At 36.3% G+C, this 57,671-nt stretch carries 44 protein-coding genes (1 of these 44 running past the window's edge); 13 read left to right on the top strand and 31 right to left on the bottom strand.

What is annotated here, in order from left to right; genetic code table 11:
* Nucleotides 1-903, top strand: the 3' end of a protein-coding gene (locus CG11_RS18870; protein ID WP_052598397.1) for a T9SS type A sorting domain-containing protein. Its footprint begins 918 nt before the window's first position; 903 of the gene's 1,821 nt are visible here — the last part of the coding sequence; its start codon lies beyond the left edge, outside the window; the stop codon is at nucleotides 901-903.
* A gap of 103 nt (nucleotides 904-1,006) precedes the next feature.
* Here the strand turns inward: CG11_RS18870 and CG11_RS18865 are convergent, their stop codons facing one another.
* On the bottom strand, nucleotides 1,007-1,765 hold the full coding sequence (locus CG11_RS18865) for an N-acetyltransferase (RefSeq protein WP_052598396.1): 759 nt from the start codon (nucleotides 1,763-1,765) through the stop codon (nucleotides 1,007-1,009).
* 251 nt (nucleotides 1,766-2,016) lie between these two features.
* On the opposite strand from CG11_RS18865, the gene CG11_RS18860 reads away from it, so the two are divergent.
* The gene (locus CG11_RS18860) at nucleotides 2,017-4,464 is read left to right on the top strand and encodes a bifunctional UDP-N-acetylmuramoyl-tripeptide:D-alanyl-D-alanine ligase/alanine racemase (RefSeq protein ID WP_052598395.1); all 2,448 of its coding nucleotides are present in this window, start codon (nucleotides 2,017-2,019) and stop codon (nucleotides 4,462-4,464) included.
* 48 nt (nucleotides 4,465-4,512) lie between these two features.
* Here the strand turns inward: CG11_RS18860 and CG11_RS18855 are convergent, their stop codons facing one another.
* The 6 genes from CG11_RS18855 to CG11_RS18830 form a co-directional block, all read right to left on the bottom strand.
* Nucleotides 4,513-5,709, bottom strand: coding sequence for a hypothetical protein (locus CG11_RS18855; protein WP_156039832.1), 1,197 nt, complete (start codon nucleotides 5,707-5,709; stop codon nucleotides 4,513-4,515).
* Nucleotides 5,710-5,856: 147 nt separating this feature from the next.
* Nucleotides 5,857-6,729 (bottom strand): hypothetical protein, encoded by an 873-nt coding sequence (locus CG11_RS18850; protein WP_052598393.1) that lies wholly within the window; start codon nucleotides 6,727-6,729, stop codon nucleotides 5,857-5,859.
* A gap of 84 nt (nucleotides 6,730-6,813) precedes the next feature.
* Nucleotides 6,814-7,932 carry a TlpA disulfide reductase family protein gene (locus tag CG11_RS18845; protein WP_052598392.1) on the bottom strand — a complete coding sequence of 373 codons (1,119 nt, stop codon included), beginning with the start codon at nucleotides 7,930-7,932 and terminating at the stop codon, nucleotides 6,814-6,816.
* A 219-nt stretch (nucleotides 7,933-8,151) separates the two neighbouring features.
* Nucleotides 8,152-10,533: a PKD domain-containing protein gene (locus CG11_RS18840; protein WP_081909601.1), complete on the bottom strand. Its 2,382-nt coding sequence runs from the start codon at nucleotides 10,531-10,533 to the stop codon at nucleotides 8,152-8,154.
* A gap of 208 nt (nucleotides 10,534-10,741) precedes the next feature.
* Nucleotides 10,742-14,164 carry a gliding motility-associated C-terminal domain-containing protein gene (locus CG11_RS18835; RefSeq protein WP_052598390.1) on the bottom strand — a complete coding sequence of 1,141 codons (3,423 nt, stop codon included), beginning with the start codon at nucleotides 14,162-14,164 and terminating at the stop codon, nucleotides 10,742-10,744.
* Nucleotides 14,165-14,326: 162 nt separating this feature from the next.
* A complete protein-coding gene (locus CG11_RS18830) occupies nucleotides 14,327-17,221 on the bottom strand; it encodes a gliding motility-associated C-terminal domain-containing protein (RefSeq protein WP_052598389.1) in 2,895 nt (964 codons plus the stop codon).
* Nucleotides 17,222-17,772: 551 nt separating this feature from the next.
* On the opposite strand from CG11_RS18830, the gene CG11_RS18825 reads away from it, so the two are divergent.
* The 3 genes from CG11_RS18825 (at nucleotide 17,773) to CG11_RS18815 (ending at nucleotide 21,603) form a co-directional block, all read left to right on the top strand.
* Entirely contained in the window at nucleotides 17,773-18,765 is a 993-nt protein-coding gene (locus tag CG11_RS18825; RefSeq protein ID WP_052598388.1) for a DUF2804 family protein, read from the top strand.
* A gap of 136 nt (nucleotides 18,766-18,901) precedes the next feature.
* Nucleotides 18,902-20,101, top strand: coding sequence for a tRNA 2-thiouridine(34) synthase MnmA (mnmA, locus tag CG11_RS18820; protein ID WP_052598387.1), 1,200 nt, complete (start codon nucleotides 18,902-18,904; stop codon nucleotides 20,099-20,101).
* Nucleotides 20,102-20,211: 110 nt separating this feature from the next.
* Nucleotides 20,212-21,603: a hypothetical protein gene (locus CG11_RS18815; RefSeq protein ID WP_052598386.1), complete on the top strand. Its 1,392-nt coding sequence runs from the start codon at nucleotides 20,212-20,214 to the stop codon at nucleotides 21,601-21,603.
* Between the two features lie 23 nt (nucleotides 21,604-21,626).
* Here the strand turns inward: CG11_RS18815 and CG11_RS29750 are convergent, their stop codons facing one another.
* The 11 genes from CG11_RS29750 to CG11_RS18760 all read right to left on the bottom strand — a co-directional run bounded on the left by CG11_RS29750 (nucleotide 21,627) and on the right by CG11_RS18760 (nucleotide 34,345).
* Complete coding sequence (locus CG11_RS29750; protein WP_052598385.1) at nucleotides 21,627-22,019, bottom strand: alpha/beta fold hydrolase; 393 nt, start codon at nucleotides 22,017-22,019, stop codon at nucleotides 21,627-21,629.
* Nucleotides 22,020-22,028: 9 nt separating this feature from the next.
* Nucleotides 22,029-22,271, bottom strand: a complete 243-nt coding sequence (locus CG11_RS29745) for an alpha/beta hydrolase (protein WP_052598384.1) — start codon at nucleotides 22,269-22,271, stop codon at nucleotides 22,029-22,031.
* Between the two features lie 413 nt (nucleotides 22,272-22,684).
* A complete protein-coding gene (locus CG11_RS18800; RefSeq protein WP_156039831.1) occupies nucleotides 22,685-23,638 on the bottom strand; it encodes a hypothetical protein in 954 nt (317 codons plus the stop codon).
* A gap of 151 nt (nucleotides 23,639-23,789) precedes the next feature.
* The gene (gene bshC, locus CG11_RS18795; protein WP_052598382.1) at nucleotides 23,790-25,379 is read right to left on the bottom strand and encodes a bacillithiol biosynthesis cysteine-adding enzyme BshC; all 1,590 of its coding nucleotides are present in this window, start codon (nucleotides 25,377-25,379) and stop codon (nucleotides 23,790-23,792) included.
* A 163-nt stretch (nucleotides 25,380-25,542) separates the two neighbouring features.
* Nucleotides 25,543-26,097 (bottom strand): DUF1415 domain-containing protein, encoded by a 555-nt coding sequence (locus CG11_RS18790; RefSeq protein ID WP_052598381.1) that lies wholly within the window; start codon nucleotides 26,095-26,097, stop codon nucleotides 25,543-25,545.
* Between the two features lie 33 nt (nucleotides 26,098-26,130).
* Nucleotides 26,131-26,574 (bottom strand): hypothetical protein, encoded by a 444-nt coding sequence (locus CG11_RS18785; protein ID WP_052598380.1) that lies wholly within the window; start codon nucleotides 26,572-26,574, stop codon nucleotides 26,131-26,133.
* 12 nt (nucleotides 26,575-26,586) lie between these two features.
* Nucleotides 26,587-27,522 carry an alpha/beta fold hydrolase gene (locus tag CG11_RS18780; RefSeq protein WP_052598379.1) on the bottom strand — a complete coding sequence of 312 codons (936 nt, stop codon included), beginning with the start codon at nucleotides 27,520-27,522 and terminating at the stop codon, nucleotides 26,587-26,589.
* 10 nt (nucleotides 27,523-27,532) lie between these two features.
* A complete protein-coding gene (locus CG11_RS18775) occupies nucleotides 27,533-30,904 on the bottom strand; it encodes a VCBS repeat-containing protein (protein WP_052598378.1) in 3,372 nt (1,123 codons plus the stop codon).
* A gap of 208 nt (nucleotides 30,905-31,112) precedes the next feature.
* A complete protein-coding gene (locus CG11_RS18770; RefSeq protein ID WP_052598377.1) occupies nucleotides 31,113-31,532 on the bottom strand; it encodes a nucleoside-diphosphate kinase in 420 nt (139 codons plus the stop codon).
* 223 nt (nucleotides 31,533-31,755) lie between these two features.
* A complete protein-coding gene (locus CG11_RS18765; RefSeq protein ID WP_052598376.1) occupies nucleotides 31,756-33,009 on the bottom strand; it encodes a lipopolysaccharide assembly protein LapB in 1,254 nt (417 codons plus the stop codon).
* 1 nt (nucleotide 33,010) lies between these two features.
* Complete coding sequence (locus tag CG11_RS18760; RefSeq protein ID WP_052598375.1) at nucleotides 33,011-34,345, bottom strand: ATP-binding protein; 1,335 nt, start codon at nucleotides 34,343-34,345, stop codon at nucleotides 33,011-33,013.
* 503 nt (nucleotides 34,346-34,848) lie between these two features.
* On the opposite strand from CG11_RS18760, the gene mqnB reads away from it, so the two are divergent.
* Entirely contained in the window at nucleotides 34,849-35,523 is a 675-nt protein-coding gene (mqnB, locus tag CG11_RS18755; RefSeq protein WP_052598374.1) for a futalosine hydrolase, read from the top strand.
* Nucleotides 35,524-35,599: 76 nt separating this feature from the next.
* Here the strand turns inward: mqnB and CG11_RS18750 are convergent, their stop codons facing one another.
* Both CG11_RS18750 and rseP read right to left on the bottom strand, forming a co-directional pair.
* On the bottom strand, nucleotides 35,600-36,286 hold the full coding sequence (locus CG11_RS18750) for a carboxypeptidase-like regulatory domain-containing protein (RefSeq protein ID WP_231512813.1): 687 nt from the start codon (nucleotides 36,284-36,286) through the stop codon (nucleotides 35,600-35,602).
* Between the two features lie 190 nt (nucleotides 36,287-36,476).
* Entirely contained in the window at nucleotides 36,477-37,817 is a 1,341-nt protein-coding gene (gene rseP / locus CG11_RS18745; RefSeq protein ID WP_052598373.1) for an RIP metalloprotease RseP, read from the bottom strand.
* Between the two features lie 278 nt (nucleotides 37,818-38,095).
* On the opposite strand from rseP, the gene CG11_RS18740 reads away from it, so the two are divergent.
* The 3 genes from CG11_RS18740 (at nucleotide 38,096) to CG11_RS18730 (ending at nucleotide 40,895) form a co-directional block, all read left to right on the top strand.
* On the top strand, nucleotides 38,096-39,430 hold the full coding sequence (locus CG11_RS18740) for a hypothetical protein (RefSeq protein ID WP_052598372.1): 1,335 nt from the start codon (nucleotides 38,096-38,098) through the stop codon (nucleotides 39,428-39,430).
* Between the two features lie 183 nt (nucleotides 39,431-39,613).
* Entirely contained in the window at nucleotides 39,614-40,210 is a 597-nt protein-coding gene (locus CG11_RS18735) for a transferase hexapeptide repeat family protein (RefSeq protein WP_052598371.1), read from the top strand.
* 268 nt (nucleotides 40,211-40,478) lie between these two features.
* Nucleotides 40,479-40,895: a two-component system response regulator gene (locus tag CG11_RS18730; protein ID WP_052598370.1), complete on the top strand. Its 417-nt coding sequence runs from the start codon at nucleotides 40,479-40,481 to the stop codon at nucleotides 40,893-40,895.
* 9 nt (nucleotides 40,896-40,904) lie between these two features.
* Here CG11_RS18730 and CG11_RS18725 read toward each other — a convergent pair whose 3' ends face one another.
* The 6 genes from CG11_RS18725 to CG11_RS18700 form a co-directional block, all read right to left on the bottom strand.
* Nucleotides 40,905-41,315 (bottom strand): cytochrome c, encoded by a 411-nt coding sequence (locus tag CG11_RS18725; protein WP_052598369.1) that lies wholly within the window; start codon nucleotides 41,313-41,315, stop codon nucleotides 40,905-40,907.
* 1 nt (nucleotide 41,316) lies between these two features.
* Nucleotides 41,317-41,799: a cytochrome c gene (locus CG11_RS18720; protein ID WP_052598368.1), complete on the bottom strand. Its 483-nt coding sequence runs from the start codon at nucleotides 41,797-41,799 to the stop codon at nucleotides 41,317-41,319.
* A gap of 215 nt (nucleotides 41,800-42,014) precedes the next feature.
* Nucleotides 42,015-42,758, bottom strand: coding sequence for a hypothetical protein (locus CG11_RS18715; protein ID WP_052598367.1), 744 nt, complete (start codon nucleotides 42,756-42,758; stop codon nucleotides 42,015-42,017).
* Between the two features lie 92 nt (nucleotides 42,759-42,850).
* Entirely contained in the window at nucleotides 42,851-44,272 is a 1,422-nt protein-coding gene (locus tag CG11_RS18710; protein ID WP_052598366.1) for a hypothetical protein, read from the bottom strand.
* Between the two features lies 1 nt (nucleotide 44,273).
* A complete protein-coding gene (locus CG11_RS18705) occupies nucleotides 44,274-45,788 on the bottom strand; it encodes a hypothetical protein (RefSeq protein WP_156039830.1) in 1,515 nt (504 codons plus the stop codon).
* 250 nt (nucleotides 45,789-46,038) lie between these two features.
* Nucleotides 46,039-47,640, bottom strand: a complete 1,602-nt coding sequence (locus CG11_RS18700) for a hypothetical protein (RefSeq protein ID WP_052598364.1) — start codon at nucleotides 47,638-47,640, stop codon at nucleotides 46,039-46,041.
* 652 nt (nucleotides 47,641-48,292) lie between these two features.
* On the opposite strand from CG11_RS18700, the gene CG11_RS18695 reads away from it, so the two are divergent.
* The gene (locus CG11_RS18695; protein WP_052598363.1) at nucleotides 48,293-49,054 is read left to right on the top strand and encodes a 7-carboxy-7-deazaguanine synthase QueE; all 762 of its coding nucleotides are present in this window, start codon (nucleotides 48,293-48,295) and stop codon (nucleotides 49,052-49,054) included.
* A 271-nt stretch (nucleotides 49,055-49,325) separates the two neighbouring features.
* A complete protein-coding gene (gene lon / locus CG11_RS18690; protein WP_231512812.1) occupies nucleotides 49,326-51,773 on the top strand; it encodes an endopeptidase La in 2,448 nt (815 codons plus the stop codon).
* Nucleotides 51,774-51,959: 186 nt separating this feature from the next.
* Here lon and CG11_RS18685 read toward each other — a convergent pair whose 3' ends face one another.
* The 5 genes from CG11_RS18685 to CG11_RS18665 form a co-directional block, all read right to left on the bottom strand.
* On the bottom strand, nucleotides 51,960-52,517 hold the full coding sequence (locus tag CG11_RS18685; RefSeq protein WP_052598361.1) for a DUF4252 domain-containing protein: 558 nt from the start codon (nucleotides 52,515-52,517) through the stop codon (nucleotides 51,960-51,962).
* A gap of 32 nt (nucleotides 52,518-52,549) precedes the next feature.
* On the bottom strand, nucleotides 52,550-53,065 hold the full coding sequence (locus CG11_RS18680; protein WP_052598360.1) for a DUF4252 domain-containing protein: 516 nt from the start codon (nucleotides 53,063-53,065) through the stop codon (nucleotides 52,550-52,552).
* 74 nt (nucleotides 53,066-53,139) lie between these two features.
* Nucleotides 53,140-53,589: a DUF4252 domain-containing protein gene (locus CG11_RS18675; RefSeq protein WP_052598359.1), complete on the bottom strand. Its 450-nt coding sequence runs from the start codon at nucleotides 53,587-53,589 to the stop codon at nucleotides 53,140-53,142.
* Nucleotides 53,590-53,715: 126 nt separating this feature from the next.
* On the bottom strand, nucleotides 53,716-54,177 hold the full coding sequence (locus tag CG11_RS18670; protein ID WP_052598358.1) for a hypothetical protein: 462 nt from the start codon (nucleotides 54,175-54,177) through the stop codon (nucleotides 53,716-53,718).
* A complete protein-coding gene (locus CG11_RS18665; RefSeq protein ID WP_052598357.1) occupies nucleotides 54,167-54,676 on the bottom strand; it encodes an RNA polymerase sigma factor in 510 nt (169 codons plus the stop codon). The genes CG11_RS18670 and CG11_RS18665 overlap by 11 nt, the downstream gene beginning before the upstream one ends.
* A gap of 213 nt (nucleotides 54,677-54,889) precedes the next feature.
* On the opposite strand from CG11_RS18665, the gene CG11_RS18660 reads away from it, so the two are divergent.
* Nucleotides 54,890-56,314 carry a leucine-rich repeat domain-containing protein gene (locus tag CG11_RS18660; protein WP_052598356.1) on the top strand — a complete coding sequence of 475 codons (1,425 nt, stop codon included), beginning with the start codon at nucleotides 54,890-54,892 and terminating at the stop codon, nucleotides 56,312-56,314.
* The gene (locus CG11_RS18655; protein WP_052598355.1) at nucleotides 56,307-57,431 is read left to right on the top strand and encodes a leucine-rich repeat domain-containing protein; all 1,125 of its coding nucleotides are present in this window, start codon (nucleotides 56,307-56,309) and stop codon (nucleotides 57,429-57,431) included. Before CG11_RS18660 ends, CG11_RS18655 begins: the two co-directional genes overlap by 8 nt.
* Nucleotides 57,432-57,671 lie beyond the last annotated feature (240 nt).

Here is a 57,671-nt window from a genome sequence, read left to right as displayed (position 1 = left end):
TCAGACCATATAGAAAATCATCCAAATCGTGCAGGGGATGGAGATGGTATTATGATTTGGCAACTATTAATGTCTGGTAGTAATAGTTCTGCATACTCCTACCTAAACGTTGCAAGCAGTGTCTTAAATGGAACTGCTCCTGCCAATGCCGTTGCTGATGCTAATAATTTTGCCATGGAGCCTTATAGTGGTGGTGCAGATGACTGCAATGGTGCTGGTAATGGTGGCGGCGGTGGTGGCAATGGCGCTATTTACTGCGGTCATGCTTCCTATAATCCTGCCAATAGCTACCCTAGTCCTAATACCAATGTTTATTACCAATGCAAAATTTGGAGCAACCAATGGTATGCCAATCCGAACGAAGTGCCTGGATCAAACCCTGTTTGGGTAGAAATTAGCCCTTGCACAGAAGATAGCAGCTGTATTGGCAATGGCGGCGGTGGTAACGGTGGCGGAAATGGTAACGGGGGTGGCAATGGCAATGGTGGTGCTTATTGTGGTTACAATGCCTATGACAATAGTATTGCGTATCCTACACCTAACACGAATGTTTATTACCAATGTAAAATTTGGAAGAACCAATGGTATGCCAACCCTAATGAGATGCCTGGATCAAATCCTGTTTGGGTAGAAGTGAGTACTTGTAATAATGGTCCAAATTGTACATCTGCACGCCTATCAGCGCCACAATGGTCTATTGCTAACCAAGTGCTAAGCATCCGAAACGTTTCTGAAAAGCAAACCATCTATGTTTTTGATGCGTTGGGACAAGTCCATTACACCACTACTACTTCTTCTGATATTACAATTGATTTGAGTAGATTAGCAGTTGGAACTTACTGGATTTCAGCAATTGATACACAAGGAAACAGAACCATCAATACTTTACTAAAAATCAACTAAGTATAAATAATGATTAAATTTTAAATTTGTTACAATTCTATTTAGTTTCTTCCCCAATAATCACAATAAGGAATTTATTCCCTAGTGGTTATTGGGGTCTTTTTTATTTGGTAATATACTTGTCAATAGATTTTTCGGTTAACATTTGTTGCGTTACAAATTGACCGTTATAAAAAACACTGTAAATAGTATGAGGAACAAAGTGATTTTGGGCTTGTTCTTTGGTTGCCAATCTATGAATTTGAATAGGAATACCTCGCTTTTTGGCAGCTTCTACTAGTTCTATATTGGCATAATACTCTGTAAATGGACAAGCATTCGTATAATAAACACTCAAACCTTGCGGAACATCGCAAATCCCTTGTTTGGCGATTGTTTTGAACGTTGGGACAACAGCATCTGCATGAAATGGATAGTACCATAATTCGAAGTACGGCAAGGCCGTATCGCACAGCTGAAAACCTTTTTTATTAAAAAATTTCTTTTCAGACATAAAAGGCTGTTTCTTTTTTGCGGTTACAACTACAAGCCCATCTTTATCCCTAGCATCTTCTAGACAAGCTTCATAAAGTCGTGTTCCCAATCCTTGCCCTTTGTATTTCCCAGAAACCCAAAAACAATTGATTAACATATAATTGGGGGCATCAATGGGCACCCATCCTTTTTCAGCAGGAACATACTCTATAAATACCTTGCCCCTAATATTAAACTTCTTGAACGTATAACCATCTTTAAACTGTCCTTTTAACCAATTTTTTTTGGCTTGATAGCCTTCTGCACAATTCTTATTGGTAAATGCACAACAAATGTGCTCCGTATCTAGATTCCTTTCATTTAGTGTAATCAATTCATATGCTTCCATCTTATTCTATTTTTCTACCCGAACAATCATCTTACGTTTTTCCTTTTTTTGGTTACCCAAATTAATATTCTTTATCCATATTTTCAGCAGAAAATAGCAATATCCGATAGAGATCTTATTATAATTCCTCCTTAAGAAACTCATAAAGTTTTCAACGAACAATTGAAAAATATTCCCCACTCCCAAAACATATCTGTATCTTTGGCATTTTCTTGCATATAATTTTCTTTTTTGTAATCTGCCCGCAAACTATGGATTCGATTAACTTTGATACTAATTTTTGGAAACAAAAGCTCATCTTAATTGATAGTAGAAAATTAATTTTTCCTGCACAAAGTATCTTTTTTGCAATTAAAGGAAAGCTCAATGACGGCCATCGTTTTATCGATGCGCTTTACCAACAAGGTGTTCGGCATTTTGTTGTTAGTGAATCGATCTCTTGGGAACAATACCCCATGGCTCAAGTTATAACAACTCCTAATGTCATCCAACTTTTGCAAGACTATGCGCATTATCATCGAAAACAATTTGACCTACCAGTTGTAGCAATTACAGGAAGTAACGGAAAAACGATTTTAAAAGAATGGCTTTTCCAATTATTAGAACAAGATTATACCTTGATCAAAAGTCCTAAAAGTTATAACTCACAAATAGGCGTCCCCCTCTCTGTACTTGCCATCAATGGGCAACACAACTTGGCTATCTTTGAAGCAGGCATTTCAAAAGTGGGTGAAATGGAGCGATTACAAAAAGTGATAACTCCCACCATCGGTATTTTCACCAATATAGGCAAAGCACATGCTAGTGGTTTTGCTAACCTAGAGGAAAAGATAGAAGAAAAACTATTGCTATTTAAAGGAGTCGAGGTACTTATTTATAGTACCAACCATTCGCTAATCCATCAAAAAATCAGAGCAAAATTCAAGCACACCCCTACCCAACTTTGGTCTTGGGGGGCTTCAACAGAAGCTCAATTGCCTATTTATACACAAATAAGGACAAATAAAACGCTTGTGCAAATTCATTGGGAGCATAAAATTACCCGAATGTCGATTCCTTTTACCAATGCCGCAGCTATTGAAAATTGCTTGCATACTATTGCAACCTTACTTTATTTGGGCATTCCTATTCAGCAACTAGAACAACGCATGGAGAAATTGAGTGACGTTCCCATGCGTCTAGAACTAAAAGAGGGGATTCATAACTCGCAGATTATTGACGATAGTTATAACAATGATTTAGAAGGTCTGAAAATTGCCTTAGATTTTTTACAGCAAAAACACAAAACTAGTTCGGACTATAGCAAAACTTTAATTTTATCAGACATCCCAGAGCTAAAAAAACTTCCACATTATCAACTAATTGGACGCTTACTTCAAGAGCATCAAATTAAAAAGTTGATTGGTATTGGTCCTCATCTAATGCAAGCCCAACATTATTTTAAGACCATACCAGAAACCTATTTCTTTGAAACAACAGATGCGTTTATCAGTGCAATTGGTTCCGAGGTTTCTTTTTATCAAGAGAGTATTCTGCTCAAAGGAGCTAGAGCATTTGGTTTTGAGCGAATTGCACAACAACTAAAACAACGTATCCATGGAACCGTCTTGGAAATCAACTTAGAAGCCGTGACCAACAACCTCCAAATCTATAAAAATCAGCTCAACCCCAAAACTAAGCTAATGGTCATGGTTAAAGCTTCTGCCTATGGTAGCGGTTCTTACGAAATTGCACAACTACTACAATACAATCATGTTGATTATTTGGGAGTAGCCTATGTTGACGAAGGGGTAGCGCTGCGATCAAGAGGTATTCAACTGCCCATTATGGTTATGAATAGTGCCGCCTATGAGTTTGAGATCTTGTGCAAAAATAGATTAGAGCCTGTTGTTTATAGTTTTAGTATGCTAAAGGCTTTTTTACATTATTTAACGACCACTGACCTAAAAACCCCTTATCCAATTCACTTAGAATTAGACACAGGAATGCATCGTTTGGGCTTTGTGGAACAGGACATTCCGAATGTATTAAGCATTCTCAGTAAACACAAAAAACAATTGAATATCAAGGGCATTTTTTCTCACCTTGCAGCATCTGATACACCACAACATGAGGCATTCTCAAAGCAACAAATTGATAGTTTTGCCCATCTAGCCAATCATCTGGAAACAACTCTAGAGATCAAAGCTATTAAGCACTTACTCAATTCCGCTGGCATTACTCGTTTTCCGCAGCACCAATTTGATATGGTTCGTTTGGGCATTGGTTTATATGGCATTGATCCAAATCGACAATTACCATTACTACAAAATGTCGTTTGCCTAAAAACAAGTATTGCTCAAATAAAAACATTAGACACCAAAGAAACCGTAGGTTATAGTCGCAAAGGAACCCTTGAGCAAGTTAGTCGGATTGCCGTTTTATCCATTGGGTACGCAGATGGTTTTTTGAGAGCTTTTGGCAATGGCAATGCACAAGTAAAAATTCATGGACAGCTCGCTCCTACTATTGGCAATATTTGTATGGATATGTGCTTTGTAGATGTTAGCCATATTTCAGCGGCACAAGAAGGAGATGAAGTTATTTTGTTTGATAATGTCGATATGATTCAAGCTTTAGCGACTACGCTAGAGACCATTCCTTATGAAATATTAACCAACATCAGCGATCGAGTACCTCGCATTTTTTATGAAGCCTAACCAAGATACCAATCTATTTCAGATCTAAAAATAGTCTCAAAAACAAATTTATTCTTTTTCAGCATTTTCTTCCTTTACAATCTTTTTTTCTAATTCTTCGGAAGAACTAATCACCTTAGTTTTTCCTTCTTGCATTGGTCCCAAATCTAAAACGCCCAAGTTAGTTTGTTTTTTTATTTCATTGTTCAAAACGACTACCTTTTCAGCAGCATTGCGTTCTTTTTTGGCCACTTCAATATCTTGCTCAATTTGTGCTTGATTCTGAATCGTTTCTTTCATTCTATCAATGGCCAAAGCTTGTTTTAATGCCAATGTTTGGTACTCTTTGGATTCTTTAGACTGTGCCTCCAATTGCTTTTTTAATTTTGACAACTCCTTAGACAACTCTGCCAGTTCACTTTTAGTTGTTTTTAACTCCAACTCTTTTGCTTTTTGCAATTCTTTGGCAGCAATTGCCGCTTCCTTTGCAGCTTCTGCGGCTGCCAAGCGTATTTTCTTTTCTTCTATTTTTTTATCACAATTTTGAAGCAACAACATATCGTTTAAAGAAACTATATCTGCGGATACAACATAGTTTACAGCATAATTATCCGAGCTATTATAAATTTCACCCTTGAGACCAAATATGTCTCCCCCTGACACTTCTGTCGCACTTTGAATTCGGACATAATCTTTGGTATAAACAGTTGTCAATTTAGCAGATTTGACATAGTACAAATTCACTTCTGAATCTGCTTGATCTGCATTTTGAAATGCCTCACAAATTTCGGTATATGGGATTAAGCTATCTGGAATAATTGCCATTGCAATATCTGTGATGGTCAATTCATAGACACTTTCGATACTTGCATTTACAGAAGCAATCATATAGTGCCCATTAAATTCGCAAGAGCCGTCAATTTTTGAGCTATACAACGCTTTATCGGATATAATAGCTTCCATTTTTGGAGGGCTATTTTTTCGAACATATCGCCCTAATATAACAGGTTTTTTATTTTTTCCTTTTTCCTTTTTTATTAACAACACATGCCCTACCAATTGGTCAATTTGATTTCGATAACCAGCCAAGCCTCTAATAAAGGTTCTATCCGTATAATCAGAAGGAAGAGGAGAATTAATTTCTTTTGCCCCTGCATGCCTACTAAACTTTACTTTTTTTACTCTTTGAGCTTGTAAGTCAACGTAAGGATAAATTAAAAAAAAAACAAGCGTTACAAACAAGAATTTTCTGTGTGGTGACATCATTCGTATTTAATCTACTCAACAATTTTTTTGCTCCTGCAAAAATATAGGATTTCTATCAAAACAAAAACTATAAAGCGATTTGAATTATTGTCTTTACTTTCCTAAATATGGGCAAATCTTGTAAAGTTTTCCATCCCTTTTGCAAGTCTAAATTTCCTCCCCAAAATGACCTAAGACTTCTTCTAAATCCTCATCCATTAATAGAACACGTACGCTTCCATCCTTCAAAAATTTCTCTAAATCAATTCTTAACTGTTCATACTTTAGACTGGTTTGTTTGTCTTCTATATTTGCACTCGCATCTGTAATCGAAAATTCATAATCAAAGAGCACTTTTTCGAGATAAATATATTTTTGATTTCGAGCATCAAAGAAGTTCAACCGTGTTAATTCTTCAGCTATACTGTCAATCTTTTCTTGTGTAAAAAAGACTTCATTATAAACAATTACATGCGCTGCCTCTCCATAACTTCTAGTTTCTAAATTAGCAACAACAGAACTTGGGTCGGTAAGCTCACTTGAAGGCTCTTCTTGAGGCGAAACAGTCCATCCTTCTTCAGAAGGGGTAGAAGGAAGTATTCGATCAGAACCATACCACAAATAACCACCCATAAAAATACTAATCATAACTAACGAAAAAATAAAACTAATTCCACCCGCTCGCCACAAACTATACACCTCTCCTCCTTGTTGAATATGTGCTTCCACATCTTTCTCTTGCTGCTGCTTAAACAATTGCCGTGCAATGGCAACACTAATAATTGGAAAAACTACATTGGGAATATTGATCGTTACGATTTCTTGTATTATAAAAAGAATGGTACAATATAATATGAAAACTACTGCCGTAATTCCCCATACTTTTTTAGATAAATGACCTTTTCCTAGGTTTTTATAATTTGCCACAAAAAGATAACCTGTAGCTATAGGACCTCCGAAAAATGTACCTAGTGCTATTCCTGTTTCGTTGTAAACTTTTTGCGATGATTGGACTTCATCCAATATGTGTGTTTCTTCCATGTATAAATATTATCAAATAAGATATTTATTGTTGTACTCTACTTCGTTTAAAAATCGTATTGTTTTTAATACATAAACTATTCATTACTTTTCGAGTTGGTCTAGCAATTTAATAACATTTTGGATTCCTGTAAGTTCTGATCCAACAATAAATCCATCTTTATTAATTACAAAAAATAAAGGCAAGTAATTGATATAATAATCTTTCGCAATTTTTGAATCAAAGGAATTAAAAGCACCAAGATTTATAGCCCAATTTATTTGAGTAGTGACAATTGCTTCTTGCCATTTTTCATAATTTTCAGGCTTCTCTATCCCTACAGCAATGAATTTCACCTTAGATTGATACTTTTTAAAAGCAGGCAATATCCTAGGATTCAAAAATGGAGCCCCTCTAAAAGTGGAAGACCAAAAATACAGAACAACTGTATGCCCTTTAAAATCATCTAGAGTTACTATTGTATTATCTAAACTCTTCAATTCAAAGTTTGACGCAACTGCACATAATTCAACACCTTCCTGATGAACAACATTCAAGTTTTTATCATAAATCTTAACACACTCAATGTTCCCTAAATAAGAAATTTCTTTCCTAAAAGGTACATATTGGGTACTATAAGGGCGGTGTTTATAATCGTAATTTTCTTCGCAAATCAACCTCTTTTGTGCATCGTATTTCAATTCAAGAATTCCAACATTATCTTTTTCTATATTACCATCAGCATCTAAGTATTTAATTTGTTCTTCCAATCCATGTTCATTGTAAGTATATGCCATTCTAAATTTTGTATCTCCATTCCTTGACATTCCCCAACGCTCTATGACTTGCTTTTTTGAATTGTATGTATGAATAACTTTATGATAAAATGGAGGGATGTCCAATACATCTGGTTGCATATTTTTATCATAACAATATTCTATTTTAGACTCCTTACCATCTATAAGTCGGTATTCATACACAAAAATTGGAGCCAAACCAATTCTAGAAAGAATCTCACCAAGAGTGTCGGTCATATATTCTTTGATAAGGCGATTATTAGGATCATACTCGTAATGATTCAGATAATTTCTTCTTACTCCCTCTTCGTAATACTCCACCTTAACAATATTACCAGCAGCATCTACTGTTCTTAAAGTATCTATAGACTGACTGTAAGCAAGATTAAAAATTACGAAAACTAGTAATAGGGTTAAAAACAACATAATATAAGGATTAAGACAAGCAAACAATTATCAAAAAATATATTCAAAATATAAAATTCAAATCGTTTTACCTTCTTTTGCACGCGATGGAGCTTCATTGGATTTTTAATTTTCCATGAAGCAATGAACTTGTTATATCAAATACAAATTAAGGAGGAACATAGTTTCAATCCATTACATTTTTTGCTCTTATCGCTATTGTGCAGAATAAAACATTGCTTAGCGTAGCAACGTAATATTTCCTTTCAAAAAGGCTTCGCTCCCATCGTCACAAACACACTGCATATAATAACCATATACATCTGGAGACAACAATTTCCCTTCAAATGTTCCATCCCAACCTCTATCTTGATCGTTGGTTTCAAAAACCTTCTGTCCCCAACGATTGTAAATAGCAAAAGTCATTTCGGTAATATGATTGCCTTCTACCCTCAAAATATCATTGTGACCATCATTATCAGGAGAGAAAGCAGAAGGGACAAAAACAACAGGATTTCCGCAAAGTGGCGGCAGAATTGTAACTGTTACAGAATCTAGTAAAGAACACCCTATATCATTTCTTACAGAGAGATAATACGTATTGGTTGATCGAGGTTGGGCAGTAGGATTATGAATATCATATGCATTTAATGTTGTATCGGGCAACCACGTATAGGTATAATCCATGTCATAAGTAGCCAACAGTTGAGTTGTTTGCCCTTCATAAATTGCATCAGGCACGGCAGAAATCGATAGTACAGGAGAAACAGAGCTGACAATCACACTGGTATAATTCGTATCTTTACAATTTTCAGTATTAGTACCAACCACTTCCAAGTAAATATCATCATTAGCCAACACCCAAATACTATCTGTTCCCTGTCCTGAAATAATATGCTCTGTAGGCGTCCAGTTATACTCTATAATATCATGATAATTTTGCCCTGTTGCAAATGCCGTCACTAATAATGTATCTGACTTACAAACTGTTTGGGAGCCAATAGCTGCGATAGAAGGACTTGTAAATGGAACGTACAACATTCTACTAAATGTATCTTGACAAGGATGTCCAATACCCGCAATTAAAGTTATTTCGTACATTCCTGTATCGGGAAAGGTATGGGTTGGATTTTCATCGGTTGAACTCCCCGTATTTCCAAAATTCCATAAATATTGCTGATTGTTCGTAACACTTTGGTTGTTAAAAGGAACTGAAAGTGATTTATTACAAGCAAATGTAGTCGTATCAAAAGCAGCCATCACTGTATCTATAGGAACATCTACCTGTGTTAGTTGTACCATATCGGTGCATCCATAATTATTCGTTGCCTCTACCATTACCCCAAAACTATTGCCACTTACTGACATCCAAACACTATCTGTTCCTTGTCCCGAAATAATATTGCTAGGTGGCGACCAGTTATAGCTAACTACTTGATTAAATTCAGAGAAAATATTGTAAGCCACTAACAATACTTTGTTATCATTACAAATAATTGGAGCACTCACGACATCTATTTCCGCAGCCTCTATATTTAATTGAACATCCATTTCGATAGAGTCCTCACAAGGAGTTCCCAAACCAGCAATAAGAAGAACCGTATACTGCCCTGTATCTGGAAAAGAATGAACAGGATTGGCTACTGTTGATATGGGGCTTCCATCTCCAAAATCCCAAATAAAAGGACCATTAGAAGGGTTGCTCATATTATCAAAGCCAATATTTAGAGAAGCATTACAGATGGGAATATCTGGCTCAAAATCTGCTGTAATAGAAGTAATACAAGGTGTTACAATAAATTGGAAATCTCTCCGTATGCGCCCCATTAATACGCCATTTCGGTATTCGCTAATGCAAATTCCAAATACAAAGGTTCCATTAGAAAAAGGGGTTCCTGTCAACATTCCCGTTACAGGATCTATCACAAATGGTTGTGGTCCTCCAAGCATATTGTTTAAATTATAAGGGAGTACCCAATTCACAAATTGATTTCCCGCCACTCCAAAGATATCGTATGGAGTACACAATTCGTAAACCAAAGAATCCCCATCAACATCTGTTGCCGAATGATCATAACTAAATGGCTGTCCATTACAGATATAAAAAGGAGGCCAATCTCCTACTTTTGGGGCACTATTGCAAGACAACAAGGCTTCTTCTGTTAAAACAGCATGATAAGCCGCTTGGGTTCCTGTAGGATTTGCAATATTAATAATATCTTGATTTCGACAGCAGATTTGGTATAAAAACTGATACCCTCCCACTCGAAAAGGCAACGTCCGCACCTCTCGATAAGTAGTGGTATGAATACAGGCAGACGGTGGAATAACAGAACACGCTGAGCTTGTAAAAGCCAAGGTATCATTGTTTCTCAATCGCATTCCTATCGTATCAATAAAGTATCCATTAGCATCCAATATTTGAATGGCTGCTGGATCTTCAAACCAAGGTACTCCAGTGTCACAATCTCGAAACAATTGCAACGTAATTTCATACCGATCGTTCCCTAAGCACCGATAATTAACTTCTCCTCCAATAATATGGGTTGCCAAAAGCGAATGCATGCCTATAAACATACTGCTTATACTTAGGATCAAATATTGGAGTCGAAGTGTTTTCATGGTGTTAATTTTAGTGGTCAAGGGCTATTCTTCTGTTCAGCCTAAATAAGCATCTGGTTATTAGAAAATAGTATTTCTGTTTACATTTTAATGCCATTAATTCTAGTTCTAAGATAACATATAGTTTGAATAAAATCAACCTCCATCCAATCATATTAAATTAAACTAAATTTACAACTTGTTATTCAATATGAGCATAATACTTGCTTTATCTCAACAAAGTAATATTTCCTTTTGTCAATAGTTCACTTCCATCATCACATATACACCTTAAGTAATAGCCATAAACGTCTGGAGGCAGTGTTTTCCCTTTAAACGTACCATTCCATCCAATCGCTTGGTCGTTGCTTTCAAATACCTTTTCGCCCCAACGATTGTAAATTGTCCAATCAATCCTTGCTATGTTATTTCCATTAATCATCAAAACATCATTGTGACCATCTCCATCAGGTGAAAATGCGTTGGGTATAAACACAGTAGGCAAACCACAAACGGGAGCTTTTATCGGAACTAAAACCGAATCTTTGGTCGTACAACCATATTGATTGGTTGCCGAAACAAAATACCAAGTTGTTTGCCTCGGTTTTGCCATGGGATTATAAATAAAATAATTATCCAATGTTGTATCTGGCAACCAATTATAGAGATAATTGATATCGTTTGTTGTAGCTAATTGAGCCGTTTGACCAACAAAAATACTGTCAGGGTTTACAGTCGTTGTCAATATTGGTGAAATGTAAATGATGCGCCCTTGTGCATAAGCTGTATCAACGCAACCATGCGCATTGTTTCCAATTACAATAAAAGTGGTATTAGTATCCATCAAGGCATATGCCGTGTCGGTTCCTTGCCCTGCAAAAATTTCATTGGTCGGCAACCACTGATAATTGACCCAATCGGTATAAGCATCCAAAGCATTGGTAACCGTTAGTTCTACCGTATCTTCTTTACAGATAACCGAGACATCAGGAGCATCCATAATTAAACCATGTAAAGGCAAATAGACCTCCATATTGAATGTATCTGGACACAAACTACCAACTCCAGCCACTAAACGTACGGTATAATTTCCTGTATCTGGAAAATTGTATAGCGGGTTAACATCTGTGGATGTTGCCAAATTTTCAAAATTCCACTCATAATTATTCATTGTTAGATTGCTAGTAGATGTATTGACAAAAGGAACTAACAAAGAAGTATTACACAAAACATCTAGGGTATCAAAAGAAGCATTAACTTCCAATACGTTTATGGTCGTAGCAACAGTATCTCGACACAAATGACTGTTCAACGCTTCAACTTTTATAGTCGTCGTATTGGTCGCTAGAATTAAGACCGAATCTGTCCCTTGCCCTTCAATAATCTGTGAAGTAGGTGTCCAAACATAGTCAATACTATCCGAATAACGTTCTAACAAATCATCCACGGTTAACCATAACGAATCGCCTACACATGCTGTTTGTGCTGGAATTGGTGTCAAATCAACACCATAAAGTGGTAAATATAAATCTAATGACATGGTATCAGGACACAAGGTATTGGCTCCTACAATGAGTTCAATTGCATACATTCCTGTATCTGGAAAGGTGTATATTGGGTTGGTAGCCGCACTAGTTGCCAAAGTATCAAAGCGCCATAAATAATTACTACCTCCCAAACTATTAATGGAGCTGTTCGTAAATGGAATGGCTAGAGATGTATTACAAGCCAAATCAAGCGTGTCAAAATTAGCTTCTATATGGATAACGTCAATGTCAAAACTCAATGTACTGGGGCAACCATAGTTATTTTGTCCTGATACCTGTATTTGTGTGGAGTTATTGGCTATGATTAAAACACTATCTGTTCCTTGCCCCGTTACAATCTCTGAACTTGGTGTCCAAACATAATTAGCAGAAGTAGAATAATCTTTATACAAATCTATAGCTTTAATAAAAATACTATCTCCCTTGCATGCAGTGACATCAGGAATTGGCTGCAACTCCATTGCTGTTAATTGTACCAAAACATTCCTTGAAATAGTATCAGCACATAGGCTGCCTACTCCTGCCACCAAAGTTACGGTGTAGGTTCCTGTGTCAGGAAAAACAAAAAAAGGATTGGTTGCCGTAGCAAATCCTAAGGTACCAAATTGCCATTGATAATTATTATTAGTAGGGTTGCTAGAACTTTGATTTTGAAACTGTAAAGTTAATGACGTATTGCAGGGTGTACTCGTTGTTGTAAAATCTGCCGTCACTTGTCGTATGTTGATCGTTGCAAAAGCACTACTAGTACAACCATAGTTATTGACACCATCTACTCGAAACTGTGTGCTTTGATTAACAACCACCCAAACGCTATCTGTTCCTTGTCCGCTGATAATAGCCGCCGCAGGAGACCAAGTAAATGTTGTTGAGTCAGAATATCCTTCATAAGTATCGGTAGCCACTAACAATATGGTATCTCCTTGGCAAGCCGTTTGTGGTGCTGCCATTGATAATTCTAAGGCTTCTATTCTAATGTCCATATCCACAGAAAAAGTATCCAAACAAGGAGAACCAATTCCCGCCACTAGAGTGACGGTATAAAGTCCTGTATCTGGGAATGTAAATATAGGATTAACAGCTTGAGAGGTTCCCAAAGTATCGAATATCCAATTGTACGATCCTGTTACGACTCGACTGTCATTATCAAATGGATAAGTTAACACTTTATTGCATTGCAATCCTGTTGTGTCAAAATCTGCTACTGTTTGTGGTTCACAGGTTCCGACTACATGTTGAAAATCGCGCCTAGTAATCGAAATTAAGTTTCCATTTCTATATTCTTTAAGACAAACTCCAACCAAAAATACGCCTAAGTTTTGTGGCGTACCTGTCAACAAACCAGTAACGGGGTCTATAGATAAAGGGTCGGGACCTCCTAGTACGTTGGATACACCATATGGCGCTTGCCATGTGATATTTTGATAAGGAGGAGCATTGGGTGGTTGTGGTCTTGCGTTCGCATTAGTTGCACCATCCGAAGGCGTGCAGAGTTCGTATACGATAGAATCCCCGTCTACATCTGTTGCCGAATGATCAAATGCTATAGGAACTCTTGAACACAAATACACCCGAGGCCATTCATTAAAAACAGCTGAACTGTTGCACAATTGCAACGCAGCTGGTGATATATATGTCCAGTAAGTTGCTCCTGTCGAATTGGGATTGACAATATTTACAATATCTTGATTTCGACAACACCTTTGATAAGCCAAAGTATAGCCTGTCAAAGAAAAAGGCAAGGTAAACGTATCGGTATAAGTGGTTGTATGAATGCAAACATTGTTGGGTACAATCAAGCAAGAATCAGGCAAATAAATATCTAGTGTATCATTGATTCCTGCATCTAAATCAACTAATTGACTAAAAATTAGCACATTGGTTTGTCCATCAAAAACACCAATCGAAGCAGGATCATCAAACCAAGGAACACCAGTATCGCAATCTCGAAATACCGTCAAAGAAACTTCGTATTGATCATTGCCCAAACATCGATAATTCATTTCTCCCCCAACAATATGGGTTGCTAGAGCTTTTTGAGAACAGCAAAGGAGAGCCAGCAATAAGGGTATGCCTTTTAAAGCATGGAGTAGTGCTTTTTTCATAATAGAGTAGTTTTGAGCTGTGGGGGCTATCAAAAAAAACGGGATAAACTACCAATCATTTATCCCTTTTACTTTTTTATCACGCTCTGATTCTTTTTAATTATCAGAGTACTATTTTAAGATAGCCCTAAAAGCATCGTATTACTCTATCAAACCATCTATTTACTTTAGTAAGGTAATATTTCCTTTTAATAACAACGTACCTCCTCCATCGCACGTGCATCTCATATAATAACCATATACATCTGGTGGCAAAGCTTGTCCTTCAAATGTTCCATCCCAACCAATATCTTGGCTATTGGTTTCAAATACCTTTTGTCCCCATCTATTATAAATGGCCATCGTCATTTCGTCGATATTGTTTCCATTCACCATCAATACATCATTGTAACCATCTCCATCAGGCGAAAATGCATTGGGTATAAATACAACAGGACCATCACAAACTGGCTGTCTTATTCGAACAGTTACAGAGTCATAATCTGTGCAAAGTTGATTTTCAACTGTCAAATAATAGGTTGTCGTTTGTCTAGGCTTAGCGATTGGATCAGGAATATTATAAGCACTTAAAGTTGTATCTGGCAACCAGCTGTATATATAACCTGCTACATTGGTAGCAGCCAACTGAGAAGACTGTCCTAAAAAGATACTATCAGGGATTGCAACCACTGTAAAAGCGGGAGACATTGTACTCACATTAACATGCGCCATAGCAGTATCTCTACAACCTCTATCATTTAAGCCAATTACTATAAAATCTAGATCTCCGTTTGCCAAGACTTCCACACTATCCGTTCCTTGACCAGTTAGTATATTTGTCCCTGGTGTCCATGTGTAATCTACAACATTACTGTATAAAGATAAAACATTTGAAGCAGTTAACAAAACGGTATCTCCTCTACAAACCAATTGAGAATCAGAGGCTATTATTTCTAACCCATCTATTGGCAAATAGATCGTCCTTGAGAAGGTGTCTGGACAAGCAGTTCCAATACCTCCTATCAATGTAACGGTATAAGTCCCTGTGTCAGGAAACGTGTGGGTTGGACTTAAATCTGTCGAAGTTCCTGTACCTCCAAAATCCCATACAAATCCTACATTAGGATCGACACTGGTATTAGTAAAAGGAACATCTAGCGATTTGTTACACACCAATTCCGTCGTGTCAAAAGTAGCGTTAACTTGAAATACTTGAAGCGGTAGTTTTACGGTATCGACACAACCATTGTCATTAATAACATTAACTGTAAATACCGTATTGGCATCTGCTACAATTTGAATAGAATCCGTTCCTTGACCAGATAAAATCGGAGCATCTGGTGTCCATACATAACCTGCTATATTATTATAATTAGCAAGCTCATTGGTCACACTTAAAATCAAATCGTCTCCCTTGCAAGCTTGTGTAGGAGAAGTAGACAGAACTGATGCACCATCCAATGGGATATAAATATCTCTAGTAAATGTATCTTGACACAATGCTCCATACCCAGCAATTAAAGTAATCGAATACAGTCCTGTATCTGGAAATGTATGAACAGGAAATACATCCGTCGAGGTCCCTGTCCCATCAAAATCCCACCAATAACCATTGTTGACAGCAACACTATTGTTAGTAAATGGGATACTCAAGGTAGTGTTACAATCAAAGGCAATACTATCGAAACTAGCTTCTACTAATTGTAATTGTATATTGGTATTATCAACATCTTGGCAACCATTATCATTGATTACCGTTACACTCAAGTTTATGTTACTATTAGCGACAACATAAACAGAATCGGTTCCCTGTCCTGATAAAATGGTGTTGTTGGGTGACCAGTTATAAGATACTAAATTATTATAGTTACTCAATACATTTTCTGCAACAAGCAACACCGTATCTCCCAAACAAGCTTCTTGCGGAGGCACTTCTACATCTGCCCCATCTAGTGTTACGGTAATTTGGCGCTCTACGGTATCCACACAAGAAAGTCCCGCTGCTGCAATCATGGTTACAGTATACGTTCCTGTATCTGGATAGGCATGGTATGGATTAACAGCGGTTGAAATAGGTGAATTATCTCCAAAATCCCATTGAAAAGACGTATTTAGAGAAGTACTTGCATTAAGGTGCAAGACCGAAAGCGTATTATTGCAAGGTGGAATATTAACCGCAAACTGTGCTTGCAAAGGAGTACACACTCCTACGGAATATTGAAAATCTCGTTTTGTAACCCCAATTAAAACACCATTTCTATATTCTTGGGCACAAATTCCTACCACAAAAGTTCCTAAAGTAGGTGGTGTGCCTGTTAACAAACCAGTCACAGGGTCTATTCTCAAAGGATCGGGTCCTCCCAACATATTGTTAAGGTTGTAAGGTGGCAACCATACCACAGAATTGTAAGGAGGACCTGCTGGTGGATCAGGGATAGGATCTCCTTGAGTGGCACCATCATAAGGATTGCACAAACTATATACGATAGAATCTCCATCTGGATCAAATGCGGAGTTATCATAATTGATAGAAGAACCTTGGCAAATATAAAAAGGAGGCCACTCTCTAAACCTTGCGCTGCTATTACAATTAGCTAGTGCATTGGCTGAAATAACCACATCATACGTAGCTCCAGAAGCTTGTGGATTGACAATATTAGCAATGATATTATTTCGACAACACCGCTGATAAGCTAAGTGATAACCACCACTTCTATAAGGAAGGGTAATTTGCCTTCTGTAAGTTGTTGTATGAATACACACATTGGGGGGTATCGTATAGCAAGGATTACTCAAGGATAAATCTAGTGTATCGTCTACCGTTAGAAAAAAAGATTCTTTGCCCAAGTAAGCCCCTGATGTAGCATCAAAAACACCAATAATGGCTGGATTATCAAAATAAGCTCCTGGGTTTCCATTCTCACAATCTCTAAAAATGGTTAACAAAATCTCATATTGATTGTTTCCCAAACAATTATAGGTCATTTCTCCTCCTACAATATGACTTGCTTGAGTAGTAGAAAATGGGAATAGAACTAGACAACATAACAAACTTATAGAATGAATTAAATACTTCATAGACGACGACTTCCAATTTTTTAAAATAAGGGAGCAGATTAATATTATATTAAAAGAGGTACTATATATATCATAGCAATGGGCTTCGGTCTAAGTTAAACAATTCTTACCACAATTGTAGTTTGTTTATCCTCCAGTTTGATTTATACCAATACTTATATAGATTCTTAGTACAGAAAAACGAAAGAAATTGTACTTTTGTTTAAAAATAGAACCAACTTAACAAATGCGCAATTATTATGCCTTTTGAATATCGTTTCATAATTCATCAATTAGTAGTTTGTACTTTCGTTCACTAGGTTCCTTCGCTCGCAAGCTTGGTTCGGTGCTAATACGGAATTGGATAACCCTGTGTTTTTAGTAAACTACAACGAGCAAGTGTAATAATAATTGACTAATAATAAATAGTAGTTAGCTACGCTGCTACTTCGTGGTCGTTGATTATTCCCTGCGGTCATGAGGCCGCAAGCTTAGTTACCAAAAAGATAAAAAAGCACATTCATATTAAATTTTCAACAAACTATTCAATAAAACTTACAGCCTATTACAAAATGAATGTACATCAAAAAAAAATACTAGATAGTATACCTAGTTTACTTTCTGATCAAGATCTCCAAGATTATGGAGTGTATGACAATGTGGTTCCCAATACTTCTACTAACGTATGGGACGGCTCAAAAGGTTGGAGAAGCCCAAGAAGATGGCAACGAAAATCTTGGATTTTTTTAGGGGCTTATAGTCCTGATATCTTTGTAGGTTTCGCAATTGTCGATGCTGGTTTTATAGGCAAAGCTTTTTGCTATGTTTACTTTCCACAGACCAATACCTTTTTAGAGCACGGGATTGATCGCCCATTTGCTTTTGATGCTAATTTTGAGGCAAACTTGGATAGCTATTGGCAATTAGGGCAGTATGAAATTTTGACACAAAAGGGACAAATGCAATTCAATTTTAAGGGCAAAAAATTTCAAATTAGTGTACAATGTGTCAACAACGAGCACGGGCTAAGTTTTATTTGTCCTTCCTCTGGTGGCAATCGCCCTTTTCATTTTACTTATAAAAACTTGTTATTGCCAACCAATATTCAATTGAAACAAAATGGAGAAACAAAGTTTTTTAACGATTTGTACGGAGGCATTGATTTTTCTAAGGGCTACCCTCCCAAACATACCAACTGGAACTGGACATCCTTTCTAGGAAAACTAGAAGATGGAACGCCTATTGGTATAAATGTGGTGGATCAATTCAACCAAAATATGGAAAATATTGTTTGGTTGGGAACAGAGCGCATTTTGATTGGAAATGTTAGTTATCAATACAACAAACCATTGTCAAAATCCCTATGGAAAGTGCGTTCTTTGAACGGAGATTTGGAACTAAGTATGCAGCCAAATGGTTCTCGAAAAGAGAACATTAACATCAAACTATTAAAAAGTAAATTTACCCAAGTATTTGGTCAAATCAATGGAAAAATTCGCCATCAAGGTACTTGGAAAAAATTCACAGGTTATGGTGTTATGGAAGAACACGAAGCTATTTGGTAATTTTTGCTAGATTGTTTTCGTTCATGGACTGTTTAGCAATCGAAATAGAATGATTACTTAACAAGCAAGTTGCTGTACTAGTGGTTGAGTAATTATTACCCATAATAAAATATTAAAATAAAAATTTGATTACAAAATGAAACGTGTAGTAGTAGGACTTTCGGGTGGTGTAGATTCTAGTGTATCAGCCTATTTGCTAAAAGAGCAAGGGTATGAAGTAATTGGTTTGTTTATGCGAAACTGGCATGATGATTCGGTTATTTTAGATGCGGAATGTCCTTGGATTGAAGATAGCAATGATGCTTTAATTGTAGCGCAAGCTTTGGGAATTCCTTTTCAAACCATTGATTTGAGCGAGCAATACAAAGAACGAATTGTCGATTATATGTTTGCAGAATACCAAGCAGGACGCACGCCCAACCCTGATGTTTTGTGCAATAGAGAAATTAAATTTGATGTTTTTCTTAAAACTGCTTTAGAATTAGGGGCTGACTATGTTGCTACGGGACATTATTGCCAAAAGAAAAGTATTAAAAAGGATGGTCAAACACATTATCAACTAATTGCGGGGGCAGATAACAACAAAGATCAAAGTTACTTTTTGTGTCAACTCAACCAAGAACAGTTATCTAAGGCACTCTTCCCTATTGGTCATTTACAAAAACCAGATGTTCGTAAAATTGCGGCCGAACAAGGGTTGATTACTGCCGATAAAAAAGATTCTCAAGGTCTATGTTTTGTTGGTAAAATCAAATTACCAGAATTTTTACAACAACAACTAAAACCTAAACAAGGAGATATTGTAGAAATTCCCAAGGATGCTCCTGTTTTTCAAAATTATCAAGAACAACTAGATGCCATTGGTGAGAACAGAAATACCGCTGCTTTAAAAATTCTTAGCAAGACATTAAGTTATGCCCCACAAGATGGGAAAGTGCTTGGTCAGCACAATGGTGCCCACTACTTTACCATTGGACAGCGCAAAGGATTACAAGTTGGAGGAACCAAGGAACCTCTTTTTGTCATTGCAACAGATACTCAAAGCAATGTTATTTATACAGGTCAAGGGAAACATCCTGGTTTGTTTAGAAAAGGGCTTTTTATTGCTACTAATGAAGTACATTGGGTGCGTCCAGACTTAAAATTAACAGTTGGTGAACAACGAGACTTTATGTGTCGAATTCGTTACCGCCAACCTCTAACAGCTGCCACATTGTATTGTGAAGAGGATGGAATTTATATTATTTTTGAAACGCCTCAAAGAGGGGTTACTCCTGGGCAATTTGCAGCATGGTACGACGGCGAAGAATTGATTGGCTCGGGTGTTATTGGCTAAACTTATTCAAATTCTAATATTATTGATCGCAATCGTTCTTCTAGCACGTAGAAGGATTGCGATTTTTTTATATCTTTATATAGCTAATTCTCGACACTATACCTAAAGCTATGACTCTAACATTCAAAACACCACGTCTTCTTTTAGTGACCTTACTCCTTCATTTTTGCCTGTTTGCTATAGGTCAAACAACAAAAATTGATAGTATTCTAGCATCTACAGAAATAGAAAGTTCTCTCTACGAACCTAAAATCAACAGTGGACAACTACTCTTATTAAAAATGGCTTATGGTAGTATTCAAATTCAAAATAAACAAGATTTAAAGCAGTTAGAAGGTGCCCATATTGTTAGTATTGATTTACTATATTCTAATCATCCTAAATCTGGAGATTTCTCGCAACTTATAAAAAAGCGACTGCAAAGCCTTCAGCAATTAAGTCCTGAGCTTTTTCAAAATTATAACATCCACTGGAGATTGGTTCGTCAAACCAATTGTTCTGACCAGTCTAGTGCACAGAAATTATTTCATGGGTTTGTAATCACTTATCGCCCTCTTCAAAAAGAGGAACATATCGAAAAAGAAATTGAATATTTGAAAACAATTCTTTCGGATCAAGAAAACAAACTAACAACGGCTTCTTCTGACTTGGCATTAGAGTCCGACGATCCACCTACCCCTCTTTACGACACTATGGTTGGCAGCAATGGTGAACTGTTGTTTCGATTGGGTTCAGGCAAAAAAGATAGCGTTCAATATGATAAAGATATGGAGCAAAAAAAAGCGCAGCAATTAAAAAAATCTTCCCACAGTTGGGATGACAAACCTGATGAACCGACTCCATCTGAGCTCTACAATTCTTTTGTAACACCCAAACGGGATGTTACTATTTTAAATGTCCTTAAACGGAACGATTGGAAGAAGATGTTGATTGTTGCTGATGTAACAGGCAGTATGTCTCCTTATACAGGACAATTGTTAATGTGGTTGCGTTTTAATACTATAGATGACAAGGTCAAACATTTCGTTTTTTTTAATGATGGTAACCGAAAAAATTCTTTTGAAAAGGAAATTGGCAAAACAGGAGGCATTTATAACATTCCTTCTTCTGAATACCAAGCTGTAGAAAACCTTGTTTATGAAAGTATGCGCAATGGAAATGGTGGCGACCGTCCAGAAAATGACCTAGAGGCTTTGATTGAGGCTGTCAAATTATGCCCAGATTGCGAAAATATTGTTTTGATTGCTGATAATTGGTCTTCTATTAAGGACTTTCGTTTGCTAAAAAAATTTAAAAAGCCTGTTAAGGTTATTTTGTGTGGTACTGATGTTGAGCTTAATACACAATACCTCGATTTAGCAAGAGCTACTGGTGGTTCTGTCCATACTATGGAAGATGATTTGGTTCATTTGATGGATATGAAAGAAGGGGAAGTTATTAAGTTTGGCAACGATGAGTATATTATTGAGCATGGTAAATTTGTTCAATTACGTAAAATTTAAGTGCTTCTTAAACAACCTATTTCTCAGTGTAATATATCATTCAAAATTTGAGCTACTTGATCGGCTTGCTCCAAGATCATAAAGTGTCCCCCTCCTTTGACCAAAATAAGACTTGGCGTTTTCACCAAAGGCAAAATTTTGTCGTTTGTACCATGTATTTGAATCAAATCTAAGGGCACTTTTTCATTTTTCCAGTTTACAATTGCTTGAACAGCCCATCTAAAGAAATGTTCCTCCGTGTCCTGTAAAATATTGTTTAGCAAGACTTGGTATTGCTTGGTTTTTATACAAAAAAAATAATACGTCAAGGCATTGGTCTTTTGTAGAATAGAGAAAGGAATTTTGTCGGGTATCTTCCATTGACCTAACAATCGATAACGAAGTGGGATAGCCGATGCTGTTACAGCACTAGACAATACTATAATTTAGCTATTCTCAATCCAATGTCCCAGTTCTACCGCCAGCATACCACCAAAGGAAAGCCCCAAAATTGTTACGGAAGTACTTGTATCAATTTGAGGCAATAACTTTTTAGCATAGCTTCCCATTGTATCATCAATGGAAGGGCTTAGCCAAGCTATGTGTACAAGTTCTATTTCGGGTAGCTTTAATGCTGCAAAAACCCGTTTATCAGCTCCCAAACCACTAATACAATAAACCTTTTTCATCAAAATACCATTTTAGCATATTTTACAGAAAACCACTGTCGTATTAAAAAATACCCGATTATTTTTTAGGTAAAAAAACAATCGGGTATTAACTTTTAGTAGTTCGTTGATTAGTTCGCTACGCTCATGAGATCGCTATCGCTTAGTTGTTTACTTTTTTACCAAAAAAGACAAAAAAGCACATTTATATTGGTCTAATAATCAAAATTTTAGCATAAAACGTAATAAATCTACAACTTGTTAATTATCAACTGCGCAGCACTCACGAAGTAAACTAATAAAGTTTACTTCGTGAGCGCTGCGCTTTTAGTTAGCTTTGTTACTCCCTACGGTCGTGAGCTCGCATAGCTCGGTTCGCTGCTACTGCGTGGTTTCAACGAACTATTGAACTTTAAAATTAATGACGAAACAAACTACTTGCTCTTTTTAGCTCGATCTCCGTTCACAGTCCAACCACTACGTCTAGTATCTTCAAATAAACGCAATAAATTAGCTCCATGTGAGGGATCATTATTCCATCGATCTTTTTCTTGAATCGTTGTTCGTACCACATCAAACAAAGCTTGCTGCAAGTGATCAACTACCTCTGGGTCAATGTGTGCAGAACGCTTCCCACTAACAGGGTCGTGCAACCTCCAATTATAATACGACACATTACTAGCCAAACGTCTCAATTCATCCTCCTTTTTCATATTCATTTTGGACTCTCCCTTCCAAGCCAACTCAGTTGGGTTTTCCATACAGTTGCTAAGTGCTTGAGCAGCATCGGCAATAATAGCCCCTTGTTCTGCTTGTGCTCCAAAAGGACGTTCATAATTTTTGCTGACATACGTCAACATAGCACGATACACCCGTGTAATTTGAATGTTGTCAGGATTCGTCCAAGGTGCTTCCTTTTTCTTATCCTCCAAATATTCCTTCCAAATAAAAAAGATAGTCTCTGCATCTTCTGTAGACTGAGCACCAATTTTTTCCAAACTAGATATAGCGCTAGAAAACTTATTGGACTTGATGGATTTTTCAATTTTCTTCAAATCATTAGCATAATCTGTTTTTAATGCCTCACACAGTTCTGTCGCATAAGTTCCCATTTCTGCCACGATTGCTTTATAATCATCTTTCGTAAATGCCTCGGGATCTTCCCTTTTGGTAGGTGTTGTATTCAACGCCATCAACCGTACGCCACCTAGCATTGCCGTAACCGTTTTTTCGTACTCTGCCTTTGCTTGGGACTCTGATCCTTTTTTGGGTGTTGCCAAAGGATAATGTCCATTGAATCGCAATTTTTGCGCCTGTACTTGCCCCCCTATAACCATTATTAAAATACTAAAAAAAATGCCACAATATTTGTTCGAGCCTATCATCATATTCCGTTCAGGATTATTATGTTTTTAAAATCAAGAAATTGATTGCTAATTGCTTATTAAGTAAAACAGGTTAGCTTTTAATTCTTAACTACTAAGAAAACTGTGCCATAAATAACGTTAATATTTTGAGCATTGCCAAAACAGGTGCTTATTAGTCTTCAATTACGACAAACTTTTTGTCCAATACGTCCAAATTTGCCTTTAAAGTATCTAAAAAAGTACGACCATATCGACTGTAAAAAGCCAAAAAGTTATCGTATCGTTCTTGTAAACCATTCTTAGGGAACAAATTATCTTTTAATTTTTGAATGCGCTGCATACTCGTTTCATTCTTTTTCTTTTCTGCACGAATCAAACGCTGCTCCAAATTTTCGACTGCCTTTTGCATCTGAACCTGCTGCCCCAAAACACCTGGTTCTAACGCAGGGTCTACCCGTTTTGCTTTGGTCAAAATACATTCAAAAACTTTATTCAAAGATTCCAACTCTTCTTGCAAGGATAATTCTTCCTCTGTATGGTCTAGTACATATTGCTTTAACAAATGGTGGGTATCCTCAAACAATTGCTCTACTTGGATATTTAGTTTTGACATGAGCTTTGTCATACCTTTCGGAATCCATAAGACAGAACAACGACGAATCAACATTGGGAAAGGCACTTGATAATGCTCAAACTGTGTCTTACGCTCTAACCAATAAGCAATTTCGCCCCCTCCTCCAATATAGGCTAAATTAGGCAATATAGATTCCTGAAACAACGGTCGCAAAACAACATTGGGGCTAAAGTTTTCAGGGTGCTCTTTTAATGTTTTTAATATTTCTGCCTCCGAAAAACGAATGTCCGTATCCAATACCTCGTAACTATCGCCTTGTTTGACAATTCGGCTACGTTTGTTGGGAGAAAGGTAAAATAAGTTGATTTCTCGGGCATAGGCTTGTTGTTGATAACCCGCTGCCTCCAAATCTTGAATGGTTTGTTCTATAATTGGTTTGGAAGGTTGGTGTAGTAGTTCATCTTTGAATAAGGGGATCATCTGACGTTTGAATCCTGCTGTATTGGCATTGACAATGACCAAACCATACGCCCCAAAAATCCAATTTAAGAAATGCTTTACCGCCTCGCTATATTGTGTTGCGTTGCCATAAAACGCTTCTAGCTTATTGGCTACTTCCTTTGCATATGCTCCGTCTCCTAAAATTTCTTTCGTCTGATCCAAAACTGTCCGCAAAGAATCAACCGAATATTTTCCTACTGGACCGCCTTGTTCGTCTTCCCAAATCAAACGATTTCCAAACAAATTCAAATGATTGACTTCTTCAAAATCATGGTCTTCTCCTCCTGTCCAAAAAATGGGTACAAATTGCTGTTTAGGATACTTTTTGGCAAGCTTCTCTGCTAAGTTAATCGTACTAATTATCTTATAAATACTATACAAGGGACCTGTAAATAAGTTGGGTTGGTGTGCGGTAACAACCGTATAACAATTGGCAGCTTTTAGCCTCTGTATATTCTGTAAAGTCGCTTCACTAGCTTCCACATCTTCATACTGCATCTCTAATTCCTTAACCAAAACATTGCGTTGTTCTGCTTCAAATTTCTTGTTCTTTATGACATCTTCAAATGCTTCCAAAGTAACATCGTACTTATAAAATGGTCGAAGATTTTTGTCCCCTAACGTATATGCTTTATCTGTATCCGAAAACTGAGGAATATTCTTAAAATCAAAGGTTGTAATGTTCATTGTTTGTTATAAATTTGTATAATAATCCTTAGCTGTAGTGCTACATTATTTTCATTTCACCTCCCCAACAAGAAGAAGGCAGTTTTGGTTGTCAAAAAATTGATTTTTGAAAATTTATCACTAGCGTTATACCTCTAGCCAATAACACTCCCCCTTGACAAGATTATAATTGGTAACAATCCAACAGCAACTGCTGCAATACTTTTGCTCCCATTTCTTCTGCTACTTGAATATTCCGTTCGGGAATTTCTTCTGGCGCTTCGTAATGCTCTAAGGCTCTTTCGATGCTTTCTTCTCGAATGATATGCAACGTTGGATAAGGAGAGCGGTTCGTATAATTAGAAGCATCGTCCAGTGTTGTCCCCCAAAATTGATATTGTGGATGAAAACTAGCCAGTTGATAAATCCCTTCATAATTCAACTGATTCAAAAAGGATTGTCCCATGTCTACTAAATCCAAGTAGGATTCAAAATCTTCAAATAATTTAGGATAAATTAGTAAGGTCGTCTCAGTAGTAACGTTCTTATCCAAGTAGTTCAACTCTCTCACCAATTCCTCTAAAACTTCTTCTAAACTGTCTTTATTCGAAACATGGTATCGGATACTATCCCTCAAGACCTCTCGCTTGGCAAAAGGACAAAAATTCAAACCTACAACCACCTTAGCAACCCAATTTTTGGTTTGCTGAACAATTTCTTCTTCTGTATAATTTGTCATATGATGCTATTTGCTTTAAAAACATACTTTTTTTTAGAATACCCCCATTTCATAAAGTTTGAATAAAATCCAAACCAACATGATTAGAAAAAAAATAGCGGCATTGATGAACAACCATTTTCCACGTTTCTCTTTTTCTGTATTCAACTGAAGGGATTCTTTTGCTTTGGCTTCTGATGCATCCAAATGCCGTTTACCCGCTCCCATATAGTAAGCATCTAAAATCACATCCACTGTTAATTTGTCCGCTTCTTTGATGTAAATTAGTGCGCTTGTTCGGTCTAATTCTGTAGATGCTAATGGTACAATAAAGGTATTGTTGGTAGAACCCATTATTTTTTGAAGTTTAAATTCCACCCCTCCCTCTTCCAGTAAAGCAATTACATCTGCAATTTCATCCTTGCTTAAATTAACATAAGGTACAAAACCTTTGAGTTTTTCTTTTTCAGAACTTCTATAATCATCTAGTATATCCATGGTTTATAAACATTAGCTAAGTGGCTGCATTGTTGATTTATTAATCTGCAATTTTATATACTCTATTGCTGGTTGATACGTCTCAATGCCATGCCCTACATTGGGAAACACCTTAATAGACTGAATATTTTTTAGATAACGTTGAGCATTTGCCATCGATTTTTCATAAGGCAATAGATAGTCATTGGCACCAAACAAAAGATGCACAGGCGTATCAACAATCCGCAACTCTGCTCCCATTGGATATGGTTTTTGGGTTTTATCTTGATAAAATTGAATCACATAATGCATATAATCCATAATTAAATCTTTCGAGTTTGAAGACAAACAATGATGGTCACCGCAAAAAACAATTTGCTCAAAAAATAGGTCCATATTTTTTTTGCTAGGAAACAAAATTGGTAGCAAGTTATAATATAGATTTTTAAAACCTAACGATATCATTCTAAAACAGCCCGCATTTAATAAAAAAGCTGCCTTTATCTTCTCAGGATTGGTTATCGCCAATTTCATACATACCAAACCTCCAAACGAAGCTCCAGCAATATAGGTGCGCTCTATACCAAGTTGTTCTAGTACTTTATTTGCCCAAATTCCATAGCCATTTCCTTTAATATCTGGTGTATGTCCAGCACTCAGATTAGGTTGCCCGTTGGTTTCTATCAGATAAATTTTTAAAGCTTCACGTTTTAATAAGTCTAAACCATTGTCAAAGTCCCAAAAGAGCGCACTGGTTCTAAATCCAGGAAAAATCACGATACTTTCTGTATAATTCTCATCCAAATTAAGGCCATAAACCTGCGTTTGCCCTAACTCTGTTTCTACAGAAATTTTAGCATAAGGACGACCATTCGATGCTTCCATTTTCGCCACCCAACCTTCTATTCTCTCTTTTCCCTCTTTAGGATTTTTAAATGACGAAGTTCTTTTTCTAATTAAATCACTCATAATTTTTTATTTATGGTAATATATAAGCTTCTACTCCTTCTCCATACTTACTAATTAAAGCCGCTGTTTTTCCATTTGCTAAAGGAAGCAATTCAATAGCTCTTGCCTCTCCTTTGACTCGCCACCCAGATTCCTTGGCAGGTAAAGGATACAAAGCCTTATTTTTTGCCAACAAAACCGTTCCAATACCAGCATCGTAAGCAACCGTTTCCACTTCTGTATCTTTCCAATTTCCAACCCCTAACAAGTCACTCTGACCATCTTTATCCCAATCCCACAACACCATACTCCTCAACAAAGAAACTTGAGCAGCAGCAGGCAAATGTATGGTTTTCTTAAATTGTTGCTGCTCATTAATAAAAATAGTATGCTCAAACGTCCTAGCTTCGTACACCAAAGAACTATCAATGTTCGTTACGCCTAAAATATCTCCCACCTCTGCCTGTGCAAACTGCCCATAAGTAGGGTATTTCTTAGCAATAAAAGGCATTTGTTGCGAACTACATTCTCGTCCTCGAACAGGAAGTTCCTTGCCTTCTTTATTAAGACTTAAATAAATATCCTCTGTCCCATTTCGATCAAAATCTCTAAAATATACTTTCATGGGCTGATGGGTGGATGGATGAAATTTATTATTCGTTCCTAAATTGCCTGCAACAATATCTAAATCTCCATCTTGGTCATAATCATAAGCCATTAGAGATTGCCACCATCCCATTTTCAGAGGGTCTGCTATTTTTGCCGTTACATTCTGAAATCGACCATTGACTTGCTCATAAAAGGAAACAGAAAACCACTCTCCACAAACCACCAAATCCAAGGCACCATCTTCATTAAAATCAATACTTAATACATCTGTTACCAAACCAACATACTCTAGAGCATTTGCAATAGAACCAATTTGATCTTCAAAATTTCCCTTTCCATCATTCACTAAAAAGTAAGACTTAGGCGCTTTGGGATAACGACCTGGTTCATTCCGACCTCCTACAAACAAATCCAAATCTCCATCTTGATCGTAATCAAATGCTTCAATCGCTTGGGTACTAGACTCAATCGCTGGAAAATTATTTTGACGCACAAAATTTCCATTCTCATTCAAATACAAACGATCTTGTAACAACATTGGTTGATCTGCAATTTCACCACCACCACCACTAGCAACATACAAATCCAAATCCTTATCGCCGTCAGCATCAAAAAACAATGCGCCCAAATCTTCAAAGGATTTATCTTGGTTAAAAGCCTTTATGCTTTTGGGAGTAAACGTGGCATTAGTTTTTTGAACAAACAATTGACCTGCTTGATTTTGATTGCCACCCATATAAACATCTGCCAAGCCATCACCTGTAACATCACCAACCGCAATAGCACCTCCTAAGGTAGACATTTTGTGAGGGAGTAAAATTTCTTTCTCAAAGTCATTAAACCTACTTTTTTTATAGGTAAAATTAATTCCCAATTGCTTGGCTTGGTTGGTTAATTCTTCTGTTTTAATTAATGGCGCAACAGACTCCGTTGCATCTTCCCAATACACCTCCAAACGTTGATTGGCAGCAACTGCCTTCAGTGTTTGCTGTTTGCCATTTTGCCATTGAACCACTAGTCGATCTAGTGTTTGAACAGTTCCCAATCCAAAATGCAACAAAGGCTCTACAGAAGACTGAAAACCTCTTGTTAAGGTCAACTCTTGATAAAACACTTCTTCGCCTTTAAAACCAATTACTTTAGCATTTAGCAAAGCCGCAAAGTTGTTTTCCTTGCTTTTGAGAACGACTTGCAGATAAGCATTATTTTTTGTTTTGTTTTCGATGATAGAAGCAGGTGCATCTATGTTGTTGGTCACCAAATCTAAGTCACCATCTTGGTCCAAATCTGCATAAGCTGTTCCATTCGATAAATTAGCCGTAGACTGAATCCAAGTATTTCGCATGTCCTCAAATTGAAGTGCTCCAGTATTTCTGAGGTAATGATTTTTGGCTTTGTATGTTGGAATTTGTTGAATCCATTTCATACGTTCTGCCTCAGGAATAGGCTGCCCTCTTAACTCTATTTTTCGATTCCTTAACTTCATTCTAAAATCATTGTCCAAGGCATTTTGTTTATAACCATTGGTAATGATGAGATCCTTTAGACCATCATTGTCAAAATCTGCAAACAAAGGTGCCCAGCTCCATTCTGTTTTTGCGGTTCCCGCCATATTGGCAATCTCCGAAAATTGCCCATTGCCATTATTCAATTGCAATTCGTTGTACATATATTGTGGTACATAACCATATAACTCTGTCAGCTTTCTAAACGAAGCAGGTTGCATGGAAGCCATTGAAGTTTTTGCCATTACATGATCCTTGGCTGCCATATCAACCGCCACAATATCAGGCAAACCATCATTGTTAAAATCATTAATATCACAGCCCATTGAAAAATAGGCTACGTGTCCCATTTGTTCCTTAATTTTATCCGTAAATGTTCCGTCTTGATTATTAATCCACAGGACATTAGGTTGTGTATAATCGTTAGAAACATACAAATCTGTCCAACCATCATTATTAACATCTGCCGCTACAACTCCTAGACCATAGTCATATTTCAGCATCCCCAATTCAGCCGTTACATCTCGATACGTCCCATTTTCATTTTTATACAAATGCGATGAATTTTCTTCCAATAAGGCGGGATTTTCTTCTATTTTCTTACGGACTTTATCCACAGTAGTCGTTCGATTAAAATCTGCAAAATGATTGTTGACATACAAATCTAAATCTCCATCTTTGTCATAATCAAAAAAAGTAGCTCCTGTTGAATAAGCAGCATCGTTAACCCCATATTTTTGCCCTTCTTCTGAAAAAGTCAAATCTCCTTGATTAATAAAAAGCAAGTTTTCGGGTTTGGCATAATAATCTTTCATCCCTGACCGACAAATATAAATATCCAACCAACCATCATTGTTGACATCTGCCAAAGTTACTCCCGTATACCAAGACGGTTTGCCTTGTTTATCCTGTACATTGATCTCTGCTTTTGATGTAACATCTTCAAATTTCAAACCTCCTTTGTTAAGGTAAATTCTATTATCTACTTGATTTCCTGTCAATACTAAATCGGGCAACCCATCATTGTTTAGATCGCCCACAGCTACGCCACCTCCATTGAATAGATATTCCCAAGATAAAATATTAATGGTAGCAGTTTGTGTAATGGTATTCTGAAAATCAATCCCTGTTTGAGCAGCTGGCAATTCTTCAAAAAGGTACTCTATGGGTGTTGCTGCTGTTTCTTTCTTTTCTTTTAATAACGCATCAATATCAGGTTGTTCTTGATTACAAGCAGTAAAAAATAGGCTTCCTATAACCAATACATAACAATAGTAGTCGTATTTCATATATTTTACATTTATTAGCAATAATCGCACATTAGAAAATACAAACAAGGCAAGGGGATAACTTGATCGATACTAAAGATAAAATATATACGCATATTGTAAATTAATACTTCGTAGATTTTTTGCTTTGGTACAAAAAAAGGTGGTCTTGAAAAAATCAAGACCACCTCTCATAAAAATATATGTGTAACTCTTAGCGAGCTTCTATTTAGAATTGCTCAACACCACCAAAGTGGAAGTTACCTTCGATTTCAGCATTCTCATCAGAATCAGAACCGTGTACCGCATTCTCACCAATGCTCTTAGCATATTTTGCACGGATAGTTCCTTCAGCAGCTTCAGCAGGATTAGTAGCACCAATCAACGTACGGAAATCCTCAACAGCATTATCTTTTTCTAAAATAGCTGCTACGATAGGACCAGAAGTCATGAATTCTACCAACTCACCAAAGAAAGGTCTTTCCTTATGTACGGCATAAAATGCTTCTGCACCAGCTTTAGTCAACTGAGTCATTTTCATTGCAACGATTCTAAAACCAGCTTCATTAATTTGGTTCAAAATTCCACCAATGTGTCCTGCTTTTACAGCATCAGGTTTAATCATTGTTAGCGTTCTATTAGTAGCCATTTTCCTACGTTTATTTGTTAGTTTATAAATTTTATTTTTGTTTGCTTATTAAGCTTGCCGCAAATGTAGTAAAATAAGTGGAGTAATAACAAGGATTTTAAAAAAAATACTACAAAGTTCCGTACAAATCAATCCCCAAAACCAAGGGCATGACAAAGTAAACATAAATCGAAAAAAGCAATATAGACAAGAAGACATTAAACCTATCGCTGCTTTAATCATATCACCGATTTGAATTATTCATATTCCAGTAATTAGCAGCAAATTGATAGCCAAAGAAACCTAGAAAATAGATCGTCCATAAACTATTGGCACCAGACATTCCTAACAGCACACCAAGCAATGCTAATGAGCCAATCCCCCAAAAGGCAATGGCAGAGACTTTCGCATGCATTTCATACGTTGTGCCCTTAAAGTCAAAATACATATAACTCGGTATAACAATTGACAAAGCAAAAATAGCAATCAAAGAAGCCTCATCCCAACCTGTGAGCGCATAAGTAGCAATAGCAGTTAGCCCTACAGCAACACCAATACCAACAACATTTGCCCCACTAGATTCTTCAGGGGTTAATGCATACCGAGCCGTTTTATCTAATTTGATAAATAAATTGAATAAAGGATTCATCACCCATGTCATATAGAAAGCGATTGCCAATAAAACAACCACAGGAATCAAAAAGGGATAATGCGCCGATATTTGCCTTAAATAACGTGCGCCAAAATACAAGCCAATGATTATGAACCATTGAGAACCTTCCGTCTTGTTTGCCATCCAGAACATCCAACTCAAGAAAATTCGATACATAAAATTTTTCGCTTTCAAAGCCTCCAACAAACCTATTCTAGCATCATCTAAATTAGGATTAATGCGTAATGCTTGTGCAAAATGCTCTTTTGCTCCTTCGTGATCCCCTGCTTGAAGTTTTGACCAACCGATATTATTATGCGTATAAGGATTATTCGGCTCTGCCGATAAGGTATCTTCCATAGAAGCCTTCAACTCCTCCTTTCGACCCAACTGTGTAAGAGCTTTTACCCGAATATTCAAACAATCGACTTCACTCGGATCAATTGCCAAGCCTTCATCGGCATATCTAAGAGCTGCTTCCCAATCTTTTCGTATTAGATGAATACGCCCTAACAACCCTAGTAAATTAACATAGGTAGGCGCTATGTTTAGTCCTACCAAGGCAATTTCTTCTGCTTCTACCAATGCCTCTTCATCCGTTAGGTTCAATGCCAAAAGAAAATAAATCAATGGTTCTTCGGGATACGTACTTAACAATTGACGTGCAATATCAATCGCTTTGTCAGTTTTTCCCATCTTGGTATAACAAATGAGCATTAGCAACCAAGCATGCCCATTATCGGGATTTATTTCCATCGCTTTTTGCAGCTCTTGCAAAGCCATTTCATAACGATGGACATCTATCAAAGATTGAGCACGGTTTAAAAATTGTTCTTGATCAATCATTTTATTTTTTCAGGTTAAGATATTTCATAACATCATCATATAGACCACTCTGATTGGCATATAAGACGTGATTTTTAGCAGTAGCCAACCAATCTTTGGTAGAAGGTTGATGGCGTTTAATCGCGTTTAGCAAGTCTTTTTGGGTAATGGGAACAACTTTATTTTGCATTAGAGACTCTTCCAATTTACTTTCTACAGCAATATCAATAATAGCTTTTAGATCAGCTCCAGAGTAATCCTTAGTTTGCTTAACCAATTTAGAGATATTAATTCCTGCCTCCTTAGGGATTTGCTCCAGATACAAGTTTAGGATGGCTTCTCGTGCAGGTGCATCAGGTGGTTGCACAAAAATGATTCGATCAAAACGTCCTGGGCGACGAAAAGCAGCATCTAAATACCAAGGGCTATTTGTAGCTGCTAGAATTAATAAACCATCGTTGGAATAACGAATCCCGTCCAATTCATCCAGAAATTGATTGACAATAAAACGGCTAGAAGAATTTTGCATGTTAGAACGACTCGCTCCCAAGGCATCTACCTCATCAAAAAATAAGACACAAGGCTTGCTAGCTCTAGCTTTTTGAAAAATTTCATGCAAATTGCGCTCGCTGCTTCCTACCCACATATCCAAAATATCACTAATCCCAACATTGATAAAAGAAGCATTTATTTCACCAGCCGTCGCCCTTGCCAATAATGTCTTTCCACATCCTGGAGGTCCATACAACAAAACGCCTCCTCCTATTTTTTTACCATAAGCCTCATAGATTTGAGGATTTTTTAAAGGATGGATAATTTTTAAAGCAATCTCTTTCTTAATAGACTCTAATCCCCCCACCTGCTCAAAAGAAATAGCAGGTTTCTCTATATCGGCAAAAAAAGGTGTATCCTCTTCAGAAGATTCCGTTGTATTTCCCATCGCCATGCCACTATCCAAAATAGTATTTTTAAGTTGTGCTTCAAAGCCTGTATCTTTTAGTGCTAAATTAGCATCAATGGCTTTTTCATAGTACGCCTTTGCTTTGGGTAAGTCCTTATTTTCCAAAGCTAGTTGTGCCAATAAAAAGGTAAATGCAGGTGTGTCGCAACCTTGTTCTTCTAATTCCTCTGCAATAACTGCCGCAACTGACTTTTTATCTAATGCCCAATAGGTTTGAGCCAACCAAAGTTTTGCTTCTTGGTCTTCTCCCGTTAAGCGCAAAACGACTTTTAACTCCATTTCTGCTTCTGACCAATAGCTTTGATTCATCAATTCTTTAGCTAGCATTTTTCTTAAAATAGCGTTGTCAGGAGATAAAGCAACCGCTTCTCTTAAATTTTTAAGTGTGTTGTTCATAAGTTTTATTTAATTCTATATTTTTCTGCCGTTGTATAGTAGCTACTAAAACTATCCAATACAGCTATTGTCATGTTACCCAATGCCTTCGATTAAAGCATCATTCCTTTACGTCTTCGTACGATCTCTTATCTATTACAATCTTGAAGCAACTTATCGTAGAAAAACCAAAAATTTAATGGTCTACTATTGGGAAAAATAGTACTTTTATGTCGCTTTGCATAAACTTATTCTAATTATCATTCAAGGAATCGTCTTGATTATTATACTTCGCAGTCATTCACTTTGTTACTCCCTTCGGTCGTGAGCTCGCTATGCTTGGTTTGCTCATCAACAGCTAGTTCCTTTGCACTACTCGGCAAGCTTAGTTGGCGGTGGTATGCCCTTCAGTTGTGGATGCTTCGCTGTTGTTTATCAACCATTTAAAGCTTTAGACAACAAAAGTATATTTTATTAATAATCAGACAAATACGATTTTACCACAAAATAATGTATTCAACACAATGAAATTATTGGTCGCTAGTGCTACAGAATTTGAAATTATCCCTTTATTAGATTACTTAAAAAGTAATTTTAAAAACAAAGAAAACAGACGCTTCTTTTCCCAAAAGATAGACATTCATATTTTAGTGACAGGAGTTGGACCAATTCACACAAGTTTTGCATTAGCCACAGTATTGGCACAGCATAATTTTGATTTGGTTCTAAATTTAGGTATTGCTGGTGCTTTTAATAAGAACTTCAAGATTGGAGAAGTATTTCAAATTGTTAACGATCGTTTTGCCGATGTGGGAGTGGAAGAAGCCGATGGAAGTTTTACCGATTTATTCGAAATGCAATTGATGGACTGGAATGAGCCGCCTTATATTAATGGAAAACTATATGCCCCTAACACAGAACACAAGTTTTTGCCGCAGGCTACTGCCATAACCGTCAGCAAAGTACACGGCACCTTAGAAAGTATTAAAAAAATTCAAGGCAAATATACCGCTGATTTAGAATCTATGGAAGGGGCTGCTATCTTTTATGCTTGCCTACAACATCAAATTGATTGTTTGCAAGTTCGTAGTGTTTCCAATTATGTAGAGTCTCGCAACAAAGATAATTGGAACATTCCTTTGGCTATTGACAACTTGAATAAGGTTGCCGTAGAAATTATTGATTTATTTTCTGAGTAAAAAGCAAAAAGTCATCGCCCAATTTATAAAAGCGATGACTTTCCTGTTAATGTTAATACATACTAACTAAACCCTATTATCTTCCGTTCTCTCCCTCTAATATCTTAATCATTTGTTCTTCCTTAGCCGTTCGTTTTTTCTTTTTCCACTGGTTAAAGAATTTCCCCCATGCAATTGGATCAAAAATAGACTGTGGCGCTTGTTGACCTTGATAAGAATAGTCGCTTGATTGTTGGCGCAAGTATCGAATAGAACTTTCTCTACCATCGGCATCTGTTGCATTAGCGACTGCTAATAGTTGTTGTTTATCTAGATTATCCTTAGCGATAGCTTCTAATTGACCTGCACGGTTGGGTTGCATTGCCAAAAATTCTGCTGCCAAATTGTTGCGATCTGGCCAAGGAAAAACGGTAACTTCTTCCATATTTATCTCTGCTGGTTCTAATTCTACCGTCAAACTATGATACATACCGTTGATATCTTCAGGAATAACAATATCTCTAGCCTCAAAACCTACTGCTGAAAAAGATAATGTTTGCCCTTTCTTAACAACAATAGAGTACATTCCTTCGTAATTGGCATATGTTCCTCGTGTTGTCCCTTTTACCGCTACTGTTACAAAAGGAACATAAGCATATTGAGCAGCTTGCCCTTTGGTCACAATCAGACCATATACTTCAACAATATCAGATTCTTCTTGCGCCATTGTCGTCAAGGCAAAAAAACTAAGAACTAGTGCAAGGAAATATTTTGGTGTCATCATATTTATTAGATTATAACAATCATAAGTAATTGTTTACAATTAAGGATAACAGACATTATCATAAAATACACGTTTATAATAACCTCTATTATTGTTTGATTTTAACTTTAGAAACCGCTTTTACTGTACCTCATTAAACGTTAATTGGGTAGTTGAAGTTGGTTTTTTAACGCTTTAATAACAAATAAATTTACGAGGGAAAGAAAATCCCATAAATATCTAAGCCATTTGCAAATAATAACAAACCTAGCAGCAAGATAATTCCAACTACTTGTGCATATTCCAAAACCTTTTCGTTAACGGGTCGACGTGCTACGATTTCAAAAAGTAAAAAGAGTACATGCCCACCATCTAAAGCAGGAATTGGCAGTAAATTCATAAAGCCTAAAATTAGCGATAAAATGGCTGTCATTCTCCAAAAATATTCCCAATCCCAATAAGGAGGAAACATTTGACCGATGGAAATAAATCCTCCTAAGCTATCTTGTGCCTTAATTCTATTGGTAAACATCTGTCCAAATGCTTTGATTTGATTGGCCAAAAAGTCGTAACTTTTGACGACAGCGACAGGAAAAGACTCAAAGAAACCATAATGAATTGTATCTAAGGCAAAAAATCGAGGTGGTCCATAAGGAGCTATTCCAATTATTCCATTTTCTGTTGTATGAACAGTCTTGGTTTGAAGTTCTCCATTTCGATAAAAATCAACGGTTATATCTTTGTCTTTTTCTTCAGATGCTATTGCCAAAAAGTCGTTAAAAAAAGGTGTTGGTATGCCATTTAGTGCTACAATAGAATCTTCTCGTTCAAACCCTACTTTTTCTGCTGGCGATTTTCCTGCAATTTGTTTTGCCACAAAAGGCACCCTTGGTTCGAATAAGCGAATTTTTTTCTTGCTATATTTGGTCAATTTGACGACAGTACTATCAGGCACTGTTAATGTCATTTTTTCTCCATTTCGTTCTATTGTAAGTTCAAAAACTTGATCCAAAAGCATTTTGGCGGTCACAACTCCCGAATTAAATTTATCAAAAGGCTCCTCTCCGATTGCCAAAACTTTATCTCCATCTTGCAACCCCATTTCTTCTGCTAAACCAGAAACGGCAATTCCATAAACAGCATTTTCTGCTGGCAAGTACTTATCGCCATAAATCCACGATAGCATCGCAAACAAAAAGATCCCTAGCAAAAAATTAACCGTCACCCCTCCTATCATTACAATCAAGCGTTGCCAAGCTGGTTTGGAACGGAATTCCCAAGGTTGAGGTGGTTGAGCCATGGCCTCTCGATCCATGCTTTCGTCAATCATCCCTGAAATTTTCACATACCCCCCCAAAGGCAACCAACCAATTCCATACTCTGTTTCTCCTATTTTTTTCTTATACAAATGAAATCCTGCATCAAAAAACAAGAAAAATTTCTCCACACGCATACCAAATTTCTTGGCGGTCCAATAATGCCCAAATTCATGTAATGTTACTAAAATTGACAAGCTCAATAAGAGCTGCATTCCCATAATAAAATACCCCATTTTTCTTATATTCTTTTATTTTACCTGTTTGTTATACCAACAGCGGTTTTCTTTGTTTGGCTTGCGAAAATACAAAAAGAAATTGGCTCTTTTGTAGATTTTTTTTAACAATGTCGTGCTTCATGATTAAATCCTTGCTGTCCTATCTATAAATAACATAAAAATAACAGTATTTTAGATAGAAAGTTGAATATGTTCAACACGCTACAATTATTCAACCAAACAACTTCATCGAATATTCCTAAACGCCTATAGGATTCCTCACAATATCAAAACCAATGAAAATATTATTTTATTTTGCACTCATTTTAGTTCTTTGCAGTTGCCAGAATGCTGTAAACAAGGAAAACATGAAAGAGAATAGTGCTCCTAGCAACAATACCACACTTCATTCTAAAACAATTTCTGATTCCTCGTCTAACTCGACAACACCAACATTTAATACCCTACCTCCTTTAGCCCAATACATCAATGAACTTCCTTTTTTTAGTTACCACTTTCCTTTAGAAGCTCCAAAAACTCGTCTGCAACTCCGCGCAGATACCATACAGTTTTTAGAGGGCGTAGAAGATGGCGATTATTCTTATTATTATAACCTAAGAAAAGCATCTACTACCAACATTCAATTCGAAGGAGGCTGGTATGGCACATCAGGGGAACAAGACTGGGTATCGCATTATCAGTTATTAAATAGCAAAGATGGTCATCCTATCGTCTTGTTGGCCGTGCAGTCTCAAGAAAGTTATGGTGGGTATCAAGAGGAGATAGAATTCCATTATAATGATTTAAAAGAGTTAATAGCACAAGGCAATACTAGTATTCCTAATGACGAGGATGCTTTGAGTCGAATTGCTCAAGATATGGCCAATGTAGGAAGATCTATTCGTACATTAAACGGCACATATCAAAAGCATGATATTAGATTTTGGGTATGGGAAAAGAAAAAAGGAACATGGCATAATATTTCTTCGCAAGTATTTTCGTCTCAAATGTATGCCCGCTTAGAAGCAGCGCTTCCTTTTTGGGCTCAAAATAAAGTCCTCCAACCAAAACATTCTGGTTTCTTTTTGATTGAAAAAACTTATTCCAAAGAAGGACTGACACAAAACCAAGACCATTGGAAACATTGGCTTGGTATCGAACAATTAGACCAAGTAAATTTCAATCTTAATATCCATGCCTCATCTATTGTTCTTGAATTTTCACCTAACAAACATATTCGCTGGGATTGGAATGGAGCACAATATACACTCAACAACCTTCCTACTCCTATTCCTTGGAAAGATGAACCTTGTACAAAAATAGATTATTCTAGCTCTAAAAAATATATATTTGCAGGAAAAATTGGGGAAACGCCAATTCAGATGGAAGCCTCTTTTAATTATGGGAAATTGCAAGGTTTCTATTGGTATCCCAATAGACCTCATCGTAAATTGCCCATCGAAGGGAATTTCGAGGCATCTATAGAAGCTACGCTCAATTTTTATCGAATCAAAAATAATGAACAAAGAGAACGATTCAATGGTTACTTTGCTAATTGCCAACTCAAAGGTTGGTGGCAACATCAAGAAACTATGGAAATAATGCCATTTAGTCTAGAATTGGTCGACTAAAACGCCTAGCGGGTAATGTACTTGTTGCCTTCTTAGCTATTACTAAATATATTCAAAACAATAATTTGCTACCTCAAAATAATATCTTGGACAAATAAGTCTTTTGTATAAGAAATTAATAGTTAGCAGCGCAGCTAACTATTGAGAAATAGATTATTGTTAAAAATACACAAAACGAAAAAAATGTTTTACGAATTTAATGGTTACAAACCTGTTGTGCACGAAACAGCTTTTGTACACCCACAAGCAAATGTTACAGGAAATGTTATTATTGGTGCCAAGGTATACATTGGTCCTGGAGCTGTCTTAAGAGGAGATTGGGGGCAAATTATCGTTGAGGATGGTTGTAATGTGCAAGAGAACTGCGTGGTGCATATTTTTCCTGGCAAAACCGTTTATTTAAAAGAAGGAGCGCATATTGGTCATGGAGCCATTATCCATGGGGCTACTGTAGGTAAAAATGCACTGGTCGGAATGAACGCTGTTTTGATGGATGATGTTGAGGTAGGTGATAATTGCCTAATCGGTGCGCTGTGTTTTGTACCTGCCAACACCAAGATTCCTAATCAAAAACTAGTCGTGGGTAATCCTGCCAAAATTATCAAAGATTTGCCTGACGAAATGGTAGATTGGAAAACGGAGGGCACTGCACTCTATCAACAATTGCCTGCTGAATGTCAACAAACCCTCAAAGAGTGTGTGCCTTTGCGTACGGTTCCCAAAGATCTAAAAGTTCAAGATTATTCTAATTACAAAACATGGCATGAGCTAAAAAAATAGTGTTTTGGGCATTCCAAAAGAGTAATGATTAAAATATCCACACTAAAACAACTTCTTTTTTTGTTAAAATGGCTTGAAGGTTGTATTATAATTAACGCTTATATTGAAGTTATTTAATATAGTAGTTTGCTGCGCTCATGAACAGCCCCTTTGTGCTATTAGTACCAACCTATTCTTCAAGCTTAATTTTTCACTTTAGCTTACTGGGGTTTCGACGTGATTTAAGCGGACTAATGATCAAATATTTTCTTGATAAATACTGCAACCTATGTTAGACGAAATTATTCTTATTGACGATGATAAGATAGTTACAACTATCAATAAAAAAATTGTACAGAAATTATTGCCCAATGCTTCTATTAAGACATTTGAAAATGGAGAAGCGGGCTTAATTTATCTTATTACAGCACAAGATTCTAATCTAAAAACACTTGTCTTTTTAGATATAGATATGCCTATTATGGACGGTTTTCAGTTTCTTAACATTTATGAAAATGCTATGGCACATCAAGATCATTCCTTTGTAATTTGCTTGCTCACTAGCTCTATTGCCGAAGAGGATCAGAAAAAGGCTGCTAAGTTTCTCAGTGTTTTGGAATATGCCCAAAAACCATTGGACGAAGCCACTATTCAAGGTTTAATTGAACGAGCTGTTACGAAATTACGTCAACAAAAACCACATTAGAATAAAGCATTAGTTCGCTAATGCACCTTTTTCTTTCACAAAAGCTAATATTTCTTCTATTGCCGAGCTATCTAACTGCGGAAAAGCGGTCATTTCACTAGGCCACAACGCTGCTACTTTAGCGGCTCGTTCATGGTTGTTGTTAATTAACTCTTGAGGATTTTGAACAAACTGAATAAGCTCTCCTCGATTTGACCAACGACTTTCTACCCCATACAGAGCTGGACCTGTCATATCGTCTACCATATTTGTATTATGGCATGCTGCGCAATGTTCTAAAAATAGTTTTTTTCCTATTTTTGATTTAATAGCAACTGTTTTCTTTATTTCAGGAGTTGTTTGAGGTGGGTTTGTTTCAGAGCTACAACTCGTTAAACACAACCATATTCCTCCCAACATTCCAAGTACTTTTCGATTCATACTAAAAACCCGTTTTCATTTCTACAAACGCAAAGATATTTCGTATTTGTGTTGTATCCAAATTAGAAAAGGCTGTCATTATTGACGGAGACCATTTTTCCATTTCCAAAGCTCTAGGATGCTCTTGTTCTATCAGCACACTATAATCTTGTACCCATTGGTATAAATCTGCCCAATTTCCCCATCGATCAACCGCACCGTACAAAGCAGGTCCTATCATATCGCTAACCATATCTATATTGTGACAAGAAGCACATTTTTGCAAAAACAAGTCTTTGCCTTCTATAACATCGCCATCCACTTTGTTGGAGGTTCTTATTACTACAGTTTTTTCTTGTTCAACAACCAAGGCGCTTTCATCTTGAAACCCACTAGATAGACCTTCTTGTAATACTAGTCCGATTAAAATTATAAAGGCAATTCCAATTAGTGCTCCTAATTTACTAATTTTATCCATTTGCTTAAAAAGCTCTTTTCCTTCCATTGCTATTTTAGTTTAGGGTGACAAAATCATCGTGATTTAGAAATACTAAAATAAGCGATTGTAAAGAGAAATACCACTCAAAAGTCTATTACAGATTAACCTAGAATAATTATAAATTAAAGTTTAGAATGGTTATGAATTAGCATTGAAGTGGTGTATAGCTACTTCTAAAAAAGACTATTTAGAAATGATAAAAGTAGTTTTCTATGTCTAGTTCAACTGTTCTTTTTGTTTTTCCCTTTTTTCTGACGAGCTATCTTTCTAGCTTTTTTAAACGCAGCCCTTCGGGTAATATAAATATTGGAAGCACCCTCTTTTTTCATTTCATTACTTTTATAGTCTTGCTTTTTTTGTTCTATTTCAAGCACAGCTTTCAAATTTCTTTTATCAACTTCTAAGGTATTCGTAATTGTGTCTTGAGTAGCCAAACAAGCTTCCAACTTTACTTCAATATCGCTATATATCTTAGGATAATTAGCTTTTATAAAAGGAATAAGTTGTTCTTTAACTTCAAACAAATCATTATCCAATGCCTTAGATTCGTAAACATACTGCTCCAAACAAGCCTTTTGATCCTTAGTTTGTAAAATATTCATCGCATACTTGGTACCTTCTTTTAGTTTCTTTTGTTGAATATATTGAGGACCAACAGGTATTTTTGCAATGTTACTTCTCAAAGTAAACTCCAATTCGTTTTCTTTTAAACAAGTCAATAAATTGTCACTTTCCATTGGTGTAAATTGGAATGTAATTTTATGCTCATCATAATTCAGAACACTTTCTGCAGCACCTTTACTAACCTCTATCTTTGTTATTTCGGCTAATCCTGGCACAACTTCATAAACGCAACCTCGAACAGTTTTTGTTTGTGGGGCAATTGCACTAAGACCTGATTGAGCTCCCCCCCACATTGGTAAAATAAAAAAAATACTAGTTATTATAAAGGATACTTTTTTCATGTTGTTTAGCTTTAAAGATGAATATTTTTAGGATTACAATTCTTTATAACTAATAAGATGACTCTTGGCTGGATATTGGTGTACAACAAACACTATTTTTCGGAACGCTCATTATAAGTCTTTGTTTCTGCGCGAGCAGCCTCCGTCATCTCGTTCATGTAGACACCTAATAAATAATGGTCATAAGTTTGGTATAACTCAGGAGACAAAGGAGGTATTTTTCCAAATACAAGCCAATACGATTGACGAGTCATTCCAAAACTATGAATACACCCCTGTGTATATTGATAGGTTTGAAGCGCATTTAAAGCAACTCCTCCGAGTATTATAATAACAATTGGGATCAACCGCCATTTTTTTTGAAAAAACCACTGCAACAAAGCAGCTATCGCAAAAGAAAAAGGAACCATGGATTCAATCAAAGGGCGCATTCCAAAGCTTCCTCCATACCACCAACACCACCAACAAGAAATAATGTACCAATTCAACAAAGTATATAGCAAGGTTCCCCAAAATAACTTTTCTTGGTATCGATGCATAAAGAACATTCCTATTACTCCCAAACTCATTAAAGGAGTATACACCAACCAACCTTTTTTATATCCCAAAAGGATTTCAAAAAGCATGGGATCCAACCAGAAAAAAGTCCCTTGTTCGACTCCGTAGGAATTAACGAACCAATACCCTGTCATTGAATACCAATAATATAGTTGTGGGATAAAGGTAAGAGCAGTTAATAGCAAAGCTACAGTCAACCACTGCCAATTGGATTTTAACAACACCAATCTAGCCTTCAGACCTTTTAAAGTACCGACCTCCCATAGCAACAAAACCAGTATAAAAATACTGTTGGTTAATCGAACATTTGCCAATAGCCCAAACGCAATTCCCAAGAACAGCAATTGGTGTTTTTTTTGTTCGTTTAGCCATTTAACTGTCATATAAAGACAATAACTAAATAAAAAAAAAGAATAGTTATGCGACATGACAGGCTCATACAATGCATAATAAAAAAGATTTGTTCCTAAAGCAAGAATTAAGCATGTCGTTGCCACAATCTTGTCTTGATAATACCGCAACAAAACATTTCTCAATAATAAAAAAGCTAAAAAGAGGTAAAAAAATTGTGCTCCAAAAATCCAGCTTCTATAAGGAGTCGAAAAACCATCTACAGGCGTTCCCGATAGTTCAGCTTGCAGGCTTGCCATAACAAAAAATGGGCTCAATAGCATCGCTACGCCAACGCCATAACGATTAAGTGTTACCTTTCTCCCATCTTTGCTACTTTGCGGACTCAAGAACGAGTTCTTATCCATGGACAAATTATCCAAATACGAAAAGGTTAAATCTTGATAAAGAAATGAGGCAGGTAGGTAGTTATAATAGCCTGCTTGATCGTATAAAAATGGATTAGCATTTCGGGCTTTGTCTGTTGTTTTATGGACGACTAGATAAACGCAAAGACTAACGATAATAGTTATTAGAGAATATGGATACTGGCGGTACAAGGTCATTTTACTTTTGAGGATGAGCAGTTTTGGTACGTAGATTCCCCACTTGAATAGTGGGCTCTCCTTTTAATCTTTTGCGCATTTCTTTATATTTCATACGCTCCATTCTTTTAAGATTCCGAGCCTTTTGCCTAGCCAATTGAATTGCTCTATTGGCTCGAATGATGCCCAAGCGTTTATCCAATTGTGCCAATTTCAAATCCTTTTTAGCCCTTTCATAATTCATAATAGTTGAAGTTGAATCGATCTCTAACTCCTCTAGACTATCCAACACTTGGGTTGTTTCTTTTTTCATTTTTTCTAGCCACATAGAACGCTGAGGAAACAACTCAAATAAATCGTTGTCCAGTATTTCAGAAGTGTACGTATATTGCTCAGTACAAATTTGCCCTTCTCTCTTTTGATACAACTGCATAGGATAATGTTGCCCCACCTTTAATCCCTTTTGTTGAATATAAGCAGGTCCTACACAAACTTTTTGATCTCGATAATAAAGCATAAATTCCAATTCCTTTCCTTGCAATTTATCCAAAATAGTATATCCCTGCTCAGGAGTAAATCGAAAAAGCACCTTGTATTCATTATATTTATAGACACTTTTTTGAGCAGACAGGCAATGCTCAATAGCTGTTATTTCAGCTGATCCAGGAATTACTTCATAATAACACCCTCTTACTATTGCAGTACTTGGAGCAACTTTTGGGGCTTCAGAATTAGCAATAGCTTTTACCTTCTCCGCCAATAAATCAGCTGCTTCTTGTTCAGCTTTTTCTTGTAACAAACGCTGTTGATATTTTTCCTCTTCTTGCTTAGCCAATGCCCCTAATGCCGCTTCATATTCATCCAACAACGTACTATGTTTTTTCAGGAAATCCAATGACGATTGTGTAAAGAAAGGCTTTTCAGAAGCATGGTTGTCTACAATAGGTTTTAGTTCTGCATCAATCAAAGCACGTTGCTCAGCAGGTGTTAATTCTTGATGTATTTTGCTTATAATCGTAGAGTCATTTGCATTAAATGTGAGGGTTAAACTCAGTTCCTCAATCACTCGTTCGTACACTTTGAACAATTGATTTTCAAGAACTTTAGATTCATAAAAATAACGTTCAATATTCAGCCCTCCACTGCGTGTTTGAAATAATTTCATAGCATATCGAGTTCCAACTCTTAAATTCATTTTTCGAATATAAGCAGCACCTACCCGAACAGAGGAGCTATGATATTTGAGCATTATTTCTAATTCCTTATTTTTTAACACTTCTAATAACTCATGCCCTTCCATTGGTATAAATCGAAACAATACCTTGTATTCATCATACCCCAGAGCACTTTCTTTGGCCTCTTTCATCAACTGAATTTGAGTTATTTCTGCTAAACCAGGAATTATTTCATAGTTTACACTATTTATTTGCATCGTCTTAGGCAGTGGCTTAACAACAGGCAACTGCTGACCATGCACAATAGCAATGCCGTTGGTATTCATAACTATCAAAAGAAATACACAGAATTTGAACATCATAATCGAGTATTATTTGTAATACTTAGCTACGCTACTACTTCATAGTTTCTACAAAGTAATGCTTGGGGAACTCAAATTATCATTACGCACCAATCATAACGATTAAAAGTGCTTGTTTTAGTCTGAAATAGAACATAAAGAATTCTTATCCAATAAAAACGTGGCTTCCTTCAACAGTTGAAGAGAGCCACGTTTCATTTAAGATAATATAGTCATCAAGCTTTGTCGCTTTTGATACTCAAAGCACAAACTATTTTAATTTTATTTTAGCTCCATCATTAGGCAAATCAGGAGAATAAAGCATCATTTCTGTACAAATCCCAGACTGTAATGGCTGAGCAAAACCTTGGTATTTAGAAGCTTTGAATACTTTATACTTTCTAATGTAACCAGCGCCAGGATTGGCATTTTGCCCCATTGGATCTAGCGTAAAGACAAAAGCTGCCTCCCAGTCTTTTTTCTCTTTTTTAGACAAATCAGCATAATTATCTGGGCGGAAAGTAACCATGACTTCATATTCCGTATATTTCAAGTGACTTAAGTTCGCCTCTTTTACCTTGCTTACTTTGATCACTTCAATTGTTCCAGAAATACGATCTCCAAAGACACAGTCCTTACGTTTGGTCTCATCCACGATGCGTTGAGCCATTTCTCGCTCAATTTCCTTAATTTTCTCAATCGCTGCTGTTTTTTTGTTACGCTCTTCCTCTTCTTTCTTAGCCTCTTGAATAGCTGCTAAACGAGCTGCTTCTGCCTTTTCTTCTATTTCTCTTTGAATTTCGGCTTCTACTTCTTTTTCTAATTTTTGTCTCAACTCCTCTTTTTTGCGAGCTCTTTCCAAAGCCTCTTGCTCTTTACGTTTTTCCTCCAATCTAGCTGCTTTTTCAGCTTCCTTTGCTTTTCGTTTTGCTTCTCGAATCGCATCACTAGCTGCATTGCTAGATTTATTAGAATTATTTGATTTAATAGTCGTAGTAGATGAGTTTGCCTTTCCATTTTCGGCAGCAGCCAACTGTGCTGCATATTCCTCTCTCTTCTTAGCCTCTATTTCTGCTCTCAATTTTGCTTCATCAATGCCAGAAGATCCTCCGTCATAAGAACTTGGAGTGCCTTCATCTTCAAATTTCTTTCTTAAATTCTTTTCGACCAAGGCACGCATTTCTGCTTCTGACAAATTGGCAATTTCTTCCTCAGAAAGCCCTCCATAATCAAATTCATCTTCTTGAATAGGAGTTTCTACAACTGTTTCCACAGTAGGGTCGACCGTTTCTGCAACAACGACATCTTTTTCATTCGCTTTATTACGCTCGTAAGCTCGTTCCTTTGCTTCCAATTGCTGCACATAAGCCTCTTTGGTATAATCAATAATATGCTCGTACGCTTCAAACAAGTCATTGTCTAGTGCTTTAGATTCGTACGTATACAATTCCAAACAAGCATCTCTATTTCTAGTTTGTAGCAAGTTCATCGCATATTTGGTTCCTACCTTTAAATTCTTAGCCTTAATATATTCAGGTCCAACAGGAACACGGATGGCACGAGAGCGCAATACAAATTCAATCTCTGTATCTCTAAGCATTTCGAGTATCTCTCCTCCCTCCATAGGAGTAAACTTAAACAAGACCTCATGCTCATCATACTTCAAAGCGCTTTCAGAAGCTGGTCGAATTTTTTCAATAGACGTTATTTCTGCCAATCCTGGAAGGACTTCATATTCACAGTCCCTTACAATCTTGGTGCGCACTTTTCCAGAAGTTCCTTCACTTGGTCCTTTTTGGGCAATCATATCTACTGGCATAGAACATAATGCGCCAATTATAGTTGCCAAAATTCCAGAATATAGTCTTCTCATAATTATATAATTTGATATTTTCCAAATGTTATATTAGTACCCTTAAACGTACTAGTTGAGTGGATGGTTAATCGTTTTAATATTTAATATTTACAAACCATTAGATGCAAATTTTATGCAAATTGGTGTGATAATCCTTTAATAAATTAAAAAATACAGCTTATTTTATTTCCTTTTTGCTGTTTTCTACGAAACTAAACCATAGCAAAAAGATTTTAATAGTGTATTATTAATCGATCGAATACCAATTGTAATTAGGAAATCGTCAAAAGTTGTTCTAATTTTACTTATTTTAAACAACCTAATACAATATTATAATGTTTCGTAACAACACAACATACTTCTTATTTTTCAAAACCCGCAACCAAGAAAGTTAGTATTTAAGTCAATTCAATAATTCGCAAAAAAAGAGTTATCATCTTAATAATCTAATCAACGAACTACAATCAATTAATAAGAAGAGGAGTCGTAAATTTTGTCATAACGTTTTTTATCTACTTGGGTGCTAAAATAAGGATTTTTTTTAAGGTTTTTATTAGACTTTATCTCGAATTATTCTTATTTCTTATAAAAACACCTCACAAAAGCAGTTAGGTTTGTATGCTGGTGATAATCATTAACAAAGTAAACAAGGCTTATAATTATTTTAAGAATGTCTAAAAATCAAAAAATTGCTGTCAGCGAATACTTTTACAGTTTACAGGGAGAAGGTCGTACATCTGGCATCCCTGCTATTTTTCTCCGATTGACAGGATGCAACCTTATGTGTGGTGGCAAGGGAGTCGAAAAAGATGGGGTGCTGCGCGATGGAGCGACTTGGGTTTGCGACACTATAGATGTCTGGATGAAAGGAACTACTTATTCTTTTGCAGACCTACTAAAAGAATTAAATCAAAGTACCAATTTTATACAACGCCTACAAACAGGGGTGCATTTGGTTATTACAGGGGGCGAGCCACTTTTGCAACAAGAACGAATCGTTGCCTTTTTAGAATACCTAGAAACAGAATATGCGCTTCGTCCTATTATTGAAATAGAAACCAATGCTACTATACTGCCACTTTCTTCGCTTGATGCTCGGGTCCATTATTGGAACACCTCCCCAAAGTTAAGCAATTCTGGCATGCCAACCAGCCAACGGATCAATCACTCCATCCTAAAATGGTTTTCAGCAAATCCGAACACTATGTTTAAATTTGTTGTTACAACTAAACAAGATTTTGAGGAAATACAAACACAACTAGTTCATACGGGATTAATTGACTCAAAAAAAATTGTCTTAATGCCTGGTGCAGATAGCATTGAGCAGCTTTTAGAACGCAATCAGTTGGTAGCAGATATTTGCATCGAACATCAGTTGAGAATGTGTACTCGACTCCATATAGAAATATGGAATCAGCTAACAGGTGTTTAGTAAAAAAATAATCTCTCGGCTTGCAGCAAAATTTTGAAAACTTATTTTTTTGAACATTACTTAACTGACAAATTGTACGAAAAATTGTTAAAAATTGGAATGGCACATTCCTTGAATAATTCTCAGAAGCTACCAAGCCTAATACTTTAAAACAATACTGATTTTTAACAAAATAGGCTAGTAAAAGCAATACAACACCAATAAAACCTAGTAGATGACTTTGTGTCTACCAATGACAAATTGGCAAGTATTCTGACAAAAATAAAAGCACGTGAAATCAAGAACAAATATTAATTTACCTAATAATATACAATTGCAAATGCTAAGTGGAAGTAATGACGAAGTAGATTTTTTACCTCTTTTTTCAATCAACGAGCAAGGATTCGACGAAAATGAGCAGGAAGATTACCCTGACATTTTACCCATTCTAGCACTTAAAAACACTGTTTTATTTCCTGGAGTTATTATTCCAATTACAGTGGGGCGCCCAAAATCTATTGCTGCAGTAAACGAAGCTTACCATTCGGATAAGAATATTGCGGTTCTAACACAACGAGATATCAAAGTAGCAGATCCTATGCAAGAGGATTTGTTCAAAGTTGGTGTGGTTGCCAAAATTTTAAAGGTATTAAAAATGCCTGATGGTACCACAACCGCTATCCTTCAAGGACGTCAAAAATTAGAACTAAAGCAATTGTTACAATCAGAACCGTTTCTAAAAGGTTCTTTAGAGTTTGCCAAAATTGAGGTACCTAATAACACACCTCAATTCTTAGCTATCGTTTCTTCGATGCGAGATTTGGCTGAAAAGATCATTAAGCTCTCTCCCAATATTCCTAACGATGCTTCGTTGATGCTTCAAAACATCAAGAGTCAGCACTTTTTGGTCAATTTCATCGGTTCTAATCTAAATGTAGATATTGCTACCAAACAAGCTTTGCTCGAAATTGAACGAACAGAAGATAAAGCAGATGAAATTCTTCAACACATGAATCATGAGTTGCAGGTACTGGAATTGAAGCAAAAAATTGAGGTAGATGTTCATGGTGACATGGAGAAACAACAGCGTGATTATATCCTGAACCAACAATTGAAGAAAATTCAAGAAGAGTTGGGAGAATCTCCTACTCAAAATGATATTTCCGATTTAGAGGAAAAGGCTAAAAATAAACAATGGTCCAAAACAGTTCAAGATAAGTTTGATAAAGAACTGCGTAAGTTAAAACGCATGAACCCTGCTGCACCAGAACACTCTATTTTGGTCAACTACCTAGAAGTATTGGTCGATTTGCCGTGGAACGAAGTCACAGAAGATTCCTTTGATTTGTCTTCGGCAGAAGAGATTTTGGACAGTGATCACTTTGGTTTGGACAAAGTAAAAGATAGAATTTTAGAGCACTTGGCTGTTTTGAAATTAAGACAAGATATGAAATCACCAATCTTGTGCTTGGTAGGTCCTCCTGGTGTTGGGAAAACATCGTTGGGGCGTTCGATTGCCAAAGCCATTGGTCGAAAATATATCCGCATGTCTCTCGGAGGGGTACATGATGAATCTGAATTGCGTGGACATCGCAAAACGTACATCGGTGCAATGCCTGGGCGTATCATTCAGTCGCTAAAAAAGGCAGAATCAGATAATCCTGTGTTTATTTTGGATGAGATTGACAAGCTAGGAACAAGCTATAAAGGCGATCCTTCTTCTGCCCTATTAGAAATTCTAGATCCTGAGCAAAATACTTCTTTTTATGATAATTATTTAGAATTGGAATATGACTTGTCTAAAGTCTTATTCATCGCTACCGCCAACTCGTTGCAAAGTATTCAACCTGCTTTACTAGACCGTATGGAAATCATCCAAGTTAATGGCTATTCGGTAGAGGAAAAATTAGAAATTGCCAAACGCCACTTGGTTTCAAAGCAACTAAAAGAGCATGGTTTAACAGAAGAAGATATTGTTCTAGATGATGCTGCCTTAAACAAAGTTATTTCGGACTATACACGTGAATCTGGCGTTCGCTCTTTGGATCGTGAAATTGCTAAGGTTATGCGTCATGTTGCCAAAAAAGTGGTCACTAAGACGAATACTAACAAAAATCTAAGTCCAGAAGATATTAGTACTATTTTAGGTCCCAAAAAGGTCAACTTAGATGATATCTTTGAAGAAGAACAAGAACCTGGTGTTGCTGTTGGTTTGGCTTGGACTAGTGTTGGAGGAGATATTTTATTTATAGAATCTAGTTTGAGTAGAGGTAAAGGAAAGCTAATCCTAACTGGAAACTTGGGCGATGTTATGAAAGAGTCAGCAACAACTGCTTTAAGTTATTTAAGAGCGCATGGAGAACCGTTGGGCATCCAAGCGGAAGCTTTTGATGAAACGAATGTACACATCCACGTTCCGGCGGGTGGAATTCCCAAAGATGGTCCTTCGGCTGGTATTACCATGCTAAGTGCCTTGGCTTCTGCTTTCACCAAACGTCCATTACGCCAACATTTAGCTATGACGGGAGAAATTACTCTCCGTGGTAAAGTCTTGCCTGTAGGGGGAATCAAAGAAAAGGTATTGGCAGCTAAACGTGCTGGTGTGAAGGAAATTATCATGTGCGCAGATAATGAAAAGGATGTCAAAGAAATTAACCCTGAATACATCCAAGGAGTACAATTTCACTATGTTAAGAAAATGCAAGAAGTCTTAAATTTAGCATTGAGTTCTCCTCAATAAAATTAGGCTGTTTCATTCGCAATAGTTGTAGGTTGTTATAATGCAACTATTGTGAATGATAAGTATTTCAAGGAAAAGATAGGATAAAAAACTATTTCAGATTGAAATAAAAGAGCTCAAGCGAATCCAGTTCACTTGAGCCATACTATTCAAAGTACAAGTTGGTTAGGCTATGATTGGTTATACTTATAGTTGTGCTACGGCAGTTGTTTCAGTTGAACGATGCCCATCAACCACCCCACCTAAGAAATCTATATTGCCATCTTTCAGTGCTTTTTGCAACAGTTCTTTTTTCCAACGACCATTTAAAGTTAGTAAGACTAATTCATCTTCTTCGGCTACCAAAATCATCACATGTCGAATCAAATCTCGTTTTTTAGTTTTCTTTTCTTTTACCAGAATGTGTACCGAAGTCGTGCCTTCTTTGACCGAAAGCAAATCGACATAACGGTGTTTGCGTACACTAGTAATTAGGCGATTGATCTCCTTTTGAGAAGCATAATTTTTTTCTTCCATGACCAACAAACGAATGTTGTTCAATCCTCTTAATAATGGTCTGTATTCATCCACATCCTCCTTTGCTTCAGAAGCATTTAGTCCAAACTTGACCAACCAGCCAGGAAGTGCCATCGCAATCGTATTGGGGTGGTGTCTATGCTTGATAAAAAAAGCATCTAATTCCAAGTTTTGAGCCATTGATGCACTGCTCATGCTAATTAGTAATAGAATAATTATTGCTTTCATTGTTTTGTCTTTTTGGTGTGATGAGATAAAATTTAGTGTGCCTCGCCTTCGACCTTGTCCAAATGCTCCATACCTTGTATATCCATGTGTTTGGCAAGTTTAGAGATCTTTTTTAAGTCAACATTGCCGACTATACTTAGTAGAACAAACTCCTCTCCCCCTACTAAAAGTAACAACTCCTTTACTTGGCTACCTTCTTTTTTGATTAAAAACCGAACATTGGTATCTCCATCTCGCACTTTCATCAAGACCTTGTATTCTTTAGGATTGACCAATTTAATGGCTTCTTCATAGTATTTTTTACCATCTTTCTCAGTTGTTAGCACCTGCAAACTCTTCAACCCCTGCAAAATCTCCATTACCTCCTTGTCTTCTGAGCTCTCCATATCTATATCAGCAAACAGACTAAACATATATTCGCTCACATAAACAGAGGTAAATGCCTCTTTATCTTCGTATTTTTGAAAATATTTTTCTATTGCATTCTCCTGTGCAAATGCTCCTTGTATGGCGAAGAATAGCACCAATATTGTGATTATATTTTTCATTGTATATTGTTTTAGCAATTCACTAGCTCCTAGCGAATTTTGTTGTTTTTTAATTTTCTTTAAAATTATTTCCCCTATTTATTTGAAAAAGATATCAAGACAAAATCATCTTCACCACCAGCTAACATCAAGACCTCTTCGACACCTTTTTTGCCCTCTCGAACCAAAATATTCATCCCACCACTTTTGCCCTCCTTGACAGTCATCAAAGGCATGTATTTATTTTTCTTGATCAAAGCCATCGTTTCTTTATAATACTGTTGAGGCTGTTTTTCGGTCATCAAAAGCGTCATTTTGCTTAAGTTTTTGATCAATTTGGCAAATTTATGCTCTGCCTTTCCTAATTCTGCTTGAATTTCTTTGAGCATTTCTTTTGAAAGCAAGTTGCTCAAAGCAAAATTCATAGAGGTAAAATGATCGTCGTTCAAATATGCTTTCATATGCTTTTCAATAAAATTATTTTGCGCTTGCATGGTGAAAGAAAAAGAAGCGATTACGATAAAAATTGCGATAATTGTTTTCATAATTTGTTTTGGTCTAATTTGTTTTTGAATGATTTTAATTTATCGTAAAGCTTTACTTTATAACAGGTGATCAATCCTGCATCTATTAGGATAAGGTTCTTAATACATTGGGTTTAGTAATGCGTTTTATTGTTTAGCTTTTTGAACGCCTTCCTTCGTTTTGGTCATTCCTTTATTCAATCCTTTAGAAATTAGCATCAAAGCAGCTTTCGCCTCTTCATATGCCTTTTGAGGATCTTCATAAGTATCCTTGGTCGTTTCATCTACTGCAAAAATAGCCGTATTAGAATTACTTTGATTTAGATAACAAAATGTCCCTACAGCTAATACAAGAACAATACTAGCCGCTGCAACCAACCATGTTGGTACCAAACGATGAACAACAGGTTTCTTTTTCAGTTTTTCAAAGGACTGAGTAGATGTTTTTTCTTGCTCTTTTTTATAATAGACAAATAGAGGGCGAAAAGATTCTAACTCTTTTGCTACTTGGTTGCTATTAAAGTAATCTTTTAGCAATTGTTCTTCTTTCAAAGAAGTTTCTCCTTCCCAATATTTGTCTAGTATCTTTTTTATTGTCTTATAATCCATAAGATTCTATATTTAACAATTGTGTTCGGATGCTCTTACGAGCTCTAAACAGATTTACTTTTACTTGATTCAAAGGCAACTCTAGTGCTTCTGCTATTTCTTTATATTCCATCCCCTCAATATCTCGAAGTTGCATCACCATACGCTGCTTTTCTGGTAGTTCTTGCATCAACTGATGAATGTGTGATACGGTGTCTTTTTGAGCAGTTTGTTGATAAGGATTTTGGCTATCTTGAACTTGCTCTGGTGCCTTGTCCAAAGAAATATTTTGAAAACTTTTAGCTCTTGTTTTATCAATGGATAAATTTTTTGTCATGCGCATGCAGTATGCTTCTAAATTTTTGTACTCATGTCGATTCTCTCTTTTATTCCACATTTTGATAACGACATCTTGCACAACATCCTCTGCCAACTCATCGTCTCCAACGATTCGAGCAGAAAAACGAAAGAGCTTATCTTTCAATTCTACGAGTTGATATGTAAATTCTTTTAGTGTCATGTAGCGTGATTTCACTTCAAAGACGAGGCACTGTAGAAAAAGTTACACCTAGTTTCAAAAAAAATTATTTTTTCTATTTCCAACAAAAGGTTTTGCTGTTAAAAAAGCCTGAAACACCCATTTTTACAAATATATTGCTTACTTTGAAAGTCCTTAATAAAAATCTCCTTATTATATATTTTACCTTTCTTTCTACCTTCAATTTAATAAAAAATGAGTCAAAAAACACTAGAGGAATACTACAACGCATTGTTAACAGACGAAGCAACCAGCAAAAATACTTTGAAAGACTTAAAAAAAGAGTCAGAAGAATTAAATGCAGCATTATTAGAAAAAGTAATGCCTCTTTTGAAAATCTTTAAAAAGAAAAAGTTAAGTGATCTTTCTGGGATTTTAAAAAAAATAGATGCTGATAAATGCACTTATGCACAAGAAGTTGCCTTGTGGTCTACTCCTCCTTTTGACGAACGCATTGACGCTTTTAAATATGATCGCAGCAAAAAGCTGAAAGAAATTCCGAAAGAATTAAAAGCATTAAAAAACCTAAAAGCCATACGAGTTGCGAAGAATACAATTAGTGAAGTTCCTACCTTCATAGGTGATTTTTCAGAATTGGAAATCTTAAACCTGCATTACAATCGGATAAAAAAACTCCCTAATAGCATTGGAAAACTATCCAAACTTAGATTTTTATACTTAGCCTTTAATTTTTTACCTGAACTACCAGAAGCAATTGGCAAACTAGAATCATTAGAATACCTCAATGTTTATTACAATTCTGATCGTAGACATGGTAATCCTGTTCTCAAGTCACTACCAAAATCGTTGGGCAATCTATCGAACCTCAAGCAACTTATTGCTGGCAACAATTTGATGTCTGAGCTACCTCTAGCTATTCAAAAACTCCATCAATTAGAAAAGCTAGTTTTTTCTACTAGCCAGATTAGTTCCGTTCCAACATGGATCGGTGAACTTTCTAAGCTAAAAAGTCTAGATTTATCTTGGAACAAAAAAGTAGAGACATTGCCCGACAGTATTGGCAAATTAACACAACTTGAAGAATTGAATATTGCAAGGTGCTCGCTAACATCATTGCCTACAACTATTGGTAACTTAACAGAACTACAGACGCTAAAAGCCAACAACAATCAATTAGATACCTTACCAGAATCTATCGGCAATCTAAGTAAATTAACAACTATTGAAATTAACAAAAATCCATTTACAACACTACCTGATACAATAGGGCAACTTTCACAACTTACCTATTTAGATTTAGAAGAAGGCAAATTAGAATCTTTGCCTGATAGCATTGGTGCCTTGACAGAACTAAGTGGTTTAATTTTGTCGCACAACCAGCTAAAAACGTTGCCAGCATCCATTGGCGCACTAAAAAAAGTAGAAAAGTTATATGTTTACAACAATCAATTAGAATCTTTGCCTGATAGCATTGGTGAAATGGAAAATCTGAAAGTACTTTCTTTGAGTAAAAATAACTTAAAACACCTTCCTGATTCGATTGCTCAATTGCAACACCTTACTCACTTATTCTTATCAGAAAACCCATTGTGTTCTGACGAAGAAGAAAAAGAAAAAATTGAAGATTTATTACCAAGAACAACCATAAGTTATGAGTAATTTTGAATCTAAAAACTTGGAGCATATTTGCCAATTATTAATTAGTGGCGATGAAAATACAGCCTTGGGTATACAGCTTTTAAAAAGCCAACCCAAGGCATTAATTGCAGAGGTAGAAGCTTATTTTCAACCATTATTAGAATTATTCAATCGAAAAAGCGTCCAATCTTTGCCCACTATTTTTTCTTACATCAAAGAGGGTAAATGCTCAGAACAAAAAAAAATAGACCTTTGGGGTACTCCATATGGTCAATACCACATCAAGACACTACATTTTGAGTATGACGAAATTCAAGAAATTCCTGATTCAATTGGAAATCTTGCCAATTTAGAATCCCTTAGTATTTCTAGTTGCCCTATTACATCGTTGCCAGCGTCTCTCGGACAGCTCTCAGAACTTAAACAATTAAAACTCTATGGCTGTCGAGACTTAAAAACACTTCCAGAGAGCATTGGAAACTTACAAGCGTTGGAGGAGTTAAACATTGGCTTTACGCAAGTCAAGTATTTACCTGAAAGCATGGCTCAGTTGGAACGATTAGAAATGTTAAGACTTTCGAGTTGTCCTTTAGAAGCAGTACCTATTTTTATAGGGAATTTCAAACGACTCAAAAAGTTATCTTTAGATCGTTTACACCTAAAGGAACTTCCTGCTTTTCTAGAACAGTTTAACAATTTGGAGTACTTAGACCTTTCAGATAATAATCTTTCTTCATTGCCCTCTTTTATCTCAGAATTAAGTCACTTAAATCATTTGAGATTAAATGATAATCCCTTAATGGATTTGCCCAATGACATTGGAGAGTTGCAAAAACTCAAAACCTTGGAATGTGGTCATACCCGTTTGATAGAGTTACCTAAAAGCATTGGCAATCTAACTCAATTGGTTCATCTAGATTTGTACAGCAATTTTTTACGACAGTTACCTCATAGTATTGGTAATGCTAGTTCCTTAAAAGTATTAAATCTGAACAACAATAAACTCAAAACACTACCTTCGTCTATTCAAAACTTGCAACAACTAACTACTTTAGATTTAAGTCAAAATAAACGGTTGTCCTTGGAAGAACAACAAAGTATACAAATGCACTTACCCAATACTAAAATAACCTTTTAAGCTTTTTATACTTATGCCTGTCCCCGATTAATGAATAGTTAGGAAAAATTTTAATGCACAAATTGGGATAAAAATAAAACACAGCAATAGGACATTTTTTTTATTTTTTTTTTACATTTTTCAGTTATTAATTCTATTTTAAGCCCATTCTATTTTTGGTAGTGATGTAGATTGTATGATAAGTTAGAAAAAAAGACAATGAAGACTATATTTGTAAGATGTGTTCAATATCTATACAAA

Source organism: Aureispira sp. CCB-QB1 (assembly GCF_000724545.1).
In the GTDB taxonomy this organism is placed as follows: Bacteria; Bacteroidota; Bacteroidia; order Chitinophagales; family Saprospiraceae; genus Aureispira.
This window is presented reverse-complemented; position numbering and strand designations above follow the sequence as displayed.

What these genes read in the sequence shown, in the direction of transcription:
- CG11_RS18865 (WP_052598396.1), bottom strand. Translation starts at nt 1,765, where the DNA reads ATGGAAGCATATGAATTGATTACACTAAATGAAAGGAATCTAGATACG.
- CG11_RS18860 (WP_052598395.1), top strand. Translation starts at nt 2,017, where the DNA reads ATGGATTCGATTAACTTTGATACTAATTTTTGGAAACAAAAGCTCATC.
- CG11_RS18855 (WP_156039832.1), bottom strand. Translation starts at nt 5,709, where the DNA reads ATGATGTCACCACACAGAAAATTCTTGTTTGTAACGCTTGTTTTTTTT.
- CG11_RS18850 (WP_052598393.1), bottom strand. Translation starts at nt 6,729, where the DNA reads ATGGAAGAAACACACATATTGGATGAAGTCCAATCATCGCAAAAAGTT.
- CG11_RS18845 (WP_052598392.1), bottom strand. Translation starts at nt 7,932, where the DNA reads ATGTTGTTTTTAACCCTATTACTAGTTTTCGTAATTTTTAATCTTGCT.
- CG11_RS18840 (WP_081909601.1), bottom strand. Translation starts at nt 10,533, where the DNA reads ATGAAAACACTTCGACTCCAATATTTGATCCTAAGTATAAGCAGTATG.
- CG11_RS18835 (WP_052598390.1), bottom strand. Translation starts at nt 14,164, where the DNA reads ATGAAAAAAGCACTACTCCATGCTTTAAAAGGCATACCCTTATTGCTG.
- CG11_RS18830 (WP_052598389.1), bottom strand. Translation starts at nt 17,221, where the DNA reads ATGAAGTATTTAATTCATTCTATAAGTTTGTTATGTTGTCTAGTTCTA.
- CG11_RS18825 (WP_052598388.1), top strand. Translation starts at nt 17,773, where the DNA reads ATGAATGTACATCAAAAAAAAATACTAGATAGTATACCTAGTTTACTT.
- mnmA (WP_052598387.1), top strand. Translation starts at nt 18,902, where the DNA reads ATGAAACGTGTAGTAGTAGGACTTTCGGGTGGTGTAGATTCTAGTGTA.
- CG11_RS18815 (WP_052598386.1), top strand. Translation starts at nt 20,212, where the DNA reads ATGACTCTAACATTCAAAACACCACGTCTTCTTTTAGTGACCTTACTC.
- CG11_RS29745 (WP_052598384.1), bottom strand. Translation starts at nt 22,271, where the DNA reads ATGAAAAAGGTTTATTGTATTAGTGGTTTGGGAGCTGATAAACGGGTT.
- CG11_RS18800 (WP_156039831.1), bottom strand. Translation starts at nt 23,638, where the DNA reads ATGATGATAGGCTCGAACAAATATTGTGGCATTTTTTTTAGTATTTTA.
- bshC (WP_052598382.1), bottom strand. Translation starts at nt 25,379, where the DNA reads ATGAACATTACAACCTTTGATTTTAAGAATATTCCTCAGTTTTCGGAT.
- CG11_RS18790 (WP_052598381.1), bottom strand. Translation starts at nt 26,097, where the DNA reads ATGACAAATTATACAGAAGAAGAAATTGTTCAGCAAACCAAAAATTGG.
- CG11_RS18785 (WP_052598380.1), bottom strand. Translation starts at nt 26,574, where the DNA reads ATGGATATACTAGATGATTATAGAAGTTCTGAAAAAGAAAAACTCAAA.
- CG11_RS18780 (WP_052598379.1), bottom strand. Translation starts at nt 27,522, where the DNA reads ATGAGTGATTTAATTAGAAAAAGAACTTCGTCATTTAAAAATCCTAAA.
- CG11_RS18775 (WP_052598378.1), bottom strand. Translation starts at nt 30,904, where the DNA reads ATGAAATACGACTACTATTGTTATGTATTGGTTATAGGAAGCCTATTT.
- CG11_RS18770 (WP_052598377.1), bottom strand. Translation starts at nt 31,532, where the DNA reads ATGGCTACTAATAGAACGCTAACAATGATTAAACCTGATGCTGTAAAA.
- CG11_RS18765 (WP_052598376.1), bottom strand. Translation starts at nt 33,009, where the DNA reads ATGATTGATCAAGAACAATTTTTAAACCGTGCTCAATCTTTGATAGAT.
- CG11_RS18760 (WP_052598375.1), bottom strand. Translation starts at nt 34,345, where the DNA reads ATGAACAACACACTTAAAAATTTAAGAGAAGCGGTTGCTTTATCTCCT.
- mqnB (WP_052598374.1), top strand. Translation starts at nt 34,849, where the DNA reads ATGAAATTATTGGTCGCTAGTGCTACAGAATTTGAAATTATCCCTTTA.
- CG11_RS18750 (WP_231512813.1), bottom strand. Translation starts at nt 36,286, where the DNA reads ATGATGACACCAAAATATTTCCTTGCACTAGTTCTTAGTTTTTTTGCC.
- rseP (WP_052598373.1), bottom strand. Translation starts at nt 37,817, where the DNA reads ATGGGGTATTTTATTATGGGAATGCAGCTCTTATTGAGCTTGTCAATT.
- CG11_RS18740 (WP_052598372.1), top strand. Translation starts at nt 38,096, where the DNA reads ATGAAAATATTATTTTATTTTGCACTCATTTTAGTTCTTTGCAGTTGC.
- CG11_RS18735 (WP_052598371.1), top strand. Translation starts at nt 39,614, where the DNA reads ATGTTTTACGAATTTAATGGTTACAAACCTGTTGTGCACGAAACAGCT.
- CG11_RS18730 (WP_052598370.1), top strand. Translation starts at nt 40,479, where the DNA reads ATGTTAGACGAAATTATTCTTATTGACGATGATAAGATAGTTACAACT.
- CG11_RS18725 (WP_052598369.1), bottom strand. Translation starts at nt 41,315, where the DNA reads ATGAATCGAAAAGTACTTGGAATGTTGGGAGGAATATGGTTGTGTTTA.
- CG11_RS18720 (WP_052598368.1), bottom strand. Translation starts at nt 41,799, where the DNA reads ATGGAAGGAAAAGAGCTTTTTAAGCAAATGGATAAAATTAGTAAATTA.
- CG11_RS18715 (WP_052598367.1), bottom strand. Translation starts at nt 42,758, where the DNA reads ATGAAAAAAGTATCCTTTATAATAACTAGTATTTTTTTTATTTTACCA.
- CG11_RS18710 (WP_052598366.1), bottom strand. Translation starts at nt 44,272, where the DNA reads ATGACCTTGTACCGCCAGTATCCATATTCTCTAATAACTATTATCGTT.
- CG11_RS18705 (WP_156039830.1), bottom strand. Translation starts at nt 45,788, where the DNA reads ATGATGTTCAAATTCTGTGTATTTCTTTTGATAGTTATGAATACCAAC.
- CG11_RS18700 (WP_052598364.1), bottom strand. Translation starts at nt 47,640, where the DNA reads ATGAGAAGACTATATTCTGGAATTTTGGCAACTATAATTGGCGCATTA.
- CG11_RS18695 (WP_052598363.1), top strand. Translation starts at nt 48,293, where the DNA reads ATGTCTAAAAATCAAAAAATTGCTGTCAGCGAATACTTTTACAGTTTA.
- CG11_RS18685 (WP_052598361.1), bottom strand. Translation starts at nt 52,517, where the DNA reads ATGAAAGCAATAATTATTCTATTACTAATTAGCATGAGCAGTGCATCA.
- CG11_RS18680 (WP_052598360.1), bottom strand. Translation starts at nt 53,065, where the DNA reads ATGAAAAATATAATCACAATATTGGTGCTATTCTTCGCCATACAAGGA.
- CG11_RS18675 (WP_052598359.1), bottom strand. Translation starts at nt 53,589, where the DNA reads ATGAAAACAATTATCGCAATTTTTATCGTAATCGCTTCTTTTTCTTTC.
- CG11_RS18670 (WP_052598358.1), bottom strand. Translation starts at nt 54,177, where the DNA reads ATGGATTATAAGACAATAAAAAAGATACTAGACAAATATTGGGAAGGA.
- CG11_RS18665 (WP_052598357.1), bottom strand. Translation starts at nt 54,676, where the DNA reads ATGACACTAAAAGAATTTACATATCAACTCGTAGAATTGAAAGATAAG.
- CG11_RS18660 (WP_052598356.1), top strand. Translation starts at nt 54,890, where the DNA reads ATGAGTCAAAAAACACTAGAGGAATACTACAACGCATTGTTAACAGAC.
- CG11_RS18655 (WP_052598355.1), top strand. Translation starts at nt 56,307, where the DNA reads ATGAGTAATTTTGAATCTAAAAACTTGGAGCATATTTGCCAATTATTA.